The sequence below is a fragment of the Protofrankia symbiont of Coriaria ruscifolia genome, assembly GCF_900634745.1.
Taxonomy (GTDB): Bacteria; Actinomycetota; Actinomycetes; order Frankiales; family Frankiaceae; genus Protofrankia; species Protofrankia californiensis.
On record NZ_CAAAFR010000155.1, the window covers coordinates 5,143 to 50,611 of the forward strand.

Below are 45,469 nucleotides of genomic sequence, written 5' to 3' on the forward strand. Positions count from 1 at the left end.
CGGTACGACCGGTACGACCGGTACGACCGGTACGACCGGGGGTGTACTGGAAACGTCTGTCATCCCTCGGCTGCTGTCAGGAGTGTGACGCCTGCGGTGTCTTGCCGCGGGCTCTGGGAGGACACCGCGGGTGAGCGTAGCCTCATTTTCATGGAGGTCATGCGCCCAGACCTGATGCCCTACGACGAGGCGTGGCAGCTGCAGCGCACGTTGGCCGCCCGGCGGATCGCCGGCGATGCGGCCGATACCTTGATCCTCCTGGAACATCCCAGCGTGTACACCGCCGGTCGGCGGACGCAGCCGTGGGAGCGCCCGTTCGACGGCACTCCGGTGGTGGACGTCGACCGCGGCGGCAAGATCACCTGGCACGGGCCGGGGCAGATCGTGGGCTACCCGGTGGTGCGGCTACCCAAGCCGCTGGACGTGGTCGCCTATGTCCGCGCCCTCGAGGGAGCCCTGATCGCGATCTGCGGGGACTTCGGCGTGCCGGCCACCCGGGTGGCCGGACGTACCGGGGTGTGGACCACCGACGGGGAGCGCAAGCTCGCGGCGATCGGTGTCCGGGTGCGCTATCGGGTCGCTTATCACGGTTTTGCCCTCAACTGCTGTCCGGATCTCGGCGCCTTCACCAGGATCGTCCCGTGTGGCCTGTCCGATGTCGGGGTAAGCAGCCTGAGCAGGGAACTCGGCCGGACCGTGACCGTCGAGGAGGCACTGCCCATCGTTGAACGCCGCGCGGTCGAGGCGCTGACGGCCTTCGTCACCCGGCCACGGGCCGTGGACGACCTACCAGCGCCGGGCGAGGACGAGGTACCGGTGCCCGGCGGCATGGTGCTGGCGCGGGAGACGGAGATGGCACGGTGACCACCGACAGCACGGTGACGATTCCGGCGCCCGAGGGCCGGAAGATGCTACGGCTGGAGGTCCGTAACGCGTCCACGCCGATCGAGCGCAAGCCGTCGTGGATCCGGACCCGCATGCGGACCGGTCCGCAGTACTCCGACATCAAGGGGCTCGTACACGACAAGGGCCTGCACACGGTGTGTGAGGAGGCCGGCTGCCCGAACATCTACGAGTGCTGGGAGGACCGGGAGGCGACCTTCCTCATCGGCGGCGAGGTGTGCACCCGCCGATGCGACTTCTGCCAGATCGACTCGGGACGCCCGGCCGCGTTCGACGCCGACGAGCCGCACAGGGTCGCCGAATCGGTGCAGGCGATGGGTCTGCGCTACGCGACCGTGACGGGGGTGGCACGCGACGACCTGCCCGACGGCGGGGCGTGGCTGTACGCCCAGACGGTCCGTGAGATCCACGCGTCCTGTCCGGGCACCCGTGTCGAACTGCTCATCCCCGACTTCCACGCCCGTCCGGAGCAGCTTGCCGAGGTCTTCGAGGCAGCGCCCGAGGTGCTCGCCCACAACATCGAGACGGTGCCGCGGGTGTTCCGGCGGATCCGGCCGGGGTTCCGGTACGACCGGTCGCTGGAGGTGCTCCGGCGGGCCCGCGACGCGGGTCTGGTGACCAAGTCCAACCTGATCCTGGGGCTTGGCGAAGAGCCCGCGGAGATCCTGTCAACCATGGCCGACCTGCTGGCTGCCGGCTGTGAGCTGCTGACCATCACCCAGTACCTGCGACCCAGCCCCCGCCACCATCCGGTGGCGCGCTGGGTGCGCCCCGAGGAGTTCACCGATCTGCGCGCGCAGGCCGAACAGATGGGGTTCGTGGGCGTGCTCGCCGGTCCGCTCGTGCGTTCGTCCTACCGCGCCGGCCGCATGTACCAGCAGGCGATCGAGCATCGCACCGACGGCAACGACGGCCCGGACGCACGTCCGCAGGCACGTTCAGAGGCCTGTCCAGGCACAAAAGGTACCGAGACGCCTAGTCCCACCCCCGGCCACTCTAACTACGCAGAGTAACTATCGCGGTGGTGTGCCCGCCCCAGCGGCACTAGTGTCATCCGACAGTAACCGCTGCGCAACGGGCAGATCAAGACTGAGATCATGACCGACAATGCGTTCTACCGGCCCGGGAGATCTACGTGATCCTGCTGAAGTCACTACTGACCGCTGTCGAAGAACTGACCCTTCTCCTCCTCCCCCATGGCGGCCAGCGAACAGCGCGTCGTAACGCCTGGCGCGCTGCCGCCGACCTGCAGGTGGGCGGCGGTCAACACGCCGAGGCTTCGTGGAAGATCGTGCGCTCCAGGCCACAGACCGGTGGACGGATGGCGATCGCCACCGAGCGTTGAGTACCCCCGGGCACCTCGGCACCACGCTCGGGCAACACCCGATCCAGGTCGTAGGCTCGCGGTCATGGCGCGCACAAACAAGTCCGACGGCAAGGTGTCCGCTGCCGGAAAAGCCGCAGCGGGAGGCGAACGCACGAAAGGGGCCGACGGCAAGGCCTCCGGGCCGGGGCGCCTCACGCAGATCAGGACGGTGTTCCGACTCACCCGACAGCGTGATCCGCGAGCGGTGTGGTGGTCGCTGCTCGGCCTGCTGATCCCCGTGGCGATCGGCGTGCTGCTCGGGCTCGTCGTCGGTCCATTGTGGGTGTGGCTGCCCATCGGGATCATGCTGGGGCTGATCAGCGCCATGAACGTCTTCAGCCGCCGAATCCAGCAGACCGCGTATGCCGAGATGGAGGGCCAGCCCGGTGCCGCTGCCGGGATCATCGAACGTATGCGCGGAGACTGGCGGATCACGCCTGCTGTGGCGGTCAACCGCTACCAGGACGTCGTGCACCGCGTGGTGTGCCGCGCCGGCGTGGTGATCATCGCCGAGGGTCGGGGACGCGGCCAGCGCGACCTGCTCGGCACCGAGGTCCGCCGTGTCCGCAAGGTGATCGGTGAAACGCCCGTCCACGACATCGTGATCGGCAACGGGCCCGGCGAGGTACCCCTGCCGAAACTGCGGTCGACGCTGATGCGCCTGCCACCCGCCCTGCGACGCGGCGAGGTGGAGCCCCTTGCACGGCGGCTACGGGCGGTGAGCTCGCCAACCCTGCCCATCCCGAAGGGCCCCATCCCCCGCGGAGGAAAAATCCGGTAGATCCCCACCGGTAGATCCCCGATGGGGGCTTCGCCGCCATCGGGGATCCCCTACCTCGAGAGCTGGCCATCACGCGGGGTTCATGATCTTCGCCGGAGATCGCGAACGGGAATCACCCGCAGCCTCAACCACTTCGCCACAATTTGGGGACATCCCCTACCGCGAGGGTCGGCCGTCGCCCCGGGTCGGGGAAGGACGGGTCAGGCCCCGGCCGGGATCGCGGACGACCACCGTGCCGGCCGCGCGGTCGTGGGTGCCGCGCAGGTCCCGATCCCAGATGAAGGCCGGGATGGCCAGGCCCAGCAACACGGTACGGACTGCGCTCCAGAACCATCCCGCCCGGCGGTGGTCGCTCACCCTGATGACGCGGATACCGACCATGCGCATCCCGATGGTCTGCCCGTTGACCGCGATCAGGACGAGCTCCTCCAGCAGGAAGGCAAGATAGACGGCGAGCCCGCGGGCATCGACCGAGTAGCGGAACCCGAACAGCACCAGGACGCCGGCCAGCAGGTTGGCGATGACGGCGTCCACCGCGAACGCCGCCAGCCGGTGACCGACGCCGACCACCGCGCCGGGACCGTCGGCCGGCAGGCCGAGCCGGACACCGGGCGGGGTGCCCCGGGGAAGTTGTGGACCTTCCAGCCAGTTTCCGAGTGCGCGTCCCACGGGGCAAGCCTATGCCTGGCATAACGCCTCGAAAATCGAGTCACCCAGAGTAACAATTCCCCGCCGTGTTACAGTCGCGAAACAACTTCGTCATGTTTACGGAACCATATGGAGTTACGGTCCGCATCGGGGCATGGCGTATCCTTCCTATCCACACGGCCATGAAGCTCCCTTGGAGGGTGGATGTTCACAAACGCCGATGACGTACTTCGCTACATCGCGGACGAGGGCGTCGAGTTCGTCGACGTCCGCTTCTGTGACCTTCCTGGAATTATGCAGCACTTTACGATCCCGACCGAGGTTTTCTCCGGCTCGGTGTTCACCGACGGCCTGATGTTCGACGGGTCCTCGATACGCGGGTTCCAGGCGATCCACGAGTCCGACATGCTGCTGCTGCCGGACCCGACCACGGCCTTCGTCGATCCGTTCCGCGAGCACCGGACGCTCGCGATGACCTTTTTCATCCATGACCCGATCACCCGGGAGGAATACTCTCGCGACCCGCGCAACACCGCGAAGAAGGCCGAGTCCTACCTGCGGGGTACAGGTTTCGCGGACACCGCCTACTTCGGCCCGGAGGCCGAATTCTACATATTCGACGACGTCCGCTACGACTACAATCCATACGGTTCCCTGCACGCCGTGGACTCCATCGAGGCGGCCTGGAACACCGCCCGCAAGGAGGAGGGCGGAAACCTCGGCTACAAGCCCAGGTTCAAGGGGGGTTATTTCCCGGTCCCCCCGACCGACCATTTCACCGACCTGCGGTCGGAGATGAGCCGGGCGCTGATCAGGGCCGGTATCACCGTCGAGATGCAGCATCACGAGGTGGGGACCGCCGGGCAGGCGGAGATTGACATTCGCTACGACACCCTGCTGCGGACCGCCGACAACCTGATGCTCTACAAATACATAATCCGCAATGTCGCGCTCTCCCGCGGCAAAACCGTGACCTTCATGCCGAAGCCGCTCTTCCAGGACAACGGCTCGGGGATGCACGTCCACCAGAGCCTGTGGCAGGGCGACGACCCGCTGTTCTACAGCGAGAGCGGCTACGGCGGCCTGTCGGAGCTCGCCCGCTACTACATCGGCGGGCTGTTGCACCACGCGCCGGCGCTGCTGGCGTTCACCAACCCGACCACGAACTCCTACCGGCGTCTCGTGCCGGGCTACGAGGCACCGGTCAACCTGGTCTATTCGGCTCGTAACCGCTCGGCCTGCTGTCGCATACCGCTCAGCGGCGTCTCGCCCAAGGCGAAGCGGATCGAGTTCCGGGTCCCCGACCCGAGCTGCAACCCGTATCTGGCCTTCGCCGCGATGTTGATGGCTGGCGTGGACGGGATCCGTAACAAGATCGAACCGCCGGACCCGATCGACAAGGATCTCTACGATCTGCCACCGGATGAGCTGGCGGCCGTGCCGCAGGTACCCGGATCTCTGGAGAAGGTACTGGAGGCTCTCGAGGACGACCACGAGTTCCTGACCGAGGGGAGCGTCTTCACCCCCGACCTGATCGAGACCTGGATCGACTACAAACGCGTCAACGAGGTCGACGCAATTCGGCTCCGGCCGCATCCGTACGAATTCCAGCTCTACTACGACATCTGACGGGCGGGACGGCCGCCGAAAGCCACGCGCCTCATCCGGCCGGTAATTCGACCGGTGGTCCGGTCGGACGCTTCGGCCGGACCACTGTCGGAACGGTCCGGCCGGGTGAACCGCGATGTCGCTGAAACCGCGAACGAGGTGGCGGGCTGTCCGGCCCGTCCCCTCCGTGGAACATTTCTTCCCAGCATTCCGGGGACGTGGCCCTCGGGAGACTCGGGCCTCCGGCGGCACGAAAAGAACATGGTCGCACCGCCTTTGACCTGTCGGGCGGACCGAGTTGTTTCGGAGCACCCGGAAAACCGAAGCGACCGGAAACGCGTGATTGACCGGAAATTTACCGTGGTGGAACTGTGCGGAAACCGGACGCGACGAAGATCCGGAAGGACCCTCTTGGCACCCGCGGCCCGGGTCGAAACAATCCGCAGGTGCGCGATGAGAAACTCCGCTACGTGTCATGTCAACCACGGGGAGTATGAGTGAGTTACCAGGCCGAGTACATCTGGATCGACGGGACCAAGCCGGAGCCCCTGATGCGGAGTAAAACCCGTATCGTTGCCGACGGCAAGGAACCGGACATCTGGGGCTTCGACGGCTCGAGCACGAACCAGGCGCCGGGATTCAACTCGGACTGCGTCCTGCGGCCCGTGTTCACCTGTCCGGACCCCCTGCGCGGCGGTGACAACATCCTGGTGCTGTGCGAGGTCGAACTGACCGACTTCACCCCGCACCCGACCAATACCCGCGCGTTCTGCCGCCAGGCTTTCGAGAAGTACGCCGACCAGTCACCCATGTTCGGTATCGAACAGGAATACACCTTCTTCCAGAAGGGCCGGCCACTGGGCTGGCCCGAGGTGGGCTATCCGGCCCCTCAGGGTCCCTACTACTGCGGTGCCGGCGGCGAGAAGATGGTCGGCCGTGCGATCGTCGAGAAGCACACGCAGGCATGCCTCGACGCGGGCCTCGCCATCGAGGGCACCAACGCAGAGGTCATGATGGCCCAGTGGGAGTTCCAGATCGGCGTGCTCCCACCCCCCGCCATCGGCGACCAGATCTGGGTCGGACGCTGGCTGCTCCACCGGGTCGCCGAGGAGTTCGACGTCACCGTCTCCTTCGCGGCGAAACCGATTCCCGGTGACTGGAACGGCGCGGGCGCGCACACCAACTTCTCCACCAAGGCCACCATGGAGAGCTGGGACGCCATCGTGACCGTGTGCGAGGCACTCGGCACCCGCGTCCTGGAGCACGTCAAGAACTACGGGCACGGGATCGAGCGGCGCCTGACCGGTGAGCACGAGACCGCTCCGTACGACAAGTTCTCCTGGGGCGCCTCCGACCGCGGCGCGTCCATCCGCATCCCGTGGGCTGTGGAGAAGGCCAAGAAGGGCTGGATCGAGGACCGTCGTCCCAACGCCAACATGGACCCCTACCTGGTCACCGGCCTGATCGTCGACACCTGCTGCAGCGCGCTCGCGGGCACGAAACCCATCCTGGTCATCCCCGGTCAGAAGGAAGCGACGGACGCGATCGTCACGGTCTGACCCGCCCGGGTAACCGCTACACCACCTGTACCACCTGTACCACCGTAGGCCGCCGGACCCACCGCAGGCAGGGTGCGTCCGGCACCGCGGCGCTCCGGCAGGTGTGCCGACCAGGGCAGGTGCACTGACCAGCACCTGCCCGGCGGCATCTACCCGTCCAGTCCGTCCAGCTCGCGTCTGTCCAGTTCGCGGGCGAACACGGCCTCCACCACCGCACGTGCATGTGCGCCGACGCGCCGGTAGTCACTCACCAGCGCGTCGGTCCGATCCGCCGGGTAGCCGACCGCGCCGGCGACCTGGGCCAGCGCCCGCGGCTGACGTGGCAGCACGTCACCGGGACGGCCCCGGGCCAACATGATCGCATTGCGGATACGGGACGCCATGGTCCACGCCTGTGTGAGCGTCGCCGCCTCGCCCGGATCGAGCAGACCGGTCGCGGCCGCCGCGCGCAGCCCCGCGAGTGTGGAGGTCGTGCGCAGGGCGGGCACGCGGTGGGCATGCCGCAGCTGCAGCACCTGCACGGCCCATTCCACGTCGGCAAGACCGCCCGGACCGAGCTTGAGGTGCAGGGTGTGGTCCACGCCCGCGGGGATGCGCTCCGCTTCCATCCGGCCGCGCAACCGGACGACCTCGGCGACCACGCCGGGCCGCAGGCTCGACGGATAGCGGATCTTGTCCACCCACGAGCAGAACCGTTCGCCGAGGGCGGCGTCCCCCGCGACCGGGCGCGCCCGCAGCAGCGCCTGCGCCTCCCAGCCCTGCGACCACCGGTTGAAGTAGGCGGCGTAGCTGGCAAGGGTGCGGGTCATCGGACCGGTACGGCCTTCCGGGCGAAGCTGCGCATCCAGTATCAGGGGTGGATCACCGCCGGCGGGCAGGGCCAACAGCCGCAGCAGTTCGGCCACAACCATCCGTGCCGCATCAGAAACTTCACTGTCCGTGACAGCGCTGTTGGTGCTCTCCTCTGCCGGCTCGTGGACGAACACGACATCGGCGTCGCTTCCGTAGGACAGCTCCCCGCCGCCGAGACGTCCCATCGCGATCACCGCGATCCTCGCCGGGACGGGCCGGCCGGCCTCCTGTTCGAAGCGGCGTTGCGCGATGAACAGGGCCGCTTCGATCGTCGCCGTGGCAGCGTCCGACAGGGCCCGGCCCACCGCGGCGACGTCCAGCAGCCCGAGCAGGTCCGCGCAGGCCACCCGGATCAGCTCGACCCTGCGTACCGCACGCGCCCGGACGACCGCCTGCTCCCGGACCGGGTTGCGGCGGGCGATCGCGATCAGCGCCCGGACGAGCTGCTCACGGCCGCTGGGCTGCAGATCACCGGTGGTGCGCAGCAGCCGCACGGACTCCGGGGCGCGCTGCATCAGGTCCGCGACGTAGGTGCTCGCCGCCAGCAGACGGGACAGCCGTTCGGCCGCGCCGCTTTCGTCACGCAGCAGCCGCAGGTACCAGGGGGTGTGCCCGAGTGCCTCGCTGACCTGGCGGTAGGCGAGCAGACCGGCGTCGGGATCGGCGGCGTCAGCGAACCAGTGCAACATCGCCGGAAGCAGGCGACGCTGGATCGTCGCGGTCCGGCTGACTCCGTTGGTCAGCGCCTCGATGTGGCGCAGCGCACGCGCCGTGTCGGCGAAGCCCAGTGCGGCCAGGCGGTCGCGGGCCTCCGCCGGTGTCAGACGGACCTCCTCGGCGGACAGCCTGGCCACCGCCTCCAGCAACGGCTGGTAGAACAGCCGTTCGTGCAGACGACGCACGAACCGGGCGACACGGGCGTGCTCGGCCTCCATCCGCTCGGCGGTGGCAAGACCGAGGGAACGGGCCAACCAGCGCATCTCGGCAGGGTCACGGGGCAGGGTGTGCACCCGGCGCAGGCGCTGGAGCTGGAGACGGTGCTCGGTGCCACGCAGGAAGCGGTAGGCGTCGGCGAGGCCGGCGGCGTCCCGGCGTCCCACATAGCCGCCGCGGGCAAGTGCGTCGAGCGCGGACAGGGTCGCGGCGGTATGCAGCTTCGGGTCGGTCCGGCCGTGCACCAGCTGGAGCAGCTGGACGGCGAACTCCACGTCGCGCAGCCCGCCGGGGCCGAGCTTGAGGTCACGGTCGGCGTCCGCCCTGGGTAGTGACCGTTCCACCCGCCGGCGCATCGACCGCACGTCGGTGACGAAACCGGGCCGGGATGCCGCCGACCAGACCAGCGGCCGCACCGCGGCGCACAGCCGCTCCCCCACCTCACGGTCGCCGGCGACCGGGCGTGCCTTGAGCAGCGCCTGGAACTCCCAGGTCCTGGCCCAGCGCCGGTAGTAGGCGTCGTGGCTGGCCAGGGTCCGCACCAGCGGGCCGTCCCGCCCTTCGGGCCGCAGCCCCACGTCGACCTGGAACAGCGCTCCCTCGCTCGTGACCGTCCCGCAGGCCCTGACCATGCCCACGGCGAGGCTGGTCGCCGTGCCCAGCGCCGCAGTCTCCTCACTGCGGGTCATGACGGGATGGTCGTCGTCGTGGCCGGGTTCGGCCACGAAGAGCACGTCGACGTCACTGACGTAGTTCAGTTCCCGGCCGCCGCACTTGCCCATACCGATGACCGCGAGGCGCACCGGCGGAGCCGACGGCGATATCGCCGACCGCGCGACCGCGAGCGCGGCGTCCAAAGCGGCCGCCGCCAGGTCGGCCAGCTCCGCCGTGGCGTCGTCGAAGGCCACCGCGCCGGTCAGATCGCGTGCCGCCAGGACCATGAGGGCACGGCGGTAGGCGACGCGTAACGCGTCGAGGACGTCGGTGCCGTCGCCCGCGGCCCGCGGCAGGGGCGCGTCCGGATCCGCACCGACAGCGCGTAGCAGCTGCCCACGGGTCAGACTGGCGTCCGGTGGCACCCGCATCAGGCTGTCGTCGGCAAGCACCCGCCAGTCGCCGGGATGGCGTACAAGATGGTCGCCGAGGGCGGTGCTTGCCCCGAGCACCGCCACGAGCCGGGCACGCAGGCCAGGCTGCGCATCCAGGACGGCGAGCAGCTCGCGCCCGACGGCCTCCGGTGCGCTCTCCGCGATCCGCTCGATCGCCGCGAGCGCGAGGTCGGGATTGGCGGCCTGGGCGAGTTCCGCCAGCAGGGCGTTGTCGTAAAGATCAGTGACACCGGACGGCGCGGCGACGCGCATGCCGGCGCCCGCGGCGCCGGCCGGATGCTCGTCGTCGTGGTCGACCAGGCCGAGTCGCCGGATCGTGACGGCGAACCTGTCCACGTTGCTGAAGCCCATCCGGGCCAGCTGCGCCTGCACAGAGCTCCCACGCGGATGTGTGGCACCGGGATCACCATGCATCCGCACCGGCCCGACCTGGAAAACTTCGCCCACACGTCCATCCTCGTCCCCGGGCAGCCATGCCGGCGGCCCAGGTCGGATGCGTCGGTTTTCCCCGGCTTCCCGCGGTTTTCTCCCGGCGCAGCCGGGATCCGGTCAGCGGCAGCCAGTAGACCCGGCAGGCGGGGCCCTCAGCGCAGCCAGGACGCGAGGACAACCCCGACCACGATGATCACGCCGAGGAGAGCGGCTGCCGCGCGTCCCGGACCCCCTCGCCCGGCGACGACCGCCGCCCGGACACCGGCGCTGGCAAGCCGCAGCAGCAGGAAGGCGATGCCGACCGCCGGGAGCGCGAGGACGGCGGCGTCCGCCGCTTCTGCGATCATGGCTGCCGGCTCCCCCGCTCCGGCGGAGCGCGCGGCGAGCGCGGCCTGGGCCCGCACCGAGGTCACAGCCCGCGTGACCACACTCGGAGCGATCATGATGATGAGGACGAGGTTGGTGGCCAGCAATGGTGCCATGACCAGCACCCATGCTGTGATCGTTCGTTGTGCCCGGTGAGTGAGGGCGGTGACCCGTGGATCAGGGATCCGATTCCGGTTCCGGCCACGGTTGCGGCGTCGATGCCGTCCCCCGATGCTGGTCCACCGCTGACAGCGCTCACGCCCGCGGTCCAGCCAGGCGGACAGCACCGGCCCGATCCGGGCGAACAGGTCCGGAACCCCGGCAAGATCACTGAGAATGTAGTAACCGTCCAGCCGGAGCACCGGTACGAGCTGCTGGAACGCCTCCAGATGGACGAGCAGGACGATGACGACGAGTGCGTCCGCACGACCGACCGCAAAGGCGATCCCGAGGCCGACGATAAAGATCGCGTTGAAGTACACCCCGCCGAGATCGGTTCGCAGCCGGGCGGTGCGGTCCAACCGGTAGGCGTCGGTGACGTCGGTGTAGAAGGCCGGCCACAGCAGGTACATGCCGCATCCGATCACCCCTGGTCGGCCGCCTCCGTAGTGGCAGGCAGCGGCATGGCCGCATTCATGAAAGATCATGGACACGAACGTGCCGCCGAGAACCGCGAGGATGAGCGCCGGACTGGCAAGAACGTGGTGTATCTGCGCGGTGACACTGGATGAGGTGAGCAGCCAGACGTCCAACATGACCACAGCGGTCAGGATGCCGGTCACGACCGTCGGACGAAACAGCGGCGCGAGGACACGCGCGAGCACGCCCACGGCCGGTGCCGGAATGAGCGTGCGACGACCGGCAAGCCCCAGCAGCGGAGTCACCCGCGGCGTCGCGGTGGCCCCACGACCGCCCGCGATCACTCCGAGGGGGATCAGCTTCGTCGTCAGCAGATACTCGACGTTGTCCGCGCTGACCATACGCCCGCTGACCGCACTTACACGGTCCGCGATCGCGGGGATGTCCCGGCTGCCGTCCGCGGCGTCGACGATGTTCACCAACAGATCGGTGAGCGTGATGACCTGGCCGTCACAGCGGCGGACCAGAAAGGCCCGGTTGCGCAGACCCGACCCGGTGAACTCGCCGAGCATCTGAAGACCACCCGCGGGAACCGGACGTCGGGGAACGGCCACCGGTGGCTCGCCGCTGGCGAGGACGGCCGTCGCCGGGCCAGCGGAACCGGCGGCGGCGGAAATCGGGACGGACGTCGGACGAACCACCGGCGAACCCCCGTGAAGAAATCGTGTTCGCGAAGAAATCGTGTTCGCGAGGAGTTGTAGAGCATCCGGCAACAGGAGCGTGGGGCCGGGACGGATTGATGGTGGTGGTGAGTCGGTGCCGGCGGGAACAGCGCGACGGTCACGCACCACCACCACCGGCACCGCGGAAACCGGCCGGCGAAAACCGGCCCGTTCAGAACCCGTTCAGAGCTGGATGAAGAAGGCTCCGCCGACGAAGTCGGATGCCGCGGCGAAGAGGCCACCGAACCACCCGCCGCTCCCGCCGATGTCGGTGTAGTCCCAGACGGCCATAGCCGAACGCTCCGGAAGCAGCTCAGCGTGTTCCGCCGCCAGCTCGGCAGCGTCAAGACCATTCGTAGTCGTCATATTTCACTTCCCTTTCCAGATAGCACTGTCCAACGAGCAGCCAGAAATGTTCGTACTTATTGATAGTTATTTTGTACTTATTTCGTACGTGATGAACCGCAGGCGACCGCACCCGGTGGACGACGGGCACGGAAGCACGACCCGCATGAACGGCAGCGTTCGCCAAATGCCGCCGATCGTGCCGCCATCGGCCGCTTTTGCGGTCCATCGAGACTGGACTGTAGAGGCCTAAGCGGCGGAGCGCAAGCAGCCGACTACTTCTAGTCGCCATGAGGTCGAGCCCGAACCCGCGTGGACCGTTTTACGGTCTTTCTCACGGGTCGGCCGCCATCCGTCTGGTATCGCCCGTTTCAGCAGGCCAAAGAAAGCGCGATCATGCTTTGCCCGCACTCGGGGTCCTTTCCCGGATCCCCGGTCTCCCTGCCGAAACCCCGCCGAAGCTCCCCGCGCCGGGCGAGGTCGGATCCGCTCGTCACGAGCACGGCCGGATCACGGCCGGATCACGGCCGGATCACAGTATGGGCAGGTACCGGTCGATCTCGAAAGGCGTGACCTGGCGCCGGTACTCGGCCCACTCGGCTCGCTTGTTCCGCAGGAAGAACTCGAAGAGATCGGCGCCGAGCGTGTCGCGTACCATGGTCGACCTCTCCATGGTCGCGATCGCCTCCTCCAGTGTGCCGGGCAGCGCCGTGATGCCCCGCTCGCTGCGCTGCGACTCGGTCAGGGTCCACACGTCGTCGGCTGCCGGCGGCGGGAGTTCGTAACCCTCCTGAATGCCCCGCAGCCCCGCTGCGAGCATCAACGCGAATGCCAGGTAGGGATTGCAGGCGCTGTCCGGCGAGCGGAACTCGATCCGGGTCGCGTTCGGCTTGTTCGGCTTGTGCAACGGCACCCGCACCAGGGCGGAGCGGTTGTTGTGCCCCCAGCACACATAGGCGGGCGCCTCCAGCAGCTCGCCGGCGCGCTGATCGCCGACAATCCGCTTGTAGGAGTTCACCCACTGGTTGGTCACCGCGGTGATCTCGGCCGCGTGGACGAGGAGACCGGCGATGAACGCCTGCGCGACCTTGGAAAGATGATAGAGGTCGGTCGGATCGTAGAAGGCATTCCGGTCGCCTTCGAAGAGGCTGAGATGGGTGTGCATGCCGGACCCGGCCTGGTCGCTGTAGGGCTTCGGCATGAAGGTCGCGTAGATACCCTGCCGCAATGCGACCTCCTTCACCACCTGACGAAATGTCATGATGTTGTCGGCGATGGTCAGGGCGTCGGCGTACCGCAGGTCGATCTCCTGCTGACCGGGCGCCACTTCGTGGTGGCTGAACTCGACCGAGATCCCCAACCGTTCCAGCACCCCGATGGCCTGCTGCCGGAAATCATGGCTGATGTCGTTCGGAGTGAGGTCGAAATACCCGGAGTCATCAACCGGCGGCGGAACCGACGCACCGCGCTTCGGCGGTTGCCGCAGCAGGAAGAACTCGATCTCGGGATGGGTGTAGAAGGTGAAACCGGCGTCCGCGGCGCTGGCCAGCGTCCGCCGCAGCACCCATCGTGAATCCGCCGGGGACGGCGCGCCGCCGGGCATGACGAGGTCGCAGAACATACGCGCGGTGACCGGATTTTCCCCGCGCCATGGCAACACCTGAAATGTCGACGGATCCGGCTTCGCGAGCATGTCCGCCTCGTGGACCCTGGCAAAACCCTCGATGGAGGAACCGTCGAATCCGATGCCCTCGGCAAGCGCTCCCTCAAGCTCGGCCGGCGCGATCTCGACGGACTTCAGCACGCCGAGGACGTCAGTGAACCACAACCGGATGAACCGGATGTCACGTTCCTCAAGGGTCCGCAGAACGAACTCCTGCTGCTTGTCCATGGCAGCCTCCGCGCTGAGGGTTCGGCTCGCCGTCGCGGGCGGGCAAGTGGTTCAAGAGCGCCGGTCGGATAGCTCCCAGCCGACCATAGCGACTGGCCTGCCCAAACGCCGCGGCGCGGCATCGCGGCAGCCGAATCGGTGACGCATCGTCACAACCTGATCCGGACCGGACCGGACGCTCTAGGCTTCATCCATGGCCCAGTTGCGCGTCGCGCTCGCCCAGGTCAACACCACCGTCGGCGATCTCGGAGCAAATGCGGACCTGGTGAGCGCCTGGGCGAAGCAGGCTGCGCGCTCCGGCGCGCATCTGGTGGCGTTTCCGGAGATGACGCTCACCGGCTATCCGGCCGAGGACCTCGTCCTGCGTCGCTCGTTCGCGCGGTCCTCCCGCGCGGCCGTCAATCGTCTTGCCCGGCGCCTGGCCGACGAGGGCGCCGGAGAACTGGCCGTTGTCGTCGGCTATCTCGGCAGTTCCCGCAATCCCACGCCACGCCTGGGCCGTCCCGCCGGCGAGCCGCAGAACACTGCCGCCGTGCTGTGGCGGGGCGAGGTCGTGGCCCGCTACGCCAAGCACCACCTGCCCAACTATGGCGTGTTCGACGAGTTCCGCTACTTCGTTCCCGGCTACGAGTTCCCGGTCCTGCGCCTGCACGGAGTCGATGTCGGCCTCACGATCTGCGAAGATCTCTGGCAGGACGGCGGGCCCGTCGCGGTCGCGCGTGCCGCCGGGGTGGACCTGCTGGTGTGCATCAACGGATCACCGTACGAACGTGGAAAGGCCTTCCAGCGCGACGAACTGTCCGCGGCCCGGGCACGGGAGGCCGCTGCCGCGCTCGCGTACGTCAACCTGGTCGGCGGCCAGGACGAGCTCGTCTTCGACGGCGGGTCGCTGGTGGTGGACGCCCGCGGTCGCACACTCGCCCGCGCCGAGCAGTTCACCGAGACGCTGCTGACCGTCGACCTCGACCTGCCGGCCGGTGCAACGGGCAGCCTGGCCGGGCCGGTGGACGCGGGCGACGGCACCACGATGGCGGTGAGCCGCATCGTGCTGGCGGGCGAACCCGTCCCCGCCTTCGCCGCCCGGCAGCCCGACGTGGCTCACCGGCTGGACCCCGCCGCTGAGCTCTACGCCGCGGTGGTCACCGGCACCCGCGACTACGTCCGCAAGAACGGGTTCGCCTCGGTCGTGCTGGGGCTGTCCGGCGGTATCGACTCGGCGCTGGTCGCCGCGATCGCCGTGGACGCCCTCGGCGCCGGCCGGGTGCACACGGTCGCGATGCCGTCGGTGCACTCCTCGGCCGGTTCCGTGGACGACGCCGCGGAGCTGGCCCGGCGCACCGGCGTCGTGCACACCGTGGTCCCGATCCAACCGGTGGTGGACGCCTTTCACGGCGCGCTGGCCGACGCCGGCGGCCTCACCGGGCTTGCCGCGGAGAACCTGCAGGCCCGGGTCCGCGGGACGCTGCTGATGGCACTGTCGAACGCCCATGATCATCTGGTTCTCACCACCGGCAACAAGAGCGAGCTCGCCACCGGGTTCTCCACGCTCTACGGCGACAGCGCGGGCGGCTTCGCCCCGATCAAGGACGTGCCCAAGACCCTGGTCTGGGAACTCGCCCGGTGGCGCAACGCGGAGGCGCTCCGCCGGGGCGAGACCCCGCCCATCCCCGAAGAGATCATCGTCAAGCCTCCGTCGGCCGAGCTCGCCCCCGGTCAGCTCGACTCCGACCGGCTGCCCGACTACTCCACATTGGACGCGGTACTCGATGACTACGTCGAACGGGACCAGGGCCGAACCGAACTGATCATGGCAGGTCACGACCCCGACACCGTGGAGCGGGTCATCCGCCTGGTGGACCTCGCCGAGTACAAGCGGCGGCAGAACCCCCCGGGACCCAAGGTGACCTCGAAGGCGTTCGGCCGCGACCGCCGGCTGCCGATCACCTCCCGCTGGCGCGAGCGGACGAGCCATCCGCCCGCAGCCGAGCCGCCACCCCTGGACGGCAGCGCCGAGCCGCCGCCCGCCGGCAGCGGTGCGGCTGACATGTCAACCCGTGGCTGACACCCCGGCCGCACCGGGTCCGGAGCGGCGCCGGATCCCCCGCAGGACTGTGTCGACCACACCGGTGACCCGGGAACCGCTGACATCACGTGAATGGCCGGTGTACTGCCAGTACGCGACGGATCCGATCAACATATCGATGATCATCTCGATGTCGATGTCGGGGCACAGCTCGCCCGACACGATGCCGTCACGCAGCAGCATGCCAACCCGGTCCCTCGCCGGGACCATGACCTGCCTGCGGTAGGTCTCGAAGAGATCGGGATGATCTTCCTTCTCGGCCAGCAACCTGGGCATGATGCGACCGGACAACGTCTGGATGCTGTGCCTGCGCACGGTGTTCAGCCAGGCAACAAGATCGTCACGTAACGATCCGGTCTGCACCCCACCCGAGACGTCCGCGAGGGTGCCCAAAGCGTCGGAGACCAGCGCGTCCTTGGTCGGCCATCGCCGGTAGACCGTTGCCTTGCCGACCCCGGCCCGCGCCGCGACCGCTTCCATCGACAGCCCGGCGAACCCGCAGTCGGCGAGCGCATGCAGGGTCGCGCTGATGATTGCTTCGTCACGGCGGGTGTCTCGTGGACGTCCCGGCGCACGCAACGGCGGCTGCGCCGATCGCGCCGATCCGGGCGCGCGTTCGCTCGACATCGTCACGACGGACACTCCGCCAGGAACCTGACCCGAGGACAACCGACCCAGGTACACCGCGTCGAGCACCAGGTCGAGCGCCATGCCGGAGGCCACGTCGGGGGCCATGGTGGGCGCTGTATCGGGTGCCGTTGTGTGCGCCGCGGTGGGCGCCGCATCGGGCATGGCGCGGTGAGCCCGTTTACCCGGAGCCGCTTTCGTCCACCACTGCGGTGCCTGCTGTGCCCCATAGATCCCGTCCGCCGAAGTTGTGTCCCGACCATCAGGTAGCACCTCGATATCCAAGATCGAAGCCTACGGTGAGCTGCGCCACGACGCATCTGTTTCCCCTACGGTGGCAGCATGGTGGTGACGCCGGGACGCGCCAGCGCCCGGACGGACCCACAGGAGATCGCATGAACATGACAGCAGGAGCGTGTTCCTCCCCGCCCACCTCCACGATCGGGGAAGCGACGACGCTGTACGGCGCGTCGACAGCATCGGGCACGTCAGGGTCAGCGGCTGCGACGAGGGGCACCGCGACTCGTCGCGGGAGGACGACGGTCAGGGACATCCAGGCGGCCAAGGACCGCGGGGAGAAGTGGGCGATGCTCACCGCCTACGACGCGACCACGGCCCGGATCTTCGACGATGTGGGCGTGCCGGTGCTGCTCGTCGGCGACTCGGCGGCCAACGTCGTCTACGGCTACGACACCACCGTTCCGGTGACGGTGGAGGAGATGCTGCCGCTGGTGCGGGCGGTCGTACGCGGGACCACCCATGCGATGGTTATCGCGGACCTGCCTTTCGGCTCCTACCAGAAGTCGGTGGAGCAGGCGATCGACAACGCGGCACGTTTCATGAAGGACGGCGGTGCCCAGGCGGTCAAGCTCGAAGGGGGCGCTCGGGTGGTCCCGCAGGTCGCCGCGCTGGTGGCGGCCGGCATCCCGGTCATGGCCCACCTCGGGCTGACCCCGCAGAGCGTGAACGTCCTCGGCGGCTATCGGGTGCAGGGCCGCGGTGACGCCGGAGACGCCCTGCTCGCCGACGCGCTCGCGCTGGAAGCGGCCGGCGCGTTCGCCGTCGTGCTCGAGGTGGTCCCGTCCGATCTCGCCGCCCGAGTGAGCAAGGAGCTGACCATTCCGGTCGTCGGCATCGGGGCCGGCCCGGACTGCGACGCACAGGTCCTGGTCTGGCAGGACATGGCCGGCCTTTCCGACTCGCACACCCGGTTCGTCAAGCACTACGCCGACCTGCGCTCCACCCTCACCGACGCGGCGCTGCGATTCACCGAAGAGGTCCGCGGCGGCACCTTCCCCACAATCGAACACAGCTACCACTGATCAAGCCGGCGATCCGGTCCCCCCGGGTGCGCGAAAAACATGATCGCGCACCCTTTGGCCTGGTAAGCCAGGAATTCGGGCCTCCGGGTGCGCGAAAAACATGATCGCGCACCCTTTGGCCCACCGACAAGAGGGTTCCTGATCAGCTCTCCCGAAGGATGTGAATCCGATGCTGTGATCGCAGCATCGGATTCACATCGCTGAGCCGTCGTCATGCCGCTCGGCGGCGGCCGGCCTCGGTCGGGACGGGCTTCCTGATCTCGGTCGGGACGGGTCGTCAGGTCCGTGCGGGTGTGGTGACCGGCCGGGACAGCTGGGCGTCGAGCACCGCGCGCGCCGACACCAGCGACGGCCCGTACCAGGTCAGGTGACGGCCGGAGACGCACACCACCGGAGTACCCGCGAACATCTCCGGACCGTCGGTCGGGCTGAACGCATAGGGCTCGTCGGGCAGCACCACCAGGTCGACGGGCGGCACCTCGTCCAGGCCGATCCGGGGATAGCGTTCGGGATGGTCGGCGAGCACGTTGTCGATCCCGAGTCGACGCAGGACGTCACCGGTGAACGTGTCGCGGCCCACGGCCATCCAGGGCCGTCGCCACACCGGGATGAGGGCGCTGCGCCGCGGTCCCGAGTACGGCGCCGCCCACGTCGCGCGTGCGGTGGTCAGCCAATCCGGCCGGTCGAGTCCGCAGGCGTCACGCAGCATCCGGTCGAGGCTCACCAGCGCGGTGTCCACGCTGGTCGGCGCCGTCACCCACACCGGGATGCCGGCCGCCCGCAGCCGGTCGAGATCAACGGCCTGGTTCTCCTCGGCATTGGCGCAGACCACGTCCGGGGCGAGCGAAATGATCATAGCGATGTCCGGGTTCTTCGTCCCGCGCACGCGCGTCACGTCGAGCCCGACCGGACGGGAGCACCAGGCCGTCACCCCCACCAGCAGGCCGGGCGCGGTGCGGGCGATGGCTTCGGTGAGGCTCGGGACGAGCGACACCACGCGGGTTATCCGCCGGGGTACCTCCACGTCGATACCAAGATCGTCACGACCACTCGCCGTCACCGTTCTCACCCACCTCAGCCGGACCAGACGTCCGTCACGAAACGTCCGTCACGCGCAGACCCGCGTGGGCCTTGTAGCGCCTGTTCACCGAGATCAGGTTCGCGGTCAGCCCCTCGACGGACGCGGCGTTACGCAGTCTGCCCGCGTAGACCCCGCGTATACCGGCGATCCTGCCTGCCAGGGCCGCGACGGTGTCGGTGGCATGCTGGTCGTCGCCCAGGACGAGAACGTCGGTGTCGATCTCACTGACCGTCTCGTCCTCCAGCAGCACCGCACTGACATGGTGGAACGCGGCCACCACGGTGCTGTCCGGCAACAGCGCCGCGGCCTGCTGCGCCGCGCTTCCCTCTGGCACCGGAAGCACGAACGCGCCGCCCTTGTCGAAGCCGAGCGGGTTGACGCAATCCACAACGATCTTACCAGCGAGTTCGGACCGCAGGCTGGCGAGCAGTTCACCATGGCCGTCCCAGGGCACGGCGACGATCACGATGTCGCCGGCGGCAGCGGCGGCGGAATTGTCCGCGCCGGTGACGACCCATCCGGCCGCACTCAGTTTCGCGGCCGCATCCCCGGCACGTTCGGCGGAACGCGAGCCCAGCACAACCCGGTTGCCGGCGATGGCGAGACGGCGACCGAGCCCGCGGCCCTGCGGCCCGGTCCCACCGAGGATGGAGATCGTCAACAATGAGACGTCAGGCAGATCACCAGCTGAACCCATGGGTCACATCCTGCCGCATGACGTGCTTGCAGGGCATTCTGATCGTCACCGTATCGATCAGGCAAGCCTGCCCCGGGCGCCTTCCACGGGTCCCCCGGGGAGGAGAAATAGTGATCTTCAAACCCCTCCGGGCCTGCCGGCGCCGGAGCCTGGCAAACATGGTCCGCCGGCTATGGCGTGGTCGACCCGGAGGACCGAAGGCAACGCGATCATGATTCTCCGGCCGTGCTTCTCCCGCGCCGGTGCCGGACAACCACCCTCCTGATCAACTCGGAGTTTATCCATACGACCGGATTCACCTGCAGGTACCCCCGGTCACCCGACCCGGGAGCGAATGCGGGACTATGCCTTCACAACATGACAGCTACGAGCGTTGATCATTCCGCAAGAGGCTGGCAGACGCCGGGGGCGGAGTCTTTTCGAAAGATGCGGCCGTACCGATCGGGCAGAGGAGCGGCGGAAGGTGAACGACGAAAGCAACTCCATGATTGCAACACTTCGTGAGCAAGATATGGCTTTGCGTGATATCCACAGAGCGTTGGACAACCCCGGCCACACGTCGTTCGAGGACGGGTCGTACCGTTCCATTCCACGAACAGCGGCGAGATCCACAGAATCAGGCGGGAGAGGTCGAGCAATGGCGGACGTATCGGTTCGCTTCGCGATGACGAACGACAGCGAAGTGGTGCTCAACCTGTCGCTGCCGCAGGCACTGCGCCTGATGGAGGCGATCGCGCGCAAGGTCGGTGAGACACTCGCCGAACGCAGCACGCAGAGCGTGGGAGGCGTCGGGGGTGTTCCCGCACCCGCTCCGTCCAACGGCATGCCGAGCCTGGGGCCGTACACCCCGTCCTGAGCCTGCTTACAGGCCGACGGCAGCGCGGATCCCCACCGGCTACCTGGGGCTTGCCCGGCTACCCGGGCGGCCATCGTCAACAGGCGATGGCCAGGGGATGCGCAGCGGCCACCGCAGGCGTCCCGCAGGCGTCGTCGACCCGATGACCGGAGGCGGTGCGTGCCCGATGTGCCATGCACCGGACGTGTCACCCCTGGCGGCCGACTGGCAGCCTCCCACGGTCGGGGACCAGGACCGGTCAGCCCCGGACCGGGCGTGTGCTGCCCAACGCCCGAGGATGCGATGTCGCGTACACCTCGCGCAGGCGGTCCACCGTGACCAGCGTGTAGATCTGGGTGGTACTGACCGACACGTGCCCCAGCAGCTCCTGCACGACCCGGACGTCCGCCCCACCGTCGAGCAGATGGGTCGCAAAGGAGTGCCGCAGCACGTGCGGTGACACGCCCTCCACGCCGGCTGCCACCGCCGCGGTCCGCAGCACCGTCCAGGCACTCTGCCGCGACAGCCGGGTCCCCCGCCGAGACAGGAAGACCGCCGGGGACGCCCGCCGGCTCGCCAGTACCGGGCGGGCCCGGACCAGGTAGGCGGCCAGCGCCTCCCCGGCGTACCGCCCGAGCGGGACGACCCGGGTGCGGCCGCCCTTGCCGCGCAGCCGCACCGACGCCGTGTCCAGATCCAGGTCGTCGACGTCGAGGCCGACGGCCTCGGAGATGCGCGCGCCCGTGCCGTAGAGCAACTCCAGCAGCGCGACCGCCCGCAGCTGCCGGCTCCCCTCGGCGGGATCGCCGCCGTGGGGAGCGCCACTGAGGGGAGCAGAGGCAGCGCTGAGGACAGCCACCACCTGATCCACCGTGAGCGCCTTGGGTAACCGGCGCGGCGGGGCCGGCGGGCGTATGGGCCGGGAGACATCGGAGGCGACCTCGCCCTCCTGCGCGGCGAAGCGGTGCAGCGACCGGACCGCGACGAGCATCCGCGCCACCGACGACGCCGCGAGCGGCCGGTGCTCGCCAGCACCTTCCCGCAGGGTGGCCGCGAACTCGGCCACCTCGGATTCGTCCACGTCGGCCAGGGACCGTACCCCGCGAACGCTCAGGTGCTCCAGATAGCGACGAAGGTCGCGCCGATAGGCGAGGACCGAATTGTGCGCAAGCCCACGCTCGCCCTCCAGATGATCGAGAAAGCGCTCGACCACGGGTCCCGGGTCACCGGCCACGGGTCCCGGGTCCCGGGTCCCGGGCATGCTCACGTGACATAAACCCATCCCTACGCCTGCGCTCATCATCGACGTGAGTGGCTCGCCATCGACGTGAGTGTAGGGGCCCGGCGGACGACGTCCGCCGATACCGTGCGGATCACATGCGCTCGCGTGGAACGACGTGCCTGTTAGGGCGATTTGCCAACCCTTGTCCGTACGTGTAGTGGGCTGAGGTTATCCTCACACCTGATGCGGACAGACAGCGGACCGCCACGGCACGCCGGGTGTCTGTTGGTTGCTGCCGTCATCGCGGTGGCGGCCGGTTGTGGTGGCGGCGTGGCCACCACAGGCGCCTCGGCTCCGCCCAAGGCGGGAACGCTCGGCTCGGCGGGCCAGGCGGACGGGTCGGCCTCTGGCGATCCGCTCACGACCGCCTCCGCGCCGCAGGCGGCAGCGACGCCGTCCGCGCAGCGGACCGCCGACCCGATCCGGACGGCGCTGGCAACGGTCCAGGCGTACTTCACAGAGATCAACAAGGCCAGTCGGGAGGGACGGGTGGCAGAGGTGAGCCTGACAGCCATGCCGGGATGCCAGACGTGCATGCTCGACATCGGCGTCACCCGCAATTTCCACGACCAGGGCGGACACGCCGACGTGGACCCGCTCGACGTCGGCCCGGTCACCATGGGCCCGCGCGGGGAGAAGACCATCACCGCGCAGACGACCGTGGCGATCAGGACCGTCCGGCTCCTGGACGCTGCCGGCAACACCGTCAGGACCTATCCCGCCCAGCCGGCCCGCGCCGCCACCGCGATGCTGGTGCTGGGCGCCGCGGGCTGGCGTATCGAGAACTTCCTGTACTCCACGGGATCGTCGTGACGCGGTCATGGCCGCACCTGCGCCCGCGCCTCGGCGCACCTCGGCCCGGTCGCGGGAGCCGCCACGGCAGCCACCGCATCGGCCGAGGCGGTAGTGCGGCCGGCGTTGTGAAACTGATGGCGGTCGTGTCGCTTCTCGTCACAACGAGCCTGCTCGGGGTGCTCCTGCCGGCCGTGTCGCCCGCCGCCGCGGCGCCGGGTTCGCCGACCGGCTCACCCTGCGCGGCCCTGTGGGGATACTGCGACACGCGCGCCACCGACTACGGTTACGTCTACACCTTCGTCGGCGGACAGCTCCACCGGACGCCCGCGACCGGCAGGGGCGCACGGACGGCTGCCGGGTGTGCGGACTGCCCCGTCCGCCTGAACTTCTGCAACATCGGCGACGAAACCACCGAGTTCGAGCAGCTGCTGTGGGCGGCCTTCCCGGAGGCGGCCGCCGACACGAACGCCCTGTGCGACCCCCAAGCCGCTGCCGCCGCCCCGACCCTCGCCCAGGTTCAGGCCGCGCTCACCAACTATCTGCGAGAACAGGCCCTGCCCCGACCCACGCTCGTCGTCGCGCCGAGCGGGCGAAGCTTCGCCAACCTGCCCACGGTGGTGTACACACCGGTCCCGCCGAGCTTCGTCTTCAACGTCGACCAACCGGTACTCGCCACGATCACCGCGGTCCCCCACTACCGGTGGGACTTCGGGGACGGCACGGCCGGCCCGGACTCCCCCGGCCGCCCCTTCGACCCGGCGATCTCACCCAGGGAGCATCCCGACGCCTACGTGTCGCATCCCTACCGCCAGCCCGGCACCTACACGATCACGTTGACGGTGACCTGGCAGGGAACATTCGCCGTACCCGGTGTCGGGCAGGCGTTCCCGCTGGAACCGGTGGTCCTCGCGGCGAACGCCGCCGTCGTCGTGGACGAGGCCGGCGGCGTCCTCACAGGCAACGGCTGACCACGCCGTCCGACCGCCTGCCGGCTGACCTGCCGGACCGACGCGGCCCTGCCGCACGCGGCCCTGCAGATCAACCTCGCGGCGGTCAACCGGCAGGTGCCGGACGGTCCGGCCACGGCACGTCCGCGGCGCGCAGCGAGGCGAACCCGCCCGCGCGGGCCGTCGCCACCGCCAGGATGCCGATCACAGCCATGGCGTTGGTGATCGACCCGGACAGCACGCCGGTCACCGCCTCGTCGAGATCCACCCGTTGCGTCCGCATGTCGGCCTCCTCATGGACGCCGACGTGCCGCTGTGACGGCGGAATCACTGCAAGATCACGAGCGAGGAAGACGCGGTAGGCCTCGTCGGTCATGCCCGGTGAGGCCAGGACGTCGACCAGCAGGTCCCACCGCGCGGCCGTGAGGTGGGCCTCCTCGGCGAGCTCGCGGGCAGCCGCAGTCGCCAGCCGCTCTCCAGGGACGTCCAGGATGCCGGCGGGCAGCTCCCACAATGCCCGGCGGACCGGATGACGGTACTGGTTGACCATCACCACCTGCCCGGTCTCGTCCAGCGCGACCACGCCGACGGCACCGGGGTGCATGACGACGTCACGCTGGGACACCACGCCGTCCGGCATCCGCACGATGTCCCGGCGGAGCCGGATGATCCGCCCGGTGAAGACGACGTCGGACTCCGCCACCTCGTAGTGGTGTCCGGTGTCGGAACGGTAGCCCGCTGCTACGGACGTCCCGTCTGCGGGCGTCCCGTCTGCGGGCACCCCGTCCAGCGCTGTGTCCAGCGCTGTGTCCGGCTGTGTCCCGTCCGGCTCCTGCGCGCCGGTCTCCCCCACCTTGCCGGCTGTCACGTTGTCGGCGGCCATGACGGCACCAGCTCCTCACAGTTCACCTCGGCCGACAACCCCTGGCCGTCCACGTCCCCGATTCCGCTGGGAAGCTCGACCGGCAGCACCCCGGTGCGCTGCTCGGCATGCGTGACCGCCGCCGCGGCCAGCGCGCGGAACAGCGGGTGAGCCCGGGTCGGCCGGGACCGGAACTCCGGATGCGCCTGGGTACCGACGTAGAAGGGATTGACCTCCACCGGCAGTTCGACGACCTCGACGAGCCGGCCGTCCGGCGACGTCCCGGAAATCACCAGCCCGGCCGCGGCGAGCCGGTCACGGTAGTCGTTGTTGACCTCGTAGCGGTGCCGGTGGCGTTCATCAATCTCCGCGACCCCGTACACACGCCTGGCGACCGTACCGGGCGCGAGCGTGCACGCATACAACCCGAGGCGCATCGTGCCGCCCATGTCCCGCTCCCCGGCGACCACGGCGCGCTGGTCGGCCATCGTGGAGATCACCGGATCCGGCGTCTGCGGATCGAACTCGGTCGAGTTCGCGCCGGTGAGCCCGGCCATGTTGCGGGCGGCCTCGATGACCATGCACTGCAGACCCAGGCACAGGCCCAGGGCCGGGATCGCGTTCGTCCGCGCGTGCCGAAGCGCCTCGATCTTCCCTTCGATCCCGCGGATACCGAAGCCGCCCGGCACGAGCACGCCGTCGACGCCGTCCAGCGCGACCGCGGTGGCCTGCGGGGACGAGCAGGAGTCCGCCGGCACCCAGCGGATCTCCACCCGGGCGTCCACCGCGAACCCGCCCGCCCGCAGCGCCTCGGTGACCGACAGGTAGGCGTCGGGCAGGTCGACGTACTTGCCGACGATCGCCACGGTGACCAGCTTGGCCGGGCGGTGGACGCGGCGCAGCAGGGTGTCCCACTCGGTCCAGTCGACGTCGCGGAAGGGCAGGCCGAGGCGGCGGACCGCATACGCGTCCAGACCCTCCCGGTGCAGCACCTTGGGGATGTCGTAGATCGAGGCCGCGTCCGGCGCGCCGACGACGGCCTCGTCGTCCACGTCGCACATCAGGGCGATCTTGCTTTTGAGCGCGTCCGGCAACGGGCGGTCGGACCGGCAGACCACCGCGTCCGGCTGGAGGCCGATGCTGCGCAACGCCGCCACCGAGTGCTGCGTGGGCTTGGTCTTGAGCTCCCCGGAGGGGGCGAGGTAGGGCACCAGGCTCACGTGGACGGTCAGGACGTTGTCCCGCCCGACCTCGTGGCGGACCTGGCGGATCGCCTCGAGGTAGGGCAGTGACTCGATGTCACCGACGGTACCGCCCACCTCGGTGATGACCACGTCCCAGGCGTCTGTGGCGAGCCTGCGGATCCGATCCTTGATCTCGTCGGTGATGTGCGGGACGACCTGCACCGTCTGGCCGAGGTAGCCGCCCCGGCGCTCGCGGGCGATCACCTCCGAGTAGACCTGACCGGTGGTGACGTTGGCGCTACCGTCGAGGTCGACGTCCAGGAACCGCTCGTAGTGGCCGATGTCGAGGTCGGTCTCGGCGCCGTCGTCGGTCACGAAGACCTCCCCGTGCTGGAACGGGTTCATCGTGCCGGGGTCGACGTTGAGATAGGGATCAAGTTTCTGCATGGTGACCCGGAGGCCACGAGCCTTGAGGAGACGACCGAGGCTGGAGGCGGTGAGCCCCTTGCCGAGACTGGAGGCCACGCCTCCGGTCACGAAGATGTGCCTGGTCACGTGCGCCTGCGCCACGCTGGGACCCTTCCGTGGGTTTCGCCGGCCGGACCCGTACCCGGCCGGTCCACGGGATTTCACGGTAACACCCCCGCCCCGGGTCGGGCCATGCGCGGGCGCCCCGTATCGGGCCATGCCCGGGTCCCACCGGCCTGCCCCCGGCTGTCCGGCGCACACCATGCGGCCTCGGCAACGGCCTCAGCGCGGAAAAGCGGCACTCCGCGGTGCGGGATAGCGGCACTCAATCCTGCGGAAAAGTGGTACTCAATACTGCGTGAGAGCGGTTAGGACCACCACTGCGGCCCTGCATGCCCGTACGGTCGTCCGTCTCGACCGGCCGGCCGAAGCAGCAGCCTTCCGCGCCGACCCGGACGCGGCCCTGTCCGGGCCCATCGTCCGTGGGATCGTTCAAGTCCGGTGACGAAGGTCGGTTGGATACCGGCCACCGCCGCATCCAACCGACTCGACACCCCGCCTCCGCCGTCGCGCCGACGACCAGAAGACGGGCGTCACAGAACAGACGTCACAGAACGGAGACGACCTGTTCGTAGTCCAGTCGCGGGTTCCGGTCGAACCACGCGTTCTCACCTGGCCTGCCAATGTTGATCACAGCGAGTGTGCGCAGCGGCTGATCGGCGAAGAACTCCCTGTCGACGGCACCGGCGTCAAGCCCCGTCATCGGGCCGGCCGCGAGCCCCGCGGCGCGGATACCCAGGATGAAGTAGCCGATCTGCAGGCCGGCGTTGAAACGCGCGGACTGCTCGCGGGCGGCCGGTTCGGTGAAGAAGTCCCTGGCGGTCGGCAGGTGCGGGAAGACCTGCGGGAGGTTCTCGTGGAAGTCGACATCCGCGGCGACGATGGCCACGAGCGGCGCGGACCGCGTCTTTGTCTGGTTACCCGAACTGAGGTGCGCGACCAGCCGCTCCCGCGCCTCGGGCGAGCGAACCAGGATGATCCGCAACGGCTGGGCGTTCATGCTGGTCGGCGCCCATTTGACCAGGTCGTAGACGGCACGGATCTGCTCGTCGGACACCGGTTCTTCGCTGAAGGTGTTCGCGGTCCGGGCCGAGTGGAACAGCAGATCCGCGGCGGCGGCATCCAGTGTCAGGGCACTGCTGGTGGAGGTGTCGGTGACGGTCATGAAAGTGGGACTCCTGATGGTCGGGTGTCGTCACGGATCCGGCAGTCCAGGCCGAAGGGCACACGATCATCGCTCGTGCCGGGCGCCCGGCGGCCTCGCGGGACACTACTTGAACACACAACCACACCTCCGGCGTCCCCATGCCGGTGTGAGCTTCGCCGCCGGTCCACTTCCCAGTCGACGGGACGGCGGAGCCTGCGGACGTACACCGATCGCCACCGATGACGGCGCGGTCCCGATGGACCGCACAGGTGGTTTCCGTCGTTATGACGCCCCTCGCGTGGGGGCCCGGATATGGGGCGATGGGCCGATGGTCGGTGCGTTGGCCAGGTTACGAGTGTCAGGGCTGGCCGAGGCCAGCGAACTCCTTGCGGAGTGTCACCACTTCGCCACGGATGCGTTCGAGCCGTGTTTCATCCTCGGGATGGCGAAGGATTTCGGCCGTCCAGTCGGCGATGCGGCGCATCTGCGGTTCGCGCATGCCGCATGTCGTCATGGCGGGGGTGCCGTAGCGGATGCCGCCGGGGTTGTACGGGGGGTTCGGATCGTAGGGGATGGGGTTTCGGTTGGCCACGATTCCGGTGGCTTCCAACGCGTCCGCGGCTTCACGGCCGGTCAGGTCGATGCCCGAGGCGGCCAGTTTGAGTACGAGAAGGTGGGTGTCGGTCCCGCCGGTGACGAGCTGAAAGCCGTGATCGAGGAGCCCGGCCGCGAGGGCCTGAGCATTCGCGATGATCTGGTGGGCGTAGGCCGCGAACGCGGGGGTCTGCGCCTGCGCAAGGGTCACGGCGATACCGGCGATGTGGTGCTGATGCGGGCCACCTTGCAGACCGGGGAAAACGGCCTTGTTGATGCGGCCCGCCACATCCTCGTTGTTGGTCAGGATCAGAGCGCCACGCGGGCCGCGCAACGTCTTGTGCGTGGTGGTCGTCACGACATCGGCGTAGGGCAACGGGTTGTCCAGCGCACCGCCGGCGACCAGTCCCGCCAGGTGGGCGATGTCGGCGACCAGCCAGGCCCCGGCCCCGTGGGCGATCTCGGCCAGCCGCGCCCAGTCGAAGCGGCGTGGATAGGAACTGGTGCCGATCATCAGTAGTTTCGGGCGGCGCTCGGCCACGATCGTCGCCAGTTTTTCGTGGTCGATACGTTCCGTGTCGGGGTCGACCTGGTACAGGACCGGGTTGTAGTAGCGGCGCACGAAGGTGACGGGCGATCCGTGGCTGAGGTGCCCTCCGCTGGGGACGTCCATGCCGATGGTGGTGTCGCCGGGCTCGCACAGCGCGTAGTAGACGGCGTGGTTGGCCTCGGCGCCGGAATGCGCCTGAACGTTGGCGTATGCGGCCCCGAAGGTCGCCCGCGCACGGTCGATGGCAAGCTGCTCGATCTGATCGACAATCGTGTTGCCCTGGTAGTACCGCTTGCCCGGGTAGCCTTCCGCGTATTTGGCGGACAGCACGCTTGCGGTCGCGGCAAGCACGGCGGGGCTTGCGTAGTTCTCGCTGGCGATCAGGTCGATGGTCGTGTCGTGCCGGCGCTGCTCGGCGTCGAGGAGAACGGCGAGTTGCGGGTCAATCCGCCGGAGTAGGTCAAAATCGGACATATGCTGCTCCTGTGACTCGTGCGGACTGGGACGTTACCGAATCGGATCCCTGTCGAGGCTCTGCGTGTCGGGTGGCGGTGATGTCCATCCAGGGCCAGGCAGGACCGGCCATGCCCCGTGCGGAGGCGAGCCGGTAGAGCGCTCGTCGGCCTGGCTGCCAGGCCAAGGGGGTGCTGGTGAACGCGCGCCGCGCGGGGGATGCGTGTTCCCGGCCGCGGACGGCCACGCCGGTGAATCCGGCTGCCGTGATGAGCCGTGTCAGCGCGTGTGTGCTGTAGGAGACCGCGTAGGCCACCCCGCCGAGGTTCGTGCCGGCCAGCAGCCGCCGGCCGAGCGTGGGGGGACAGCGAGTATAGGCAAAGCGGATAAAAGCGGCATTAGGGGTTCGGATCACCAGATGGCCGCCGGGTTCCAGCAGCCGCGCCGCGTCGAGGAGGACCTGACCGGGGTCGGAGAGCTGCTCGAAACAGTTCAAGATCCAGACGGCGTGGAACCGCTGACCGTCGAATGCGTTGACGTCGAACGGGGCGGTGATGACGGTGGCCCCGTGCCGGCGTGCGTAGGCGGCAGCCTCGGTGCCGAGATCGACGCCAATGGCGTGGGCGCCGTGGTGCGTGGCATAGATCAGGAAGGCGCCGAACCAGCTTCCGATCTCCAGGATGCGCGCTCCGGCCCGTACGCCGTGGGCCGCGTTCCAGGGGTGGTCGCGCTGGTAGCCTGCGATGAATCCCACCCACATGCGGTCCAGATAGGCGGGGTCGTAGTGGTCGGTGACGTACCGGTCCATCCGTCCGGCGGGTACCGCGCTCGGATCACGGAAAACCGACTGGCAGGCGCGGCAGACCAGAAGATCAGCACGATAGTCCTGGGTGAACACGGCGGTGTCCTTCAGCATGACGGGTTCGTCGCTGAGGCGGTCGGTGAGCAGGTCACGAGTCCATCTGCTGTCGGCAAGAAGATCCTCGGCGCTGCGAAGCAGCGTGGCCCAGCGGGCACCACACGCCGGACACCGTGACTCCACATGGGGATCACTGCGCATGGCCACTCCGGCGGCAGCATGCGACGCGGCTCATCATCATGGCCTGCCCGGCTGTAAACAAGCGGCCCACGCCCCCGTGCGCAGCCAGATATATGTCATGCTTCACTCGCACCCCAACCCGTCATAGGTCATGATCTGTGCGGCGCACACGAGAACACACCGCAGCAGCGGTCGGCTACCCTGCCCCCTCTGTACCGGCACCGTCAGAGCGGGCACCGCATCCCAGCGCCGGTCGGCTCACCCGGCATCCACACGATGTGCGTGCACGAGCCGATGTCGACCTGCCAGGTCTGCCGGTTGCGGTGGTCCTCGATACACACCGGCCGCCGCGTCAACGGCTCGGTCACCCGCGCATGCACCCAGGCGTGCGCGGTTTCCCACGCCGCCGCGTCGAACTCGGCCACCACCACCCCGTCACCGTCCACGACCACCAACCGCCCCCCGGTGAGCGCGGTAGCCGCACCTGGGATGGCCGGCTCATCCGGCACCCGCGGACCATCCAGGAACGGGAAATGCTGCCGTCCCACCAGCCGTGTGACTGCCGCTGCCCACATCTCGTCGTCCACGGCCGAGAGCACCGACCCGGACCCGTCAGCGGTGAGGTCACTACCAGCATCCACTGGCCTGGTCCCGCGTCGACCCGGCGGCACCCTGTCCGCACGCCATGCGCGGGCTACCACGGTGTGTACCGCCTCCAACGCCGCACCCTGACCGGCGAAGAACGCCAATGCTTCGGCCTCCGTCACCCCGTCACCGGCCCGCAACAACGGTTTCGGCGTCACCGCCAACACCGCAAGCAGACTCCGACGAAGATCTGACACACGCAGCACCGGACCACTCCACACGGTCCGATCACCCGTATTCAGCGATCTCGGCACGGACCGGCAGTGCTCCGATGGAGGCAGACCATCCCCGCTCATCGGGTGTCTCCCCGCCAGCGCACCGCCGGAGCCGCCACACTCTCGGTGAACCGCACCGGCCCCACCGCGTAGTCACTTATCCCGGCCGACCGGGCATGCTGATCGGCAGCGGTCACGCTCTCAAAGGCCATCACCACCCCCGAGACCGCCCACCTCTCCGCACCACCGAACTGGACCAGCGCATACAACGTGCCCGAACCGTCCATTGTCCTGCCTCCCTCCCGCATCAACCGAGGACAAGCCGGTCCCGGACGGATGAAGGGTGAAGGGGGCACCCGCCCGGAACCGGCCCGGCGACACCGCCCCGGACGCTTCCCACGCCCAGAACCCGGCATCACACCGCGCCGCCGCGCCGCGCCGGGGACTCTTGTCAGCCCGAGCGGAACCGCTGACCGAGGCTCTCATTGCTGTATGCGGCCGATCTAGGACACTTCAATGGGCACTCGAGGGGCAGATATGGGGCTGTTTCAGGGGCAGGTGGGCGGCATCAAGCAACATCTCGTTACGTTATGAGGTGACTACCCCATGTATAACGATCTAGATATACGTCCGCGAAGAGAGGCCACGGTGACAGAGTCAAACCCACAGCTGCGGCGAGCGCGAACGCGCATCGAATCACCGAACGCCCCCGGCGAACCGCTGTCACGCCAGGAACTCGCCGATCTGGCAAACGCCTGGATCTTCGAGCACAAAGACCGAACCGTCGCTATAGACGATCATTACATTGGCAAGCTCGAACGGGGGGGTAATCCGCTGGCCACAGACGGACTACCGTGCTGCACTTCGAGCAGTCCTTCGCGCACGAACAGATCATGAACTGGGCTTCCGGCGACTCCGCCAAGCCGCAACCCCTGACGACAGCATCCCCCCCGCTGCCCTTATCCCGCCTGGTGAGGTCCGGACGTCCAACGTCACGTTTGGCTTTCCGTCCGAGAGAGAGCTACTGTCGCCGACCATCCAGGCGGGTAACCCCGCCAATGATCTTCTGCTATTGGACGAGTGGTCAGCGATGCACCGGAGAGACCTGTTCGCGAGTGCCTTCAGCGCAGGTGCGCTTGCGCAGTTGGAGTCCTATCTTTCGACCATGGACGCGGACCCGACCGCCAAGGTGTCCGTACTTCGAGCAGTTACCATGGCTCAACGTCGCCGCGAAGGCTCGATGTCGGCCTGCGAGCTTGCTGGAATCGTCGTCGAACACCTTCGGCTACTTCGCTCTGTCGGCGGGGAGTCACAGGATCCAACTGCCCGGCGGGAAGCAACCGAAGGACTCAGTGAAGGGTTCGGGTTCCTCGCCTGGCTTTCTTGGGATATGTGGGAGATCGGTTCAGCGCAGCGTTACTATCAGGCAGCTGTCCGTCTTGCGCGGGAATCACGACACCGAACTCTCGTCGCCTACATGATCGGCAGCCTTGCTGTTTTTTCCGCCAGTACGGGCAACGCGCACCGCGGTCTATTGTTCCTGGAGAAGGCCCGGAACGCACTGCCGAACAGCAGCAGACACGCCGTTGTGGATGCCTGGATGAGCTCCACTGCTGCCATCACCCATGCCGCCGCAGGAGATGAGAAGGCAGCCTGGGGCCACATCGACGACGCCGAGGAGGCCGTCACTAGCATCTCGTCCGACGAGCAACCTCCCTGGCCATGGGTCATGCGGTTCGACGCTGCCAAACTGGCTGGATACCGGCTCACCACCGCCGTCAATCTTGGATACCCTGATCTCGCGCTTGAATGCGTACCCGCCGCTACCACGGCACAAGCACGCAATCACACGGCTCAGTACGCCCTCACACTGCTCGACCAAGCCACCGCCCACAGTATGAAGGCCGAGTATGAGCAGAGCGCCAGCGTTGCCCTCATCGCTCTAAACGTAGCCGCAGTAAAAAACTCTCACAGAGTAGTCCGCGCCGCATGGCGAACCCGTCAGGCTATCCCAGCCGCTGTCACATGTGATGCAATCAACCAGCTTGACGCCCGACTTCACGAACTCGACCCAATCGACATCTGAAAGGCAAGCGTATGCCGAGGATTGGCATAACTGGCCATAGAGGGTTATCTCATGAAATCGAAGAATACGTCCGCCGTGAGCTCCGTCAACTTCTCGGCACCATCCCAGGCGACCAACTCACCGGCATCAGTTGTATCGCAGATGGCGCCGACAGCATCTTCGCCGAAATTGTTCTGGAACTCGGAGGACAGCTATCTGTCGTAGTTCCAGCCACCACATATCGCAATGATCTACCCGCGTCCCACCACCTGGACTATGATCGTATTCTCGACGCGGCACACACAATCCAGCGCCTTGACCACGAAGCATCGAACTCTGAAGCCCACATGGATGCGAGCCGACTGATCGTCAACGATGCAGATGAACTCATCGCGGTGTGGGACGGTGAGCCAGCACGCGGCTATGGTGGTACCGCCGACGTCGTCGCCTATGCCAAAGATCGGCGAATACCTGTGCGCGTCGTGTGGCCGCGGGGCATGAAGCGCGACTAGATGAGCCCCTCTGACCTAGATTCGCCAGTACCGGGGTGGCGTTGACTGCTTGTTGATCGTGGAAAGTGATCGGGTGCCTGTTGCGCAGGGAGAATCGGGGGTTGCGAGACCAAACCGATATCCCAGGCGAGAGGCACCCGTCAGGTGGCAAGGATACGCAGCGTCGAGTCGTCACGGAAGCCCGGCCCCGGAGAGGGTTCATGGGCGGGGGTGCCGGCGGGAGCGGGTGCGGATCGGGCCGGTGGATCCGTCGGTGACGGGGTCGGCGGGGCTGGTCGCGGTGCACGAGCTCGTCGACCGGCTCGGGACCGTCGGCGCGCTCGAGGCTGGGATCGGGCCGGTCAAGCAGCGGGCGCGGGGCTTGGGGGCCGGTGAACTGCTCGTCGGGATGGCGACCAGCCAGCTGGGGGCGAGTCGTCGCTGTCGGGGCTGGACCGGTCGCGGGCGGACGCGGCCGGGGCGCTGCTCGCGCCGGTGCCGTTCGCCCCGTCGCGGACCGCGGCCCGACTCGCCGAACGGTTCGGACCAGCCCAGCTGGCCGGGATCGAGACCGGGCTGGCCGAGATCGCGCGGCGGTATCTCGACCGGCTGCCCGCCCAGCGGCGCGCCGAGCTCGTCCTTCACCGCCCGACGCTCGACTTCGATTCCTCTGACGTGGAGGTCTACGGCCGTAAGAAACGCGGCGTCGCCTACACCTACGAGGGCAGACGCGCGGGCCGGCCGCTGTTGGCGAGCTGGGCGCGCACCGGCCTGACCCTGGCCGCGGACCTGCTCGCCGGCAACCAGGATCCCCGGCCCCATGTCGTCGGCCTGCTGCGCCGGGCGCTGAGGGTGCTGCCCGGCGCGGTGTGCGCCCCGCCGCGGGTCCGCGCCGACTCCGGCTTCTTCTCCGCCGCGTTCGCGGATGCCGCGGTCGCCGCTTCCAGCTACGCCCCGGCGGGGTTCTCGCCCGGCACCTACACGATCGCCTGGCGGGTGACGGTGCCCGCCGAGGAGATCTCGGCCGACCCGTGCTCCCGGCGGCGGCGCACGATCCCGAAAGGCCAGCTCGCCCTGGTCCTCAAAGGCGTGGCCGACCATGCCTGGGCGGTCAGCTTCCTCGTCACGAACCTTCCCGCCGACGAGCCCGAGGGGATCGTGGCGATCGAGCACTGGTTCCGCGGCCGCGCCGACGTGGCCACGGCGGAGAATCCACGCGGCCCGGTACGCGCCTCGACCGCACGGACGAGGTCCTCCGGGAAGGACTGCCACACCCACCGGCAGAGATCCGTGGTCAGGAACTCCCAGCCTTGTCGGCAGCGGCGTTGGCCAGCAGTTCCTCGGCGTGGCCGCGGGCGAGCGTGCTCTCCTCGACGCCGGCGAGCATCCGGGACAGCTCGCGGACCCGGCCGGTGTCGTCGAGGGTCACCACCCCGCTGCGGGTCACCGAACCGTCGTCGGCCTTGCTGATCACCAGGTGGCGGTCGGCGAAAGCCGCCACCTGAGGCAGATGGGTGATACAGATCACCTGATGCGTGCGTGCGAGCCGGGCGAGCCGGCGCCCGACCTCGACCGCGGCACGCCCACCCACACCGGCGTCGACCTCGTCGAAGACCATCGTCGTGGCGACGTCGCCGGCCGCGAGCACGACCTCGATGGCGAGCATCACCCGGGACAGTTCACCACCGGACGCGCCTTTGTGCACCGGACGTGATGGCGCACCTGGATGCGGTATGAGCCGCAACTCCACCTCGTCGACCCCGGCCGGGCCGTAGGCGAGCAGCTGCCCGTCCACCGGAAGGCCGGCGCCGGCGGGATCGGCGCGTTGTGTCACGACCGCCTCGACCTTGGCCCGTGGCATCGCCAGGCCCGCGAGCTCGGCCGCGACCGCCGCGGCGAACCGGTCCGCCGCGGCCCGGCGGGCGGCGCTGATCTGCGCGGCGAGCCCACCGAGCTCCGTCACCAACCGGTCGCGTTCGGACGCCCACGCGCCGGCCTGGTCACCCTCGGAGTCGAGCTCGAGCAGGCGCCGCCCGGCCTGGTCGGCCCATTCCAGGACCCCGGACAGATCGGTGCCGTGGGCGCGGGCAAGGGCCGCCAGCGCCGCCCTGCGGTCCGCGGCGCCGGCGAGACGCACCGGGTCGGACTCGACCCCGGCGGCGTAGGAGGCCAGATCCGCGGCGACGTCCGCGAGCAGCATCCCGGCCTCGTGCAGGCGGTCGGCGAGGTCGGACAGGTCCGGGTCGAGGGACGCCTCCGCGGCGACCATCCGGTGGGCGGCCCCCAGCAGGTCGGTGGCGCCCGGTGCGCTGTCGCCGACGGCGGGGTCGGACACCAGCACGGCGTGGGCGCCGCTGGCGGCCTGCACCAATGTCTCGGCGTGTTCCAGCCGCCGTAGTTCGGTGTCGAGGGCGGTGTCCTCACCAGGACGGGGGTCGACCTTCTCGATCTCGGACAGTCCGGTCCGCAGCAGCTCGGCCTCGGCCGAGCGTTCCCGGGTACGGTCGGTGATCTCGGCAAGCCGGGCGGAGACCGTACGCAGCTGTGCGTAGGCGGTGGCATATGCGGCCAGGGGCCGTGCGACCGTGTCACCGGCGAACTGGTCGAGAGCGGCACGCTGTTCCCCGGCCCGCAGGAGCCGTTGTTGGTCGGACTGGCCGTGGATGGCGATCAGCCCATCGGTGATCTCGGCGAGGACGCTGGCCGGCACCGCCCGCCCGCCGACGTGCGCGCGGGAACGTCCCTCGGCCGTCAGCGTCCGCCCGAGGACGAGACCCTCCTCGTCGCACTCGCCACCGGCGTCGCGGACCCGTTCGGCCACCGGACCGTCCGGCGGGACGGCCATCCGCCCGTCGACGAAGGCCCGCGCCACCCCGGGCCGGACCAGACCGGTGTCCGCGCGCCCGCCGGTGAGCAGCCCGAGCCCCTGGACAATCATGGTCTTGCCGGCTCCGGTCTCACCGCTGACCACGGTCAGGCCGGGCGCCAGCTCGAGCACGGCGTCGTCGATGACCCCGAGACCGCGGATGCGAACCTCCTCGAGCACAGATGTGACTCTATGGGGTGCGGCGTCCGCGGCGCCGGCCGCCCGGGCAACGCGCCTCCGGCAGCAGCGGCCCCGCCGCGCTCACCGGCCTTGCCGGGCCCACCGACTTGCCCGGGCCGACCGGGCCAGCCGCGCCCAGCTGCCTGCACTGGCCTACCAGCCCAGCCGCGCTCATCGGCCGATCCGCCCCCGCCAGCCCGCCACCGGAAGGTCGAACTTCGCCACCAGCCGGTCGGTGAAAGGCCGCGGGTGCACCACGGCGAGCCGCACCGGACGGCGTCCCCGCACGATCTCGACCCGGGAGAACGCCTCGACGTCCACCGATCGCCGGCCGTCGCAGGCCAGGACGGCCGGCGTCGAGGGGAGCACCTCGATCGCGACCGACGACGTCGGGGCCAGCACCAGGGGGCGGGCGAACAGGGCATGGGCGCTGATCGGCGCGACCAGCAGAGCCTCGACACCCGGCCACATGACCGGGCCGCCGACCGAGAACGCATACGCCGTCGACCCGGTGGGGGTCGAACAGATCATGCCGTCACACCCCCACCGGGACAGCGGGCGGTTGTCGACCTCGAGGACGCACTCGAGCATCCGGGAGCGGTCGACCTTCTCCAGCGACATTTCGTTGAGCGCCCAGCCCTGGTAGGTCAGCTCGCCGCGGTGACGGACCGTCACGTCGACGGTCATCCGCTCCTCGACCCGGTAGTCCTTGCGGACGACATGATCGACCGTGGACTCCAGCGCGTCCGGTTCGGCCTCGGCGAGAAAACCGACATGACCGAGGTTGACCCCGAGCAGGGGCGCGTCGGCGGTACGCGCGAGCTCCGCCCCCCGCAGCAGGCTGCCGTCCCCACCGAGCACGAGGACCAGTTCGACCCCGAGCGCGGCGGCGTCGTCCGGTGGGACCACGTTCTCGCAGCGCAGGTCGAGCAGTTCGGCCTCGTCCCGCAGGACCCGCGGAGCGACCCCGGCGGCGACGAACTGGTCCAGCACCCGCTGGGCGATCTCCCGTACGACCGACCGGCGTGGGTGGGTCACCACCAGGACTTCCCGGCTCACTGGACTTCCCGACTCATCGGCGGCCCTCGTCGCACTCGGTGGACGGCTCGGAATCAGGATCAGGCTCAGCGGGAAAGGCAGGATCGGCGCAGGGTGCGGAAGCCTCCGACCGGACGGATCCTGATTCTCCGTCCGCGGACACGGCTGCCGGCGCACCCGCGGACCCACCGGCCGGACCGGCCGCGATCGCGGAGGTGATCGCCTCGGTCAGCCGCGGCGGCGGCATCGGCGGGGCGTCCCCGGCGAGCCACAGCAGGTACTCGACGTTGCCCGCGGGCCCCGGCAGCGGGCTCGCGACGACTCCACGCACGCCGAGTGACAGCCGGGCCCCGGCATCGGCCACCTCCCGCACCGCGCGGGCGTGCAGTGCCACGTCGCGCACCACCCCGCCCGGCCCGAGATCCGCACGCCCGACCTCGAACTGCGGTTTGACCAGGACGACGAAGTCGGCGTCCGGCCGGGCACACGCCCGAAGCGCCGGCAACACCAGCCGCAACGAGATGAACGACAGATCTGCCACAACCACGTCGACGGGCCCGCCGATCGCCTCGGCGGTGAGGAAACGGACGTTGGTGCGCTCGAGGACAGCAACCCTGGGGTCGGTACGCAGCTGCCAGGCCAGCTGGCCGTATCCGACGTCGACCGCCACGACCTCGGCGGCGTCGTGGCGCAGCAGCACGTCGGTGAAGCCGCCGGTGGACGCCCCGGCGTCCAGGCAGCGCCGCCCGGCCACCCGAAGCCGCAGCCGGCTTCCCCCAGCGTCTTCCGCGGCACTTCCAGCGGCACTTCCGCCGAAGGTGGACAGGGCCGCGAGCAGCTTGTGGGCGCCCCGGGAGGCGTAGCCGGGGTCGTCACCGGCAACGATCACAATCGGTGTCGTGTCGTCCACGACCGTGGCGAGCTTGGTCGCCTGACGCCCGGACACCCGGACCCGACCCCCCGTGATCGCTTCGCTGGCCTGCTCACGGGAGCGCACCAGACCGCGCCGGACGAGTTCACGGTCCAGCCGCGTCCTGCGGACCGCGACGGGACGCCTCGTCCTGGTCACGCCGGCGTCCGGCCGGGCGGCGCGGCATCCGGTCGCGGCGAGGCGGCGGCGAGGCCGTCCAGATCCGCGAGCACGCCGTCCAGCAGACGGTGGACCTCCTCGAAGACAGCGACGTGAACCGACACCGGCAACGCCGGCAGCCGGTCCACCTGCGCGAGCGCGGCCCGAACATCGTCCGGGACGTCAACGGTCATAAAGTGTCCTCTTCCGCGGCAGCGGCGGCAGGGCCGTCACCCCGCGGCACGCCGCTATCGTCCCATCCAGCATGCCGGATCCCGTCCACGGTATTGACTGTTGCAGCCGGGTGCATCGCGGCGGTCCTGGCAGGCTGCTGGTCCCGGCCATGGCACGGCGCAGCCTGCCGGCGGCGGAAGGCACGGCACGACCGAAGGGAGGAATCAACCGGTATGGCGACCATGCAGCAGTGCGCGACGGCGTTGCGCACGTTGGCGGAGCGACTCAACGAACTCACCGACGACCGCCTGCGTAGCCTGACCCCCGACCGCACGATCGTATGCAGGATTCCCGATCTCGGAGCAAGCTTCTCCGCGGAACTGCGTGACGGCAGTGTCCTCGACATCAACGAAGGGGATCGCACGGCAGCGCAGGTGACCGTCACGGTGAACAGCGACGACCTGATCGCTGTCACCGACGGTAGCTTGGAGTTCACCTCGGCATGGGCCAGCGGCCGCCTGAAGGTGGACGCCAGCATGCGGGACCTGCTGCGGATGCGTTCACTGTTGTAGGTTCGCGGCCCGCCGCAGGACCTGCGGCATCACACGGGATTGATTTCAGCCGGAATCGGTTCAGTCGAGATCGGCGCAACCGGGCGGACGTTCACCGGCCAGTTCCCGCACGGGGTCGTCCCCGTCCGCGGCTGCCCACGCGGCCGCACACGCCGCTCGCAGCGCGTCCAAACCGTCGTCCTCCCGCGAACCCTCCCCCGGCAAGCCGTTTCCCGGCCCGTTACCCCACGGGCCGTCCCCCGGCCCGTCGCCCCCGATGGCGCTCACTGCCTCCACCCGGTGGGCGGGTCGTCCCGCCGGTCGCACCTTCCGCCAGCTCAGCGTCCCCTCCCGCACGTGGGCCGCCCAGTGGCCGCAGACCGCCTCCACCTCCACCCCGTCCGGCCGCGCGGCGCCGCCGCTCCCACCGGCCGGCGCATGCACCCGCGTGCCCGGATGGCCCACAAGCAGGCCCCGCAGATCGGCCGCAAGATAGGTCGGCCGGTACAGCGCCCCGGCGCGCAGGAGCTCACCTCCGGACGTCACCCCGGTGAGCACCAGCAGGGACGGCGTGCCCGAGCGGACGGCGGATGCGATGTCGGTGTCGAGCCGGTCACCGACGATCAGCGGGAACCGGGCACCGCCGCGGCGAACCGACTCCTCGTGCAACGCCCTCTCCGGCTTGCCGGCCACGATGGGAGCAGCTCCGGTCGCGGTGCTCAGCATCGCCACCAGGGAACCGTTGCCGGGCAGCAGGCCACGCTCGGTCGGTACCGAGGCGTCGGTGTTGCTCGCGACCCACAGCGCTCCCGCCTGGATCGCGAGCGCGGCCTCGGCGAGCCGAGCGTAGTCGAGGTCGGGATCGAAACCCTGCACCACCGCGGCCGGTTCCTCCCGCGCGGTCGCCACCGGCCGCAGGCCCACGTCCCGCACCGCTTCACGCAGACCCTCCCCGCCGGTGACCAGGACAGCCGCCCCACCGGGCAGGCGTTCGGCGAGCAGCCGCGCTGCCGCCTGCGCGGAAGTGACCACGTCGGCCGAGACCGCGGGCACGCCGAAGGCGATGAGCCGCTCAGCGACCCGGGCCGGCGGACGCAGCGCGTTGTTGGTGACGAACACCATCCGCATGCCACGTTCGCGGACGGCCCCGATGGCCCACGCCGCATGGGGTACGGCCTCGGACCCGCGGTACACCACCCCGTCAAGATCCATCAGGGCGACGTCGTGGACGTCGACGAGCGGGGCCGGCGACGCAGACAGCGGCTTACGCGAGCTGACCGGTTGTGCGGGAAGGCGCAGGCCGTGGGTCATGGCCGTCCCCGCACGGGCCGGTTGAGCGCGGCCCGCACACCGCGTAGCGCCTGGCCGTAGTGCCCGAGGTCCGGACGCATCGCGACGGCGAGCGCCAGATGTTCCACCGCGGCGCGCAGGTCGCCCGTCCGGCGAGCCGCCATCCCGAGCCCGAACTGCGCGTAGTCGTCGGTCGGGTCGTGGTCGACGATCCAGGCGAAACTCTCCCGTGCCGCGCCGTACTGGCCGGCGTCGAACTGGGCCCGAGCCAGCGCCTCCCGGACGCTACGCGAGCCCGGTTCGGCGGCCACGGCGTGGGCCAGCAGCTGAACCGCGGCGTTGGCGTTGCCCCGGTCGAGCAGGGCGACACCCCGGGTGTACCAGTCGTAGACCTCACCGCCAGGGCTGCCGCCCGAACCGATACCACCGGTACCAGCAGCACCGGTACCATCCCGACCGGCGCCGGCAGCGTCGGCGCTGCCACCATCGGGACTGGCGCTATGGGGACTGGCGCTGTCGGGACTGGCGCTGTCGGGGCTGCGCCTCGGGCCCGCGGGCAGCCACTCACCGCGGGGCCCACCCCCCTCGCCGGCAACCGGTCCGTCGTGCCCGCCGGACATCCGCGCCTCCCTCGTTGCCTCTGCCGAGTGTCCCTGCCCTGCCGCGATCCGGTGGAACTCGTGCCCAGTACACGGCCGACCTCCGATGCACACACGCCAGCGCCCACGGCGACCGGACGCCGGTAGCCGAGGGCCAGCTTCCAGTGTCGCCGGAAACCGGTCCACGCTCCCACCGATCGCGCTGATCGGTGGAGGTGCGTACCATCCGTCAGCCCCTTGGTACCGGCACACGTCCCGGCGGCACCGGCAGCCTGGCGGACCGGCGGCGTCGTGGCGGGCGGACCCATACGATCGCCACATGGCTGCTCCCGTCCCGGCACCGCCCACACCCGGCGGACTGGTTCTGGCCCCGTTCCGGGCCCTGCGGTACGCAGTGGACGACGGCCGGGAGCTGGCATCCCGGACCGCCCCGCCCTACGACGTGATCGACGCAGCAGGCGTCATCGCGCTGGAGGCGAGGCATCCGCACAACGTCGTCCGGCTCATCCTTCCTCGGGACAGCGACGAGCAGTCCCCGGGAAGCCGCTACCGCCGGGCCGCGGACGCCCTGCGCGAATGGACCGCCGGTGCGGTCCTGCGCCGCGACGACAGGCCGGCGCTGTACGTGTACGAGCAGACCCACGACGGGCACGTCCAGCGGGGTCTGGTCGGTGCGGTGGCTCTGGCCGACCCCGACGCGGGGATTATCCTGCCGCACGAGAACACCATGACCGGACCGGTCACCGACCGGCTCGCCCTGACCGTGACCACCGGGGCGAACCTTGAGCCGATCTTCCTGCTGTACGAAGGTGGCGGGGCCGCCAGCCAGATCGCCTCCGACACTGTGGCGACCTCGCCGATACTGACCACGACGACCGACGACGGTGTCACCCACCGCATCTGGGCGCTGACCGACCAGGACCGGCTCGCCGCCGTCGCCGACGATCTGTATGGACGGCGGGCGGTGATCGCCGATGGCCACCACCGGTACGCCACCTACCGCCGCTACCAGGCTGACCGCCACGCGGCCGGGGATGGCGCCGGCCCCTGGGACTTCGGCCTGGCCTTCCTGGTGGACGCCCGGGTATCAGGGCCACAGGTCCATGCAATCCACCGGGTTGTGCGGGGGCTCGCCCTCGCCGAGGCCGTCCGCCGTGCCGGGGCGGCGTTTCAGGTGACGCCGCTGGACACCGTCGGTGACCCCTCCGGGGTGCATCTGCTCGGTGAGCTGGCCAAGGCCGGTCAGGACGGCCACGCGTTCGTCATCACTGATGGCCGGGCGGCGTTCCTGCTGACGCATCCGGACCCGGCGCTGCTCACCGACGCGCTGCCGGCGGACCGCTCCACCGCCTTCCGCCAGCTCGACGTCACCGTCGCGCATCTTGTGCTGATCACAAAGGTCTGGGGGCTGCCGGACACCGAGGACGTGGTCGGCTATCGCCATGACGCGGCCGCCGCAATCGCCGCGGCGGCATCGCCCCCCGGTGCCGGCACGGCAACGACTCCGCCCGGCGGCACCACAGCGACATCACTGTCCGATGCCGGTAGTACAGCACCGGGCGGTGCGATCGCGCTGCTGTTGAACCCCACCCCGGCCGCGGACGTCGCCGCCGTCGCCGCAGCCGGCGAACGGATGCCACGCAAGTCGACGCTTTTCACACCCAAGCCACGAAGCGGCCTGCTGATCCGTCCACTGGACGGGTAGTAGCAACCATCCGTATCCGTTACCCACGGTCATCCGGCCCTGTTCATCCGGTGCCGCTCAGGAAGCAGGTTCCTCCCCCGACGGCCCCGCCTCGGTCGGTGACCCCGGCTCGGCCTCCTCCAGCGAGGCGGCCCGGTCCGCGGCGTCGGTCTCCTGGGCGTCATCGACGGTTGCCACGGAGGCGAACCAGCGTGCTGCGTCGGCGGGACGGCCAGCGGCCAGCAGCGCCTCCGCGTAGGCATACCACAGCCTCAGGCTCCACGGCTGCACGCCGGAGGCAGCCACCTCGTCCTGCAACAGCAGGACCGCGGCTTCCGGCTCACCCAGGTCGCGCCGCGCGCCCGACAGGACGATCAGCAGCTCGATCCGGGACTCCTCGCCGAGTTCGGCCGCGCCCGGATCACGGGCGAGCAACAAGGCACGCTCGGGGCGTCCGAGCCCCCGCTCGGCATCGGCCATCACGGCCAAGTGCCGTGGGGAACCGTCGATGCGGCGCGCCGCACGCAGTTCCGCGAGCGCCGTGGTGAACTCCCCCGCATGGTAAGCGGCGAGCCCGACCGCTTCGCGGACGGCGGCGATCCGGGACGCCAGGGCCGCGGCTGCGCGAGCGTGCGCAAGCGCAAGCGCGGGGTCCTCGTCGAGGTACATGCCCGCGGCCACGAGATGCCGGGCCACCGATTCGGCAAGGGACGGACCGAGCCCTCGCAGCTCACGGGTGACCTCGAAGTCGAGGAGCTCGGCGCGGGCCTCATCGGGAAGCACCGGTGCGGACGGTCGACCGGGCCGCTGGACGCCTCTGCCGCGGTGGTCCGCAGTGGCCGCGCCGCCGCGTTCCCGTCCGGATGCCGACGGCCTCGGGCTGCTCCTCCGCCCCGTTGGAGCACCTGATACCCGTGAAGCACCTGATGCCCGCCGGTCCGGCCCCGAGGCCTTCTCAGCGGAGCGATCCTGCCTACCCGCGCCCTGGCCGCCACCCCAGGCCCGTCCCGTGCCCCGCTCGCTCGGACCTTGCCAGCCTGAAGCAGGCCGGTCCGGCTTGTCTGCGCCGGAGCCCCGGCCGGCGGAGCCTTGGCCAGCACGATCACGATCGTGGTGGTCACGAGCCCGAACATCCCGGGTGTCCCGAAAGTCCCGGGTGGAGCCGGTAGCGCGCGGCGCGCCAGCCGCGGGCGCTCGCCGTGCAGCATCGGCTCTGCTGCGCCTGTCAGTCACCAGCCGGTCACCGTTGCCGGATTCGTGGGATACCCGGGCGTCGTCACGGCGGCCGGACGTACGGGGGGTGTCCTGCGGTGGTGTCCGGCGCGGCCTGTCAGCACCGGGGCCGTCGAAGTCGTGGCCGCCTCCGCGGCCCCGGGCAGAGAAACGATCGTCGGTGCGCCGGTCGGCCCGCCCATGCCGGTCGTCGCGGGAGGCCGCAGGCGAAGGCGGTCCGAAACGCTCGCCATCGGGTCCTGTGACCGGCCTACGCTCGGTCGGGCCGTAACCTCGCTGCCTGGCATCAGCACGTGGCGGCCTGTCGGTACGACCGGCTCCGGGCGTCCGATCGGCCGCACCCGGCCCACGTCGAACCGCCGGGTCGCCGGAGGGTCGTGGCGTCCGATCGGCCGCACCCGGCCCTCGTCGAACCGCCGGGTCGCCGGAGGGTCGTGCCGGCTGCGCGGAACCCCGCCGCTGTGGGGAACCCTGCGCGGAACCCCTTCCCTCGGGCTTCTTTCCCGCGGACCACTGCTTTTCCGCGGACCGCTGCCTGTCGGAGCGGGGCCCTACCGACTGCGCCCCTGCCGGCTGCGACCTGCCAGTCGGCGGTTGGTTCCGCTGAAATCCGCTGGTCCGGTTGTCACTATCCGCCCTGCGATCCGCGTGGCGATTGCCTGCTGACTGTCGTGATTCGCTGCGCGTACCCACGGGGCGAGGCGAGCGGCGGTCGGAATCATCATGGGGGCGGCTCGACCGGATCCCCGACCCGCCTCGAGGGCTGTCAGTCGATCGCGCGCCCGAGACGCGTTCGCTCGAGCTGTGCTGGCCCGGACGGCGATCTCCGTCGAAGCCTCGGGCCGGCCTGCCATGCCCGCCTGTACGCCTGTCTCCGCGGATGTCCGTCGTCCCCTGACCGCGGGTTTGCTGGTCGTGACGGGGCTGCTGACGTTCACCGGCAACGCGCCGAGAGTCACGGGCCGTACGCCACCGCTTCTCCGCAAAATTTTCTGTAGCCGACGGGGTTGCGGTTGTCGAAGTCCTGCCTCGGTTTCCTGCCGAACGGCGGGCCGACGTTTGCGTGGCCGAAGCCCTGGCCCCTGCGGTTCCGGCTCCGGCTCTGCTGCTCGGGTACTGCCGGCCATTCAGATAGCGGCGCCCAGGCCGACCCTCGTCACTGCTGCTCTCGTCCACGAGGCTGCCTCCTTGACCCGCGCCACTGACCTATGCCATCCGCGATCACATCGGTACCGGCCCCGGCAAGCAG

Annotated in this window: 40 protein-coding genes; 16 read left to right on the top strand and 24 right to left on the bottom strand. The window is 69.5% G+C overall.

What is annotated here, in order from left to right; genetic code table 11:
- Positions 1-150 precede the first annotated feature (150 nt).
- The 4 genes from lipB to CV1CTNOD_RS17065 all read left to right on the top strand — a co-directional run bounded on the left by lipB (position 151) and on the right by CV1CTNOD_RS17065 (position 3,050).
- Positions 151-864 carry a lipoyl(octanoyl) transferase LipB gene (lipB, locus tag CV1CTNOD_RS17050; RefSeq protein ID WP_131787068.1) on the top strand — a complete coding sequence of 238 codons (714 nt, stop codon included), beginning with the start codon at positions 151-153 and terminating at the stop codon, positions 862-864.
- Positions 865-908: 44 nt separating this feature from the next.
- Positions 909-1,916, top strand: coding sequence for a lipoyl synthase (gene lipA, locus CV1CTNOD_RS17055; protein ID WP_347402952.1), 1,008 nt, complete (start codon positions 909-911; stop codon positions 1,914-1,916).
- A gap of 122 nt (positions 1,917-2,038) precedes the next feature.
- Positions 2,039-2,248, top strand: coding sequence for a hypothetical protein (locus CV1CTNOD_RS17060; RefSeq protein WP_131787041.1), 210 nt, complete (start codon positions 2,039-2,041; stop codon positions 2,246-2,248).
- Between the two features lie 64 nt (positions 2,249-2,312).
- Positions 2,313-3,050 carry a DUF4191 domain-containing protein gene (locus CV1CTNOD_RS17065; protein ID WP_131787042.1) on the top strand — a complete coding sequence of 246 codons (738 nt, stop codon included), beginning with the start codon at positions 2,313-2,315 and terminating at the stop codon, positions 3,048-3,050.
- A gap of 156 nt (positions 3,051-3,206) precedes the next feature.
- On the opposite strand, the gene CV1CTNOD_RS17070 is transcribed toward CV1CTNOD_RS17065, so the two are convergent.
- Positions 3,207-3,719, bottom strand: coding sequence for an RDD family protein (locus CV1CTNOD_RS17070; protein ID WP_131787043.1), 513 nt, complete (start codon positions 3,717-3,719; stop codon positions 3,207-3,209).
- A 183-nt stretch (positions 3,720-3,902) separates the two neighbouring features.
- Here CV1CTNOD_RS17070 and glnA point away from each other — a divergent pair, with 183 nt between their 5' ends.
- Both glnA and glnII read left to right on the top strand, forming a co-directional pair.
- Entirely contained in the window at positions 3,903-5,327 is a 1,425-nt protein-coding gene (gene glnA, locus CV1CTNOD_RS17075) for a type I glutamate--ammonia ligase (RefSeq protein WP_131787044.1), read from the top strand.
- A 476-nt stretch (positions 5,328-5,803) separates the two neighbouring features.
- Positions 5,804-6,865, top strand: coding sequence for a glutamine synthetase GlnII (gene glnII, locus CV1CTNOD_RS17080; RefSeq protein ID WP_131787045.1), 1,062 nt, complete (start codon positions 5,804-5,806; stop codon positions 6,863-6,865).
- 149 nt (positions 6,866-7,014) lie between these two features.
- On the opposite strand, the gene CV1CTNOD_RS17085 is transcribed toward glnII, so the two are convergent.
- The 4 genes from CV1CTNOD_RS17085 to CV1CTNOD_RS17100 all read right to left on the bottom strand — a co-directional run bounded on the left by CV1CTNOD_RS17085 (position 7,015) and on the right by CV1CTNOD_RS17100 (position 14,094).
- Positions 7,015-10,173: a bifunctional [glutamine synthetase] adenylyltransferase/[glutamine synthetase]-adenylyl-L-tyrosine phosphorylase gene (locus CV1CTNOD_RS17085; RefSeq protein ID WP_131787069.1), complete on the bottom strand. Its 3,159-nt coding sequence runs from the start codon at positions 10,171-10,173 to the stop codon at positions 7,015-7,017.
- A gap of 170 nt (positions 10,174-10,343) precedes the next feature.
- Positions 10,344-11,837 (bottom strand): hypothetical protein, encoded by a 1,494-nt coding sequence (locus CV1CTNOD_RS17090; RefSeq protein WP_131787046.1) that lies wholly within the window; start codon positions 11,835-11,837, stop codon positions 10,344-10,346.
- 204 nt (positions 11,838-12,041) lie between these two features.
- A complete protein-coding gene (locus CV1CTNOD_RS17095; protein WP_131787047.1) occupies positions 12,042-12,224 on the bottom strand; it encodes a hypothetical protein in 183 nt (60 codons plus the stop codon).
- 511 nt (positions 12,225-12,735) lie between these two features.
- Positions 12,736-14,094: a glutamine synthetase family protein gene (locus CV1CTNOD_RS17100; RefSeq protein WP_131787048.1), complete on the bottom strand. Its 1,359-nt coding sequence runs from the start codon at positions 14,092-14,094 to the stop codon at positions 12,736-12,738.
- Positions 14,095-14,287: 193 nt separating this feature from the next.
- On the opposite strand from CV1CTNOD_RS17100, the gene CV1CTNOD_RS17105 reads away from it, so the two are divergent.
- Positions 14,288-16,156 (top strand): NAD+ synthase, encoded by a 1,869-nt coding sequence (locus tag CV1CTNOD_RS17105; RefSeq protein ID WP_165485579.1) that lies wholly within the window; start codon positions 14,288-14,290, stop codon positions 16,154-16,156.
- Here CV1CTNOD_RS17105 and CV1CTNOD_RS17110 read toward each other — a convergent pair.
- Entirely contained in the window at positions 16,142-16,912 is a 771-nt protein-coding gene (locus CV1CTNOD_RS17110; RefSeq protein WP_131787070.1) for a TetR/AcrR family transcriptional regulator, read from the bottom strand. The two genes, CV1CTNOD_RS17105 and CV1CTNOD_RS17110, sit on opposite strands and share 15 nt — an antisense overlap.
- Before the next feature lie 287 nt (positions 16,913-17,199).
- On the opposite strand from CV1CTNOD_RS17110, the gene panB reads away from it, so the two are divergent.
- Positions 17,200-18,126 carry a 3-methyl-2-oxobutanoate hydroxymethyltransferase gene (panB, locus tag CV1CTNOD_RS17115; RefSeq protein WP_207386511.1) on the top strand — a complete coding sequence of 309 codons (927 nt, stop codon included), beginning with the start codon at positions 17,200-17,202 and terminating at the stop codon, positions 18,124-18,126.
- Positions 18,127-18,403: 277 nt separating this feature from the next.
- Here panB and CV1CTNOD_RS17120 read toward each other — a convergent pair whose 3' ends face one another.
- Positions 18,404-19,186, bottom strand: a complete 783-nt coding sequence (locus tag CV1CTNOD_RS17120; protein ID WP_242606769.1) for a helical backbone metal receptor — start codon at positions 19,184-19,186, stop codon at positions 18,404-18,406.
- 34 nt (positions 19,187-19,220) lie between these two features.
- Positions 19,221-19,904, bottom strand: a complete 684-nt coding sequence (gene npdG / locus CV1CTNOD_RS17125; protein WP_131787049.1) for an NADPH-dependent F420 reductase — start codon at positions 19,902-19,904, stop codon at positions 19,221-19,223.
- A 637-nt stretch (positions 19,905-20,541) separates the two neighbouring features.
- On the opposite strand from npdG, the gene CV1CTNOD_RS17130 reads away from it, so the two are divergent.
- Positions 20,542-20,760, top strand: coding sequence for a hypothetical protein (locus CV1CTNOD_RS17130; protein WP_131767925.1), 219 nt, complete (start codon positions 20,542-20,544; stop codon positions 20,758-20,760).
- Positions 20,761-20,998: 238 nt separating this feature from the next.
- On the opposite strand, the gene CV1CTNOD_RS17135 is transcribed toward CV1CTNOD_RS17130, so the two are convergent.
- Entirely contained in the window at positions 20,999-22,000 is a 1,002-nt protein-coding gene (locus tag CV1CTNOD_RS17135) for a site-specific tyrosine recombinase XerD (RefSeq protein ID WP_131787073.1), read from the bottom strand.
- A 291-nt stretch (positions 22,001-22,291) separates the two neighbouring features.
- On the opposite strand from CV1CTNOD_RS17135, the gene CV1CTNOD_RS17140 reads away from it, so the two are divergent.
- Together CV1CTNOD_RS17140 and CV1CTNOD_RS17145 are read left to right on the top strand one after the other, a co-directional pair.
- Positions 22,292-22,834, top strand: a complete 543-nt coding sequence (locus CV1CTNOD_RS17140; RefSeq protein ID WP_131787050.1) for a hypothetical protein — start codon at positions 22,292-22,294, stop codon at positions 22,832-22,834.
- Positions 22,835-22,950: 116 nt separating this feature from the next.
- On the top strand, positions 22,951-23,784 hold the full coding sequence (locus CV1CTNOD_RS17145) for a PKD domain-containing protein (protein ID WP_131787051.1): 834 nt from the start codon (positions 22,951-22,953) through the stop codon (positions 23,782-23,784).
- 85 nt (positions 23,785-23,869) lie between these two features.
- Here CV1CTNOD_RS17145 and CV1CTNOD_RS17150 read toward each other — a convergent pair whose 3' ends face one another.
- Both CV1CTNOD_RS17150 and CV1CTNOD_RS17155 read right to left on the bottom strand, forming a co-directional pair.
- Positions 23,870-24,646 carry an NUDIX domain-containing protein gene (locus tag CV1CTNOD_RS17150; protein WP_131787052.1) on the bottom strand — a complete coding sequence of 259 codons (777 nt, stop codon included), beginning with the start codon at positions 24,644-24,646 and terminating at the stop codon, positions 23,870-23,872.
- The gene (locus CV1CTNOD_RS17155) at positions 24,628-26,379 is read right to left on the bottom strand and encodes a CTP synthase (RefSeq protein WP_131787053.1); all 1,752 of its coding nucleotides are present in this window, start codon (positions 26,377-26,379) and stop codon (positions 24,628-24,630) included. Before CV1CTNOD_RS17155 ends, CV1CTNOD_RS17150 begins: the two co-directional genes overlap by 19 nt.
- A 256-nt stretch (positions 26,380-26,635) precedes the next feature.
- On the opposite strand from CV1CTNOD_RS17155, the gene CV1CTNOD_RS24875 reads away from it, so the two are divergent.
- Positions 26,636-26,782: a hypothetical protein gene (locus CV1CTNOD_RS24875; protein ID WP_165485577.1), complete on the top strand. Its 147-nt coding sequence runs from the start codon at positions 26,636-26,638 to the stop codon at positions 26,780-26,782.
- A gap of 102 nt (positions 26,783-26,884) precedes the next feature.
- Here the strand turns inward: CV1CTNOD_RS24875 and CV1CTNOD_RS17160 are convergent, their stop codons facing one another.
- From CV1CTNOD_RS17160 to CV1CTNOD_RS17180, 5 genes are all read right to left on the bottom strand, one after another.
- On the bottom strand, positions 26,885-27,502 hold the full coding sequence (locus CV1CTNOD_RS17160; protein ID WP_131787054.1) for a malonic semialdehyde reductase: 618 nt from the start codon (positions 27,500-27,502) through the stop codon (positions 26,885-26,887).
- A gap of 340 nt (positions 27,503-27,842) precedes the next feature.
- Positions 27,843-29,102 carry a serine hydroxymethyltransferase gene (gene glyA, locus CV1CTNOD_RS17165; protein ID WP_131787055.1) on the bottom strand — a complete coding sequence of 420 codons (1,260 nt, stop codon included), beginning with the start codon at positions 29,100-29,102 and terminating at the stop codon, positions 27,843-27,845.
- Entirely contained in the window at positions 29,089-30,141 is a 1,053-nt protein-coding gene (locus tag CV1CTNOD_RS17170) for a class I SAM-dependent methyltransferase (protein WP_131787056.1), read from the bottom strand. The genes glyA and CV1CTNOD_RS17170 overlap by 14 nt, the downstream gene beginning before the upstream one ends.
- A gap of 203 nt (positions 30,142-30,344) precedes the next feature.
- Positions 30,345-30,971 carry a hypothetical protein gene (locus tag CV1CTNOD_RS17175; protein ID WP_207386512.1) on the bottom strand — a complete coding sequence of 209 codons (627 nt, stop codon included), beginning with the start codon at positions 30,969-30,971 and terminating at the stop codon, positions 30,345-30,347.
- Between the two features lie 86 nt (positions 30,972-31,057).
- A complete protein-coding gene (locus CV1CTNOD_RS17180; RefSeq protein WP_131787058.1) occupies positions 31,058-31,267 on the bottom strand; it encodes a hypothetical protein in 210 nt (69 codons plus the stop codon).
- Between the two features lie 926 nt (positions 31,268-32,193).
- On the opposite strand from CV1CTNOD_RS17180, the gene CV1CTNOD_RS24880 reads away from it, so the two are divergent.
- Positions 32,194-33,066 carry a hypothetical protein gene (locus CV1CTNOD_RS24880; RefSeq protein ID WP_165485581.1) on the top strand — a complete coding sequence of 291 codons (873 nt, stop codon included), beginning with the start codon at positions 32,194-32,196 and terminating at the stop codon, positions 33,064-33,066.
- Positions 33,067-33,077: 11 nt separating this feature from the next.
- A complete protein-coding gene (locus tag CV1CTNOD_RS17185; protein ID WP_131787059.1) occupies positions 33,078-33,557 on the top strand; it encodes a hypothetical protein in 480 nt (159 codons plus the stop codon).
- A gap of 1,273 nt (positions 33,558-34,830) precedes the next feature.
- Here the strand turns inward: CV1CTNOD_RS17185 and recN are convergent.
- The 5 genes from recN to CV1CTNOD_RS17210 are packed head-to-tail and all read right to left on the bottom strand — an operon-like array spanning position 34,831 to position 38,883.
- The gene (gene recN / locus CV1CTNOD_RS17195) at positions 34,831-36,582 is read right to left on the bottom strand and encodes a DNA repair protein RecN (RefSeq protein ID WP_131787061.1); all 1,752 of its coding nucleotides are present in this window, start codon (positions 36,580-36,582) and stop codon (positions 34,831-34,833) included.
- 10 nt (positions 36,583-36,592) lie between these two features.
- Positions 36,593-36,757 carry a hypothetical protein gene (locus tag CV1CTNOD_RS24885; protein WP_165485582.1) on the bottom strand — a complete coding sequence of 55 codons (165 nt, stop codon included), beginning with the start codon at positions 36,755-36,757 and terminating at the stop codon, positions 36,593-36,595.
- Positions 36,754-37,641: an NAD kinase gene (locus tag CV1CTNOD_RS17200; protein ID WP_131787062.1), complete on the bottom strand. Its 888-nt coding sequence runs from the start codon at positions 37,639-37,641 to the stop codon at positions 36,754-36,756. Before CV1CTNOD_RS17200 ends, CV1CTNOD_RS24885 begins: the two co-directional genes overlap by 4 nt.
- Before the next feature lie 13 nt (positions 37,642-37,654).
- The gene (locus CV1CTNOD_RS17205; RefSeq protein WP_131787063.1) at positions 37,655-38,689 is read right to left on the bottom strand and encodes a TlyA family rRNA (cytidine-2'-O)-methyltransferase; all 1,035 of its coding nucleotides are present in this window, start codon (positions 38,687-38,689) and stop codon (positions 37,655-37,657) included.
- Positions 38,686-38,883: a hypothetical protein gene (locus CV1CTNOD_RS17210; RefSeq protein WP_131787064.1), complete on the bottom strand. Its 198-nt coding sequence runs from the start codon at positions 38,881-38,883 to the stop codon at positions 38,686-38,688. The genes CV1CTNOD_RS17205 and CV1CTNOD_RS17210 overlap by 4 nt, the downstream gene beginning before the upstream one ends.
- A 213-nt stretch (positions 38,884-39,096) precedes the next feature.
- Here CV1CTNOD_RS17210 and CV1CTNOD_RS17215 point away from each other — a divergent pair, with 213 nt between their 5' ends.
- Positions 39,097-39,435 (top strand): SCP2 sterol-binding domain-containing protein, encoded by a 339-nt coding sequence (locus CV1CTNOD_RS17215; RefSeq protein ID WP_131767938.1) that lies wholly within the window; start codon positions 39,097-39,099, stop codon positions 39,433-39,435.
- A gap of 60 nt (positions 39,436-39,495) precedes the next feature.
- Here CV1CTNOD_RS17215 and CV1CTNOD_RS17220 read toward each other — a convergent pair whose 3' ends face one another.
- Complete coding sequence (locus CV1CTNOD_RS17220; RefSeq protein WP_131787065.1) at positions 39,496-40,725, bottom strand: HAD-IIA family hydrolase; 1,230 nt, start codon at positions 40,723-40,725, stop codon at positions 39,496-39,498.
- Positions 40,722-41,126 (bottom strand): tetratricopeptide repeat protein, encoded by a 405-nt coding sequence (locus CV1CTNOD_RS17225; protein ID WP_131787074.1) that lies wholly within the window; start codon positions 41,124-41,126, stop codon positions 40,722-40,724. Before CV1CTNOD_RS17225 ends, CV1CTNOD_RS17220 begins: the two co-directional genes overlap by 4 nt.
- 496 nt (positions 41,127-41,622) lie before the next feature.
- Between CV1CTNOD_RS17225 and CV1CTNOD_RS17230 the strand changes: the two genes are divergently transcribed.
- Positions 41,623-43,008: a DUF1015 family protein gene (locus tag CV1CTNOD_RS17230; RefSeq protein WP_131787066.1), complete on the top strand. Its 1,386-nt coding sequence runs from the start codon at positions 41,623-41,625 to the stop codon at positions 43,006-43,008.
- 57 nt (positions 43,009-43,065) lie between these two features.
- Here the strand turns inward: CV1CTNOD_RS17230 and CV1CTNOD_RS17235 are convergent, their stop codons facing one another.
- The gene (locus CV1CTNOD_RS17235; RefSeq protein WP_207386513.1) at positions 43,066-43,770 is read right to left on the bottom strand and encodes a hypothetical protein; all 705 of its coding nucleotides are present in this window, start codon (positions 43,768-43,770) and stop codon (positions 43,066-43,068) included.
- Between the last annotated feature and the right edge of the window lie 1,699 nt (positions 43,771-45,469).

Excerpts from the sequence above, each read along its gene's own strand:
- lipB (WP_131787068.1), top strand. The coding sequence starts at position 151 with ATGGAGGTCATGCGCCCAGACCTGATGCCCTACGACGAGGCGTGGCAG.
- lipA (WP_347402952.1), top strand. The coding sequence starts at position 909 with ATGCTACGGCTGGAGGTCCGTAACGCGTCCACGCCGATCGAGCGCAAG.
- CV1CTNOD_RS17065 (WP_131787042.1), top strand. The coding sequence starts at position 2,313 with ATGGCGCGCACAAACAAGTCCGACGGCAAGGTGTCCGCTGCCGGAAAA.
- glnA (WP_131787044.1), top strand. The coding sequence starts at position 3,903 with ATGTTCACAAACGCCGATGACGTACTTCGCTACATCGCGGACGAGGGC.
- CV1CTNOD_RS17085 (WP_131787069.1), bottom strand. The coding sequence starts at position 10,173 with ATGCATGGTGATCCCGGTGCCACACATCCGCGTGGGAGCTCTGTGCAG.
- CV1CTNOD_RS17095 (WP_131787047.1), bottom strand. The coding sequence starts at position 12,224 with ATGACGACTACGAATGGTCTTGACGCTGCCGAGCTGGCGGCGGAACAC.
- CV1CTNOD_RS17100 (WP_131787048.1), bottom strand. The coding sequence starts at position 14,094 with ATGGACAAGCAGCAGGAGTTCGTTCTGCGGACCCTTGAGGAACGTGAC.
- CV1CTNOD_RS17105 (WP_165485579.1), top strand. The coding sequence starts at position 14,288 with ATGGCCCAGTTGCGCGTCGCGCTCGCCCAGGTCAACACCACCGTCGGC.
- CV1CTNOD_RS17110 (WP_131787070.1), bottom strand. The coding sequence starts at position 16,912 with ATGGCCCCCGACGTGGCCTCCGGCATGGCGCTCGACCTGGTGCTCGAC.
- panB (WP_207386511.1), top strand. The coding sequence starts at position 17,200 with ATGAACATGACAGCAGGAGCGTGTTCCTCCCCGCCCACCTCCACGATC.
- npdG (WP_131787049.1), bottom strand. The coding sequence starts at position 19,904 with ATGGGTTCAGCTGGTGATCTGCCTGACGTCTCATTGTTGACGATCTCC.
- CV1CTNOD_RS17130 (WP_131767925.1), top strand. The coding sequence starts at position 20,542 with ATGGCGGACGTATCGGTTCGCTTCGCGATGACGAACGACAGCGAAGTG.
- CV1CTNOD_RS17135 (WP_131787073.1), bottom strand. The coding sequence starts at position 22,000 with ATGCCCGGGACCCGGGACCCGGGACCCGTGGCCGGTGACCCGGGACCC.
- CV1CTNOD_RS17145 (WP_131787051.1), top strand. The coding sequence starts at position 22,951 with ATGGCGGTCGTGTCGCTTCTCGTCACAACGAGCCTGCTCGGGGTGCTC.
- CV1CTNOD_RS17150 (WP_131787052.1), bottom strand. The coding sequence starts at position 24,646 with ATGGCCGCCGACAACGTGACAGCCGGCAAGGTGGGGGAGACCGGCGCG.
- CV1CTNOD_RS17160 (WP_131787054.1), bottom strand. The coding sequence starts at position 27,502 with ATGACCGTCACCGACACCTCCACCAGCAGTGCCCTGACACTGGATGCC.
- glyA (WP_131787055.1), bottom strand. The coding sequence starts at position 29,102 with ATGTCCGATTTTGACCTACTCCGGCGGATTGACCCGCAACTCGCCGTT.
- CV1CTNOD_RS17170 (WP_131787056.1), bottom strand. The coding sequence starts at position 30,141 with ATGCGCAGTGATCCCCATGTGGAGTCACGGTGTCCGGCGTGTGGTGCC.
- CV1CTNOD_RS17180 (WP_131787058.1), bottom strand. The coding sequence starts at position 31,267 with ATGGACGGTTCGGGCACGTTGTATGCGCTGGTCCAGTTCGGTGGTGCG.
- CV1CTNOD_RS24880 (WP_165485581.1), top strand. The coding sequence starts at position 32,194 with ATGGCTCAACGTCGCCGCGAAGGCTCGATGTCGGCCTGCGAGCTTGCT.
- CV1CTNOD_RS17185 (WP_131787059.1), top strand. The coding sequence starts at position 33,078 with ATGCCGAGGATTGGCATAACTGGCCATAGAGGGTTATCTCATGAAATC.
- CV1CTNOD_RS24885 (WP_165485582.1), bottom strand. The coding sequence starts at position 36,757 with ATGAGCGCGGCTGGGCTGGTAGGCCAGTGCAGGCAGCTGGGCGCGGCT.
- CV1CTNOD_RS17210 (WP_131787064.1), bottom strand. The coding sequence starts at position 38,883 with ATGACCGTTGACGTCCCGGACGATGTTCGGGCCGCGCTCGCGCAGGTG.
- CV1CTNOD_RS17215 (WP_131767938.1), top strand. The coding sequence starts at position 39,097 with ATGGCGACCATGCAGCAGTGCGCGACGGCGTTGCGCACGTTGGCGGAG.
- CV1CTNOD_RS17220 (WP_131787065.1), bottom strand. The coding sequence starts at position 40,725 with ATGACCCACGGCCTGCGCCTTCCCGCACAACCGGTCAGCTCGCGTAAG.
- CV1CTNOD_RS17230 (WP_131787066.1), top strand. The coding sequence starts at position 41,623 with ATGGCTGCTCCCGTCCCGGCACCGCCCACACCCGGCGGACTGGTTCTG.